At 72.2% G+C, this 56905-nt stretch carries 51 protein-coding genes (1 of these 51 cut by a window edge); 23 read left to right on the plus strand and 28 right to left on the minus strand.

Annotated features, from left to right (window positions below; genetic code table 11):
- Window positions 1-78: 78 nt before the first annotated feature.
- The 3 genes from AB0I68_RS22645 to AB0I68_RS22655 form a co-directional block, all read right to left on the minus strand.
- Window positions 79-1890, minus strand: a complete 1812-nt coding sequence (locus AB0I68_RS22645; protein ID WP_363179150.1) for a protein kinase — start codon at window positions 1888-1890, stop codon at window positions 79-81.
- Window positions 1891-1992: 102 nt separating this feature from the next.
- A complete protein-coding gene (locus AB0I68_RS22650; RefSeq protein ID WP_363179151.1) occupies window positions 1993-2400 on the minus strand; it encodes a hypothetical protein in 408 nt (135 codons plus the stop codon).
- On the minus strand, window positions 2397-4103 hold the full coding sequence (locus AB0I68_RS22655; protein WP_363179152.1) for a right-handed parallel beta-helix repeat-containing protein: 1707 nt from the start codon (window positions 4101-4103) through the stop codon (window positions 2397-2399). Before AB0I68_RS22655 ends, AB0I68_RS22650 begins: the two co-directional genes overlap by 4 nt.
- 255 nt (window positions 4104-4358) lie before the next feature.
- Between AB0I68_RS22655 and AB0I68_RS22660 the strand changes: the two genes are divergently transcribed.
- Window positions 4359-4805, plus strand: coding sequence for an SRPBCC domain-containing protein (locus AB0I68_RS22660; protein WP_363179153.1), 447 nt, complete (start codon window positions 4359-4361; stop codon window positions 4803-4805).
- Window positions 4802-5155, plus strand: a complete 354-nt coding sequence (locus AB0I68_RS22665) for a metalloregulator ArsR/SmtB family transcription factor (RefSeq protein ID WP_363179154.1) — start codon at window positions 4802-4804, stop codon at window positions 5153-5155. The genes AB0I68_RS22660 and AB0I68_RS22665 overlap by 4 nt, the downstream gene beginning before the upstream one ends.
- Here the strand turns inward: AB0I68_RS22665 and AB0I68_RS22670 are convergent.
- Window positions 5152-7974: a BTAD domain-containing putative transcriptional regulator gene (locus AB0I68_RS22670; RefSeq protein ID WP_363179155.1), complete on the minus strand. Its 2823-nt coding sequence runs from the start codon at window positions 7972-7974 to the stop codon at window positions 5152-5154. The genes AB0I68_RS22665 and AB0I68_RS22670 overlap by 4 nt on opposite strands.
- A gap of 214 nt (window positions 7975-8188) precedes the next feature.
- Between AB0I68_RS22670 and AB0I68_RS22675 the strand changes: the two genes are divergently transcribed.
- Window positions 8189-8854, plus strand: a complete 666-nt coding sequence (locus AB0I68_RS22675; RefSeq protein WP_363179156.1) for a response regulator transcription factor — start codon at window positions 8189-8191, stop codon at window positions 8852-8854.
- Window positions 8855-8920: 66 nt separating this feature from the next.
- Here AB0I68_RS22675 and AB0I68_RS22680 read toward each other — a convergent pair whose 3' ends face one another.
- The 3 genes from AB0I68_RS22680 to AB0I68_RS22690 all read right to left on the minus strand — a co-directional run bounded on the left by AB0I68_RS22680 (window position 8921) and on the right by AB0I68_RS22690 (window position 12473).
- Window positions 8921-10765, minus strand: a complete 1845-nt coding sequence (locus AB0I68_RS22680) for a BTAD domain-containing putative transcriptional regulator (protein WP_363179157.1) — start codon at window positions 10763-10765, stop codon at window positions 8921-8923.
- A gap of 305 nt (window positions 10766-11070) precedes the next feature.
- On the minus strand, window positions 11071-11532 hold the full coding sequence (locus AB0I68_RS22685; RefSeq protein ID WP_363179158.1) for a calmodulin-binding protein: 462 nt from the start codon (window positions 11530-11532) through the stop codon (window positions 11071-11073).
- Window positions 11533-11819: 287 nt separating this feature from the next.
- Window positions 11820-12473, minus strand: coding sequence for a TetR family transcriptional regulator (locus AB0I68_RS22690; RefSeq protein WP_363179159.1), 654 nt, complete (start codon window positions 12471-12473; stop codon window positions 11820-11822).
- Between the two features lie 96 nt (window positions 12474-12569).
- On the opposite strand from AB0I68_RS22690, the gene AB0I68_RS22695 reads away from it, so the two are divergent.
- Together AB0I68_RS22695 and AB0I68_RS22700 are read left to right on the plus strand one after the other, a co-directional pair.
- Complete coding sequence (locus tag AB0I68_RS22695) at window positions 12570-12746, plus strand: hypothetical protein (protein WP_363179160.1); 177 nt, start codon at window positions 12570-12572, stop codon at window positions 12744-12746.
- Between the two features lie 2 nt (window positions 12747-12748).
- Window positions 12749-13018, plus strand: coding sequence for a DUF4190 domain-containing protein (locus AB0I68_RS22700; RefSeq protein ID WP_363179161.1), 270 nt, complete (start codon window positions 12749-12751; stop codon window positions 13016-13018).
- Window positions 13019-13081: 63 nt separating this feature from the next.
- On the opposite strand, the gene AB0I68_RS22705 is transcribed toward AB0I68_RS22700, so the two are convergent.
- From AB0I68_RS22705 to AB0I68_RS22720, 4 genes are all read right to left on the minus strand, one after another.
- Complete coding sequence (locus AB0I68_RS22705) at window positions 13082-14041, minus strand: aldo/keto reductase (protein WP_363179162.1); 960 nt, start codon at window positions 14039-14041, stop codon at window positions 13082-13084.
- Window positions 14042-14307: 266 nt separating this feature from the next.
- The gene (locus tag AB0I68_RS22710; RefSeq protein WP_363179163.1) at window positions 14308-15033 is read right to left on the minus strand and encodes a WYL domain-containing protein; all 726 of its coding nucleotides are present in this window, start codon (window positions 15031-15033) and stop codon (window positions 14308-14310) included.
- 102 nt (window positions 15034-15135) lie between these two features.
- Window positions 15136-16857 carry an acyl-CoA dehydrogenase family protein gene (locus AB0I68_RS22715; RefSeq protein ID WP_363179164.1) on the minus strand — a complete coding sequence of 574 codons (1722 nt, stop codon included), beginning with the start codon at window positions 16855-16857 and terminating at the stop codon, window positions 15136-15138.
- 59 nt (window positions 16858-16916) lie between these two features.
- Window positions 16917-17483, minus strand: coding sequence for a PadR family transcriptional regulator (locus AB0I68_RS22720; RefSeq protein ID WP_363179165.1), 567 nt, complete (start codon window positions 17481-17483; stop codon window positions 16917-16919).
- 345 nt (window positions 17484-17828) lie between these two features.
- On the opposite strand from AB0I68_RS22720, the gene AB0I68_RS22725 reads away from it, so the two are divergent.
- Window positions 17829-19769: an NAD-binding lipoprotein gene (locus AB0I68_RS22725; protein ID WP_363179166.1), complete on the plus strand. Its 1941-nt coding sequence runs from the start codon at window positions 17829-17831 to the stop codon at window positions 19767-19769.
- A gap of 221 nt (window positions 19770-19990) precedes the next feature.
- Window positions 19991-21850 carry a M1 family aminopeptidase gene (locus tag AB0I68_RS22730; RefSeq protein WP_363179167.1) on the plus strand — a complete coding sequence of 620 codons (1860 nt, stop codon included), beginning with the start codon at window positions 19991-19993 and terminating at the stop codon, window positions 21848-21850.
- Window positions 21851-21965: 115 nt separating this feature from the next.
- Here the strand turns inward: AB0I68_RS22730 and AB0I68_RS22735 are convergent, their stop codons facing one another.
- Window positions 21966-22496 (minus strand): nuclear transport factor 2 family protein, encoded by a 531-nt coding sequence (locus AB0I68_RS22735; protein ID WP_363179168.1) that lies wholly within the window; start codon window positions 22494-22496, stop codon window positions 21966-21968.
- Window positions 22497-22740: 244 nt separating this feature from the next.
- Between AB0I68_RS22735 and AB0I68_RS22740 the strand changes: the two genes are divergently transcribed.
- Window positions 22741-25026 (plus strand): immune inhibitor A domain-containing protein, encoded by a 2286-nt coding sequence (locus AB0I68_RS22740; protein ID WP_363179169.1) that lies wholly within the window; start codon window positions 22741-22743, stop codon window positions 25024-25026.
- Window positions 25027-25174: 148 nt separating this feature from the next.
- Here the strand turns inward: AB0I68_RS22740 and AB0I68_RS22745 are convergent, their stop codons facing one another.
- From AB0I68_RS22745 to AB0I68_RS22775, 7 genes are all read right to left on the minus strand, one after another.
- A complete protein-coding gene (locus tag AB0I68_RS22745; RefSeq protein WP_363179170.1) occupies window positions 25175-26389 on the minus strand; it encodes a GDSL-type esterase/lipase family protein in 1215 nt (404 codons plus the stop codon).
- A gap of 96 nt (window positions 26390-26485) precedes the next feature.
- Complete coding sequence (locus AB0I68_RS22750) at window positions 26486-27130, minus strand: phosphatase PAP2 family protein (protein ID WP_363179171.1); 645 nt, start codon at window positions 27128-27130, stop codon at window positions 26486-26488.
- A 67-nt stretch (window positions 27131-27197) separates the two neighbouring features.
- Window positions 27198-27881 carry a DedA family protein gene (locus AB0I68_RS22755; protein WP_363179172.1) on the minus strand — a complete coding sequence of 228 codons (684 nt, stop codon included), beginning with the start codon at window positions 27879-27881 and terminating at the stop codon, window positions 27198-27200.
- 171 nt (window positions 27882-28052) lie between these two features.
- Window positions 28053-29570: an ATP-binding cassette domain-containing protein gene (locus AB0I68_RS22760; protein ID WP_363179173.1), complete on the minus strand. Its 1518-nt coding sequence runs from the start codon at window positions 29568-29570 to the stop codon at window positions 28053-28055.
- A complete protein-coding gene (locus AB0I68_RS22765; RefSeq protein WP_363179174.1) occupies window positions 29567-30412 on the minus strand; it encodes an ABC transporter permease subunit in 846 nt (281 codons plus the stop codon). Before AB0I68_RS22765 ends, AB0I68_RS22760 begins: the two co-directional genes overlap by 4 nt.
- Window positions 30409-31299 carry an ABC transporter permease gene (locus tag AB0I68_RS22770; RefSeq protein ID WP_363179204.1) on the minus strand — a complete coding sequence of 297 codons (891 nt, stop codon included), beginning with the start codon at window positions 31297-31299 and terminating at the stop codon, window positions 30409-30411. Before AB0I68_RS22770 ends, AB0I68_RS22765 begins: the two co-directional genes overlap by 4 nt.
- Window positions 31300-31418: 119 nt before the next feature.
- Window positions 31419-32975 carry an ABC transporter substrate-binding protein gene (locus AB0I68_RS22775; RefSeq protein ID WP_363179175.1) on the minus strand — a complete coding sequence of 519 codons (1557 nt, stop codon included), beginning with the start codon at window positions 32973-32975 and terminating at the stop codon, window positions 31419-31421.
- Between the two features lie 398 nt (window positions 32976-33373).
- Between AB0I68_RS22775 and AB0I68_RS22780 the strand changes: the two genes are divergently transcribed.
- The 5 genes from AB0I68_RS22780 (at window position 33374) to AB0I68_RS22800 (ending at window position 39392) form a co-directional block, all read left to right on the plus strand.
- Window positions 33374-34369: a TauD/TfdA family dioxygenase gene (locus tag AB0I68_RS22780; protein WP_363179176.1), complete on the plus strand. Its 996-nt coding sequence runs from the start codon at window positions 33374-33376 to the stop codon at window positions 34367-34369.
- A gap of 32 nt (window positions 34370-34401) precedes the next feature.
- Window positions 34402-35406, plus strand: a complete 1005-nt coding sequence (locus AB0I68_RS22785) for an ornithine cyclodeaminase family protein (RefSeq protein ID WP_363179177.1) — start codon at window positions 34402-34404, stop codon at window positions 35404-35406.
- The gene (locus tag AB0I68_RS22790) at window positions 35397-36806 is read left to right on the plus strand and encodes an alanine racemase (RefSeq protein WP_363179178.1); all 1410 of its coding nucleotides are present in this window, start codon (window positions 35397-35399) and stop codon (window positions 36804-36806) included. The genes AB0I68_RS22785 and AB0I68_RS22790 overlap by 10 nt, the downstream gene beginning before the upstream one ends.
- A gap of 71 nt (window positions 36807-36877) precedes the next feature.
- The gene (locus tag AB0I68_RS22795; protein ID WP_363179179.1) at window positions 36878-37906 is read left to right on the plus strand and encodes a cysteine synthase family protein; all 1029 of its coding nucleotides are present in this window, start codon (window positions 36878-36880) and stop codon (window positions 37904-37906) included.
- Between the two features lie 4 nt (window positions 37907-37910).
- Complete coding sequence (locus AB0I68_RS22800) at window positions 37911-39392, plus strand: MATE family efflux transporter (RefSeq protein ID WP_363179180.1); 1482 nt, start codon at window positions 37911-37913, stop codon at window positions 39390-39392.
- A gap of 59 nt (window positions 39393-39451) precedes the next feature.
- Here the strand turns inward: AB0I68_RS22800 and AB0I68_RS22805 are convergent, their stop codons facing one another.
- From AB0I68_RS22805 to AB0I68_RS22815, 3 genes are all read right to left on the minus strand, one after another.
- Window positions 39452-40705, minus strand: coding sequence for a VWA-like domain-containing protein (locus AB0I68_RS22805; protein WP_363179181.1), 1254 nt, complete (start codon window positions 40703-40705; stop codon window positions 39452-39454).
- Complete coding sequence (locus tag AB0I68_RS22810) at window positions 40702-41982, minus strand: MoxR family ATPase (protein WP_363179182.1); 1281 nt, start codon at window positions 41980-41982, stop codon at window positions 40702-40704. The genes AB0I68_RS22805 and AB0I68_RS22810 overlap by 4 nt, the downstream gene beginning before the upstream one ends.
- A gap of 62 nt (window positions 41983-42044) precedes the next feature.
- The gene (locus tag AB0I68_RS22815) at window positions 42045-43490 is read right to left on the minus strand and encodes a hypothetical protein (protein ID WP_363179183.1); all 1446 of its coding nucleotides are present in this window, start codon (window positions 43488-43490) and stop codon (window positions 42045-42047) included.
- 80 nt (window positions 43491-43570) lie between these two features.
- Between AB0I68_RS22815 and AB0I68_RS22820 the strand changes: the two genes are divergently transcribed.
- The gene (locus tag AB0I68_RS22820; RefSeq protein ID WP_363179184.1) at window positions 43571-43699 is read left to right on the plus strand and encodes a hypothetical protein; all 129 of its coding nucleotides are present in this window, start codon (window positions 43571-43573) and stop codon (window positions 43697-43699) included.
- 28 nt (window positions 43700-43727) lie between these two features.
- Here AB0I68_RS22820 and AB0I68_RS22825 read toward each other — a convergent pair whose 3' ends face one another.
- Window positions 43728-44366, minus strand: a complete 639-nt coding sequence (locus AB0I68_RS22825; protein WP_363179185.1) for a hypothetical protein — start codon at window positions 44364-44366, stop codon at window positions 43728-43730.
- A gap of 249 nt (window positions 44367-44615) precedes the next feature.
- Entirely contained in the window at window positions 44616-45503 is an 888-nt protein-coding gene (locus AB0I68_RS22830) for a hypothetical protein (protein ID WP_363179186.1), read from the minus strand.
- A gap of 363 nt (window positions 45504-45866) precedes the next feature.
- On the opposite strand from AB0I68_RS22830, the gene AB0I68_RS22835 reads away from it, so the two are divergent.
- Complete coding sequence (locus tag AB0I68_RS22835; RefSeq protein WP_363179187.1) at window positions 45867-46268, plus strand: TetR-like C-terminal domain-containing protein; 402 nt, start codon at window positions 45867-45869, stop codon at window positions 46266-46268.
- Window positions 46269-46488: 220 nt separating this feature from the next.
- The gene (locus AB0I68_RS22840; RefSeq protein WP_363179188.1) at window positions 46489-47052 is read left to right on the plus strand and encodes a DinB family protein; all 564 of its coding nucleotides are present in this window, start codon (window positions 46489-46491) and stop codon (window positions 47050-47052) included.
- 111 nt (window positions 47053-47163) lie between these two features.
- On the opposite strand, the gene AB0I68_RS22845 is transcribed toward AB0I68_RS22840, so the two are convergent.
- The 4 genes from AB0I68_RS22845 to AB0I68_RS22860 all read right to left on the minus strand — a co-directional run bounded on the left by AB0I68_RS22845 (window position 47164) and on the right by AB0I68_RS22860 (window position 51328).
- Window positions 47164-48171 carry a site-specific integrase gene (locus AB0I68_RS22845; protein WP_363179205.1) on the minus strand — a complete coding sequence of 336 codons (1008 nt, stop codon included), beginning with the start codon at window positions 48169-48171 and terminating at the stop codon, window positions 47164-47166.
- Window positions 48172-49643: 1472 nt separating this feature from the next.
- Window positions 49644-50180 (minus strand): site-specific integrase, encoded by a 537-nt coding sequence (locus tag AB0I68_RS22850; RefSeq protein ID WP_363179189.1) that lies wholly within the window; start codon window positions 50178-50180, stop codon window positions 49644-49646.
- Window positions 50141-50926, minus strand: a complete 786-nt coding sequence (locus tag AB0I68_RS22855) for a site-specific integrase (protein ID WP_363179190.1) — start codon at window positions 50924-50926, stop codon at window positions 50141-50143. Before AB0I68_RS22855 ends, AB0I68_RS22850 begins: the two co-directional genes overlap by 40 nt.
- A complete protein-coding gene (locus AB0I68_RS22860) occupies window positions 50927-51328 on the minus strand; it encodes an SgcJ/EcaC family oxidoreductase (protein ID WP_363179191.1) in 402 nt (133 codons plus the stop codon). It abuts the gene before it with no gap.
- A gap of 343 nt (window positions 51329-51671) precedes the next feature.
- Here AB0I68_RS22860 and AB0I68_RS22865 point away from each other — a divergent pair, with 343 nt between their 5' ends.
- The 7 genes from AB0I68_RS22865 to AB0I68_RS22895 all read left to right on the plus strand — a co-directional run.
- Window positions 51672-51884, plus strand: coding sequence for a hypothetical protein (locus tag AB0I68_RS22865; protein WP_363179192.1), 213 nt, complete (start codon window positions 51672-51674; stop codon window positions 51882-51884).
- Window positions 51885-52210: 326 nt separating this feature from the next.
- Complete coding sequence (locus AB0I68_RS22870) at window positions 52211-52759, plus strand: hypothetical protein (RefSeq protein WP_363179193.1); 549 nt, start codon at window positions 52211-52213, stop codon at window positions 52757-52759.
- A complete protein-coding gene (locus tag AB0I68_RS22875; RefSeq protein WP_363179194.1) occupies window positions 52756-53661 on the plus strand; it encodes a hypothetical protein in 906 nt (301 codons plus the stop codon). The genes AB0I68_RS22870 and AB0I68_RS22875 overlap by 4 nt, the downstream gene beginning before the upstream one ends.
- Before the next feature lie 151 nt (window positions 53662-53812).
- Window positions 53813-54412 (plus strand): acyltransferase, encoded by a 600-nt coding sequence (locus AB0I68_RS22880; protein ID WP_363179195.1) that lies wholly within the window; start codon window positions 53813-53815, stop codon window positions 54410-54412.
- Between the two features lie 428 nt (window positions 54413-54840).
- Window positions 54841-56010, plus strand: coding sequence for a hypothetical protein (locus tag AB0I68_RS22885; protein ID WP_363179196.1), 1170 nt, complete (start codon window positions 54841-54843; stop codon window positions 56008-56010).
- Window positions 56007-56777, plus strand: a complete 771-nt coding sequence (locus tag AB0I68_RS22890; protein WP_363179197.1) for a WecB/TagA/CpsF family glycosyltransferase — start codon at window positions 56007-56009, stop codon at window positions 56775-56777. The genes AB0I68_RS22885 and AB0I68_RS22890 overlap by 4 nt, the downstream gene beginning before the upstream one ends.
- Window positions 56777-56905, plus strand: the beginning of a protein-coding gene (locus tag AB0I68_RS22895; protein ID WP_363179198.1) for a nucleotide sugar dehydrogenase. Its footprint extends 1128 nt past the window's final position; 129 of the gene's 1257 nt are visible here — the first part of the coding sequence; its start codon is at window positions 56777-56779; its stop codon lies off the right edge, out of view. Before AB0I68_RS22890 ends, AB0I68_RS22895 begins: the two co-directional genes overlap by 1 nt.

A 56905-nucleotide genomic window follows, 5' to 3' on the forward strand; every position in this document is an offset into this window, starting at 1 on the left:
GGCGCGCTGCTGCGGTCAGTGGGCCGACCCGGTCCGGGTCGGCGCGCCGGGCACTTCAGGAGCCTCACGGAACGGCCTCTACGGAATCCGCCACTGCTGGGCTTTGCTCCCGGAGTCGCAGGCCACCACCGTCAGTTGGTTGCCGGCGCCGTTGTCCGTCAGGCAGCCGCCCTGGAACTGGATGTCCTTGATGTAGTAGGCGCCCGCCGAGGGGGCCTTCTCCAGGTTCCACCACACGTCTGCGGCGAACGGGCCGGCGAGCTCGACGCGTACGGTGTCCCCGAACTGCGTCAGCGCCCGCGCCATCGCGGTACCGGACGGCCCGCACGTCTTGAAGCTGTCGTAGTTGCTCTTCTCGTGGAACCAGCCGAATGCGGTGGTGCCGCCCATGATCACCTTGGCGTTGCCCTGCGGGGCGGCGCCGCTGAAGCCGATCTTGAGCCCGTCGCCGACGTTGGTGATGGCGCCCCAGCCGGCTCCGCCGCAGCCCTGCGGCGCAGTGGCCCCGCCGTTGCCCGACCCTCCGGGGGTCGAGCTCCCGCCTCCGGGCGCGGTCCCGCCCCCGGCGCCGCCGCCGCTCGGACCCGAACCGGTCTGGCTCCCGCCGTTGCCGGAACCGCCGGAGGCCGGCTGGGGGTTCGGCACGGGCGCCGCGCCTCCGACGCCGCCCGCGGCGGCGGCCCCGGCGCCGCCCTGCGCGCCCGGGTTCCCGCCCGGGGGCGGGGCGCTGGGCGTGCCGTCTGCCGCACTCCCCGAGGGGGACGCGCCGCCAGGGCTCTGGCTCCCGTTGCCGGACGCCGGCGCGGACACGGAGGTGGACGGCCGCTGCCCCGGCCCGCCCGCGTCGGACGCCCGCCCCCTGGGGTCGATGTAGAAGACGGTGACGGCCACCGAGACCGTGATCGTCACCGTGATCCCGATCGCGAGCGGCGCGGAGACGGTCGCGGGGATGCGCAGCCGATCCCACCACTTCCGCCACAGCTCACCGCCCGCCGCCGAATCCGGGCCGGTCCCCGCGACGACCGGTCCCGCCGGCGCGTCGAGCTCGCCGAGCGGTCGGCCGGCCGCCGCACGCCGCGCCGCCGCAGCCATCACCGAGGCGTCGGCGTACCGCTCCTCGGGCCGCTTGGCCAGCGCCCTGGCGACGAAGGCGCGTACCGGCTCCGGGAATTCGGCGGGAAGGTCCGGCACCGGCTCCCTGATGTGCTTGAGCGCGATCTCGACCACCGATTCACCGGTGAACGGCGGTTCGCCGGTGAGCAGTTCGAAGCAGACCACGCCCATGGAGTACAGGTCGGACGCCGCGATGGCGCCGAGCCCCTCCGCCTGCTCGGGAGCCATGTAGAGCGCCGTCCCGAGGACCGCGTGCGAGTCGGTGATCCCGGTGCTGGCCGCGCTGGAACGCGCGATGCCGAAATCGGTGACCGTCACCCGGCCGTCTTCGCCCAGCATCAGGTTCGACGGCTTGATGTCGCGGTGCGTGACACCCTGCAGATGGGCGGCGTGCAGTGCGTCCAGGGCCTGCCCGGCGATGTCGAGTGCCTGCTCGACGGGGAGGGGCCCGGACTGCGCGCGGACCTCGGTCAGCGTCCGCCCCTCGACGAGATCCATGACGATGTACGCGACCTGCTCACCGGATTCGATCCGGCTCTCGCCGTAGTCGTGCACGTCGACGATCCCCGGGTGGCTGAGCGAGGCGAGGACCGTGGCCTCCCGGCGGAAACGCGCGGCGAACGAGAGGTCGTCGAGCAGCGCGGGAAGCAGGACCTTCACGGCGACCTGCCGTCTGAGCACGTCGTCGTCGGCGCGCCAGACCTCGCCCATGCCGCCGCCGCCGATCCGCTCGGCCAGTGTGTACCGGTCCCCGAGGACCGTCCCCCGCCCCCACATATGTGCCCCTCGCCCGTCCGGCTCGCTGGTGGTCAGCCAAAGTCCGTCTGGCAGAGGATACTTGTGCGTTCGCGAACTTCCACGAACCCCTGGGCATCGTGATCAGACGAGGCTCGTCAGGCCTTCGATCGCGGTCCGGGCCCACTCCTGCGCTCCCACCGTCGTACCGGTGACGACGCCGGTGGCGATCGGGGCCAGCGTTCCCTTGAGCAGGGCGAGCGCGCGGCGCAGCCTGCCTTCCTCGGGGGGTTCCGGGCGGGTGATCTCCGCGAGGACCTCTCTGGCCGCGGATTCGGCATCCTCGCGGTCCCGATCGGCGAGTCCTGCCTGGGGCAGTTGCCGGAGCAGGTCGGTGACCAGCGCGGCGAGCGCCTCGAAGCCCGGGGCGACGGCGCTGTTGTTCTGCTGGTTCTGGGTGACCGTGTCGTTGTTCCAGGCGAACTGCGCTCCTGAGACCGGGGCGTTGAACACCGGACCGTCGTAGTTGTTGACGTTCTGTGGCTCGTTCATGTGCTGGAACCGTCCTCATTGGTCTGCTGCTGGATCACGTTGCCGTTGTTCCACGAGAGCTGAGCACCGTAGACCGCGGCGTTGAAGACCGGGCCGTAGAAGTTGTTGACGACCGTCGGCGGACGCTCGACCGGCGGTGCGGTCTCCTGGACGACCGGCAGCGACGTACGCAGCGAGACCAGGTCGACGCGACCGTTGTCCTGCACGGCCGCACCCTGCGTGCCGGTCACGGAGCAGTCCACCAGGCGGCCCCCGCATTCCTCGGCGAACCGTGCGCCTGTGGCCGCGCAGTCGGTGAACTCGCCGTTCGTGACGTCCAGATAGGCGGAATCCGTCCCGCAGAGCCCGAATGCGCCGGAGTCCGTCACGGTGAGGTTCCGCGCGACGAGTCTCCCCTTGCCGAAGCCGATGGCCCCGCCGGCCCTCACCGCTGTGACGTGGCAGTCGTCCACGAGCAGCTGGCCGTCCTCGCCGACGCCGAATCCCAGCACCCCGCGCTCGGCCGTCACGCCTTTGAGCGTCACCCGGGACTGTCCGAGGACGGATATCGCGGCCAAGTCGAAATCACGGAAGACGGTGTCGGCGATGGCGGTCTTCGTGCCGCCGTCGCCCCGGGAGTCCAGGCCCAACGGGCAGCGCTCCACGCGGACTTGCTCGAACACCGCCCCGGATCCGTCCCAGACCCGCAGCCCGACGCCCGTCAGGTCCGCGATCCCGACCCGGGTGAAGCGGCCTCGGGCGGCTTCGGTGACGGCAATGCCGACATTGCCTCCCGAGATGCGGCAGCCGTGGACCTCGGGGGCGCCGCCCGTCGTGGACAACACCGCGACGTTGCCCGCGTCGAGGACCTCGCAGTCCTCGAACCTGCCCCGGCCCGAGGTCTGGACGTTGATGCCGGTGTCGCGGCAGCCGGTGAGGACGCAGCCGCGCACCACCGGGTCGGCGCCGCTCGCCACCGCGATCCCGTGTGCCGCATCGGTGACACGTGTGTCGTGCACGGAGCCCCGGGACTGTTCGATGAACATGACTCCCTCCGCGTGCGTGGCGGTGATCGCGCAGTCGGTCACGGCGAGTTCCGCGCGTGTGTCTGCGATGACGGCCGCTCTTCCGGTGCCGGTCAGCTCGCACCGGACGACTTCGGCCCGCGCCTCGCTGACGCGGACGCCGTGGATGCGGCTGCCTCCGATCCAGCTGTCGCGGACCGTGACGTCGGCTCCTTCGATCACCGCGACGGCATTGTCGGCGGCGTCGGTGAAGCGGCACCGTTCGACGAGTCCGTTCGACCCGGCGAAGAGGGTCCGGCCGTACAGGATCACGCTGTCCCGCAGGGTGACGGAGGTGTTCGGTTTCGCGTGCACGCCGACGCCGTGGTCCGCCCGGATCCGCGTGTGCTCGAGGGTGAGCGTTCCCGTATGGCAGGCGACGACGTCCGCGTCGCGGCCGGTCAGTACGAGGCCGTGCACACAGACCGACCCGAAGGTGTCCAGGACGGCCCCGCGGGGCCGGCTCACGACCACGGAGCCCGGGCCGTCGACCGCCGTCAACTGGACCTCGCCGTGGACGGTGAGCGCCTCGTCGTAGCGGCCGGGTGCAATCTCGATCAGGGCCGCCCGGCCCCGTGCGGCCGCGGCGCGCAGAGCGGACATGATGTCGGGGTGGGCCCGGCGGCCGCCGTTCGGCGAGACGACGTACCTCGCGACCATGGGCGTCTCCCCTCCCCCGTCCGGCTGGAGGAGCCGATGCTACCGAAGCCGGTCCGCGGCGGCGGGGTTCGGCGATCGCGCGGTCGCCGTTGCGCGATTCGCCGCCGGCGCCCGCCGCGCGCATCGCATGCGGGTGGAACGAGGACGGGCAGCCTCCTGCCCGACCCCCACCGACATGCAACTCTCCAGTTGCACCTGGAGTCATTACGTGCAACTCTGGAGTTGCTTCTCACGCGACGAAGAAGGAGTTCTGCCATGAGCAAGGATCGGATCGAGCGCGAGACCCTGATCGCGGCACCCCTGGAGCGGGTCTGGTCCCTGGTGACCCAGCCCGGCTTCTGGGTCGCCGACGAGGCGAACCCGCCCGCCACCCCCGCCGAGGAGGGCGCGTCGATCGTGGCGAAGAACTCCGAGTACGGCGACTTCCCGGTACGCGTCGAGAAGGTGGAGGCACCGACGTACGTGGCCTACCGCTGGGCCAGCGCCTTCCCCGGCGAGGCGCTGCGCGAGGACAACAGCACCCTCGTGGAGTTCACCCTGACCACAGAAGGCGACAAGACGCGGCTGCGTGTCGTCGAGAGCGGATTCGCGGCGCTGAACGGCTCCGAGGAGCTGCGCAGCAAGGCGGTGCAGGACAACACCGGCGGGTGGCCGCAGGTGCTCGATGCGTTCGCGAAGCGCGCCGAGCAGTATCCGGCGTGACGGACGGACATCGCGGCGCCGGCGGGGAGGTCGACAGCGTCCTCGCCGCGCTCGCCGACCCGACGCGACGCAAACTGCTGGATCTGCTGGCCGCACAGGGGGAGACCACCGCGACGAAGCTTGCCGAAGGACTTCCCGTGTCCAGGCAGGCGGTGGTCAAGCACCTCGCGGTGCTGGACGCCGCCGGCCTGGTCTGCGGCAACCGCGCCGGACGCGAGGTCCGGTACGCGGTCCGGCCCGCGGCCCTCGACGCGACGGCCCGGTGGATGGCCGCCCTCGCGGCCGACTGGGACCGCCGCCTGGCAGCCGTCAAGCGCATCGCGGAGGCGGCGGAACAGGACACCCCCTAAGGGCCCGTGGTGGGCAGGGCTGCCAGGGTGGCCGCGGCCTGGGCCCTCTCGGGGAGGCCCAGGGCTCCGAGTTGTTCCACGGCCTCCTCCAGCCGGGCCCTGGCCCGGTCGTGGTCGCCCGACGCCGCCAGGGCCGTGCCCAGCAGCCGCAGGGTCCGTGCCTGCGCTGCGCGCCATCCGAGCCGGTGCGCCGCGGCCAGTGCGCGCTCGCCGCACGCTGCGGCTTCCCGGGGATCGCCGCCCGCGAGATGGGCGGCGGTCTCCGAGATCAGGTTCATCACCTCGAAGGCCGGGTAGCCCCCTCGTACGCCCAGCGCGGCGCTCTCCCGGTGCCGGGCGACCGCCTCCGCCACGCGGCCGGTGTGCCGGGCGACGATCCCCAGGCTGTACAACGCGTGGGCTTCGCCGTAGCGGTCTGCGCTGTCGCGGGCGGCGCTCAGGCTGAGCCGGCCGGCCTCGGCGGCTTCGCCGAACCGGAGCAGGTTCAGGAGCGTACTGACGCTGTTCGAGCGCGCATGGGCCGTGCCCCACACGTTGCCACAGGCCGTCCCGAGGGCGATCGCCTCCCGGTAGAGGGCCTCGGCCCCGGTCCAGTCGGCGCACCCCTGCCGGACCACGGCCCGGCAGGTCAGGATGTCGGTGCGCACCGCGTTGTCCGGGACCGTCCCCGCTGCCTGCTCTGCGGCGCGGAGGGTGGCCTCCGCCTCGTCCCAGCGGCCCAGCCGTGTGAAGGCCGCCCCCAGCATGTACCCGATACGGCCGGCCGCACGTACGTCCCGCTGTTCCTCGGCGGCACGCAGGATGCGGCCGGCGGGGGCGACGAGCGCCGCCCACAGAAACGATCCGTCGAGCTGTGGGTCGAGTGCGAGGACGGTGTCGGCGATCAGCCCGACGGCCGAGGGTTCCGCCTCCAGCGTCTGCACGGCCACCGCCAGGACCGACTCGATGTACGGGGCAGCGGGGCCCCCGCTGCCCCGGGGAGCGACGGGTGCACCGTCCGCGGCCGTGGGGGTCGGCGGGCCCGCGAGGGGGTGGCCCGGGCGTTCGCGGGCGTACGCGGACCGGGCGCAGGCCAGGATGTGGCCGACCAGCCGGAGGAGGGCCGCCGTCCGCTCCTGTGTGCCGTCGCATTCCTCGGACCGTGCGGCGGCGAACTCCTTCAGCAGATCGTGAAACCGGTAGGTGAACGGAGCCGGGGATTCCAGGAGTCCGAGCGCGGTCAGCCGTTCCAGGCTCCGCTCCGCCTCCGGATGCCCCGGCCCGGCCAGTGCCGCCGCCGCGGCGAGGTCCACCGTCTCCGCGTGGGGAACCGCCGCGAGCCGGAACAGCCGGGCCTCGTCCTCGCCGAGCAGGTCGTAACTGAGCCGGAAGCAGGCTTCCACGCCGCCTTCGCCGCCGCCCCGGCCGGGGAATGCGGGGCGGCGCCCGTCGAAGAGCCGGACGAAGTCCACCAGCCGCCAGGCCGGCCGGGTCGCCAGCCTGGACCCCGCGATGCGCAGGGCCAGCGGCAGCCCACCGCACCGCTCGACGAGGGTTGCGGCCGCGGCCGGCTCGGCGGCGATCCGCTCGTCCCCGATGATGCGGCCGAGCAAGGCCGGCGCTTCCGCGGGGGCGAGGACGTCGAGCCGTACGCGCAGGGTGGCGGGCAATCCGGCCAGGGTGCCGCGGCTGGTGACGAGGACTGCGCAGGTGGATGACCCCGGGAGGAGGGGCTCGATCTGCGCGGTGTCCCGTGCGTCGTCGAGGACGAGCAGAATGCGCCGTCCGGCGAGGCGGGACCGGTAGAGAGCGGCGCGCTCCTGCGGATCCTCGGGGAGGGAAGGGCCCGTCACGCCGAGCGCGCGCAGGAATCCGGCCAGCACCGCACCGGGGTCCGCCGGGTCCCCCTGCACGCCGCGCAGATTCGCGTACAGCTGGCCGTCCGTGAAGTGCCCCCTCAGCCGCTGGGCTGCGTGCACGGCGAGGGTGGTCTTGCCGACCCCGCCGATACCGCCGACGGCGGCGACGACCACCGTCTCCGGGGCCGTCGGCGTCAGGGTGTCCAGGAGGGCCTGCACCTCCTCGTCACGTCCGGTGAAATCGCCGGGTACGTAGGGGAGTTGAGCGGGAGTCGGCAGCCGGGAAGCGACCGCGCCGAACGCGGAGGCCGAGAGGTGCAGGGCCGCGGCCGGCGTCGCCCGCGCCTGACTCCCCCGGCCGCTGCGCTCCAGTGCGGCGTCCCGGAGCAGGCGCAGCCGATCGTTCTGGGGATGTTCCAGGCACAGGCCGGCCAGTTCGGCGACGAGCTGAGCGTGGCACCCCAGCTTCAGGTCGAGCTCGACCCGCTCCGTCAGCACCGACAGGCGCAGCTCGGCCAGCCGCTCGCGCTGGATGCGGGCCTGCGGACCGGGCAGCCCTGCCAGCGCGGTTCCCCGCCACATCCCCAGGGCCTGCGCCAGCAGGTCCCGCGCCCCGGCCGGGTCGTGGGCCGAGCCGGCCGCGCGGGCCCGGGCGACCAGTGCCTCGAAGCGGGACAGGTCCAGCTCGCCGTGACCCACCCGGAGGCTGTAGCCCCGTCCCTGGGTGGCGAGCGCACGGCCCAGCGTGCGCCGCAGCCGGTACACGTACGACCTGACGGTGCCGACGGCCGCGCTCGGCGGCTCCTCGCCCCACAGGCCGTCGATCAGCTCGTCCACGCCCATCACCGCGTTGCGCCGGCACAGGAGCATGGCGAGCAGGGCGCGCTGCTGCGGCGGACCCAGCGGAAGCGGGGAATCGCCTCGGTGGGCCTGGACCGGTCCGAGCAGGCAGAAATACGGTTCGGGCCGCGTTCCGCTCATGATTCTTCGCCCAACTCCCGTACGCACAGGCGCAATGTGCGTGTACCCGCCACCCAGACGGAACTGTACCAAGGGTGTGCGGAACGGGACGGAGTATGCGCAAATCGGCCACTCCCTCCGGGGAACGGCCGGGCACCTATTGATCGTTGACTGGCTGTTGATCCGCAACGGCCACACTGCGCCCAGCAAGACCGTTCGGGGGAAGGGAAAACGGATGCCGGTTCCGACCGACCGCATCACCGTGACGATCCATGCGGCCGATCCGCTCAGCCGGGCCGGGGTCGTCAGCCATCTGCAGCACGAGCCCGCCGTGGAGATCGTGCCGCGATTACGAGAGCGCGACGGGCCGGTACCCGGCCCCCGCGTGGCCGTGATCCTGATCGACCGGGTCGACGAACGGTCGGCGGCCGAACTGCGCGGCGTCCTGCGCGGCGGCGCGCAGCACGTGGTCCTCGTCGCCCGCGAACTGCGCGAACAGGAGCTGCTCGCGGTGGTGGAGTACGGGGTACGGGCCATCGTCTGGCGGCATCAGGCGACCGAGGAGCGGCTGGTCCAGGCCGTACGGCAGGCCGCGGACGGTGAATGCGTACTGCCGCCGGACCTGATCGGCCGGGTGCTGGGACAGATGAACCGGCTGCGCCGCTCGGAGACCGCGGCAGCCTGCTCGGGCACGGCCGCCGGGCCGCTGTTCGGCATGGCGCCACGCGAGACGGACGTGCTGCGCCTGATCGCGGACGGGCTGGACACCCGCCAGGTCTCCGAGAAGCTCGCCTATTCCGAGCGTACCGTCAAGAACATCCTGCACGGCCTGATGACCCGGCTGCGGCTCAACAACCGTGCACACGCCGTGGCTTACGCGCTCCGCGAAGGCTACATCTGAGCCGGCCCGCGCCGCGCGAAGCAGCATCGGACCGCGCGAAGCAGCATCGGACCGCGCCGAGCGGCGTCACACCCCGGTGGCGGGGCCGAGCCGGTGGCGGGCGAAGGACCGGACCAGCGGGTGGTAGCGGTAGCGGCCCGAGGCCGCCGGCCCCAGCAGCCCGGAGTCGACGAGTTCCTCGATGGCGCCGGCCGCCTCGGGCTCGGAGGTGCCGAGCAGCGCGGCCGCCTCGGCGGCGGCGAACCCGTCCGGTGCCGCTGCGGTCGCGCGCAGGGCCTGGACCGCGGCCGCCGGGAGCCCTTCGGTGCGGCGGCGGAAGCCGTCCTCGACCGACCGGCCGTCCGCCCGCAGCCGCGCGAGCAGTCCGGTTCCGGTCGGTGATGCCAGCGCGTCCGCCGACCGGTACGGCTCCAGCCGCAGGCGCCGCCCGGCCAGGTGGAGTGCGAGCGGCAACCCGGCGCACCGACCGGCCAGTTCGCGCAGGCCGACGGGATCCTGGCGGACGCGCCCCTCACCCGCGACCGCGCCCAGCAGCTCCAGCGCGGGGGCGTCGTCCAATTCCGGTATCTCGACGGGTCGCGCTCCCGGTACGACGAGCCCGCGCGAGGCCGCGGTCACCAGCGCCGCGCACCCCGGCGTCCCGGGCAGCAGCGGCAGCAGCCCTGCCGCGTCGCGGGCGTCGTCGAGCAGGACGAGAACGCGCCGCCCGGCGAGCAGCGAGCGGTACAGCGCCGCCCGGGCCTCGATTCCGTCCGGCACCACCGCATCCGGTACCCCCAGGGCGCGTAGGAGGCCGCCGAGCGGGGCGGCGCGGCCGGCGCCGAGTGCGGCCCGGAGCACGCCGTCCGGGAAGGACGCCCGCAGCTGCTCGGCCACCCGGGCGGCGAGGGCCGTCTTCCCGATGCCCGGCATGCCGGTGAGCACCGCGACGGGCACACCGGCCGGGTCACCGGAGAGCAGCTCGACGAGCAGGGCGCTCTCGGCGTCCCGGCCGACGAAGGGCGATGCAGCGGGCAGGGGGGCGGCGCCCCGAGGGGTCGCGGCCTGCGGGGTGGACCGGCCGGGCACGGGCGCCGGCTCGGGGTGCCGCCGCGTGCCCGGGGTGGTGCGACCGGACCGAGCCCGCAAGCTGCGGTGCAGCGCGGCCAGTTCGGGCCCTGGGGTGGCGTTCAGCTCCAGGCCGAGTGTCTCGAGGGTGGCCTCGCACACGGCGAGCGCCTCGGCGGACCGGCCGGCCCGGTGCAGAGCCCGTACGAGCAGCGCCTGCGCCCGCTCGCGCAGCGGGTGTTCCGCGGCGAAGGCCCGCAGGGCCGGGACGGCTGCCTGGTCGCGGTCCGGGCCGAGGTCCAGCACGTCGCGGAAGTGATCCTCCCGGGCGGCCAGCCACAATCCGGTGAGCCGGTCGCGCTGGGCCTCGGCGTGGGGGCCGGGGAGGCCGGCCAGCGGGCATCCCGCCCAGAGTTCGAGGGCATGGCCGCGGGTGCGGTAGGCCTCGCGGGTGGCTCCGGCCGCGCGCAGCCGGGCCGCGTCGGCGAGCCCGCGTTCGAACTCGTCGACGTCCACCACCGGGCGGGGCAGCCGCACGGCGTACCCGCCGGAGGTGGACACCAGGAGCCGGGCGGGCGCCCGGGCCGGCCGGTCCGGTTCGAGGAGGGACCGCAGCCGGGACACGTACGTCCGCAGGGTCCCCACGGCACGCGGGGGCATGCGTTCTCCCCAGAGCGCGTCGCACAGTTCGGCGAGGGAAGCGGTCCGGCCGGCCCGCAGCAGCAGTACGGCGAGCAGCGCCCGTTGCTGGTTCGGGCCCAGGGCGAGCGGGGATCCGTCGGCGGCCCGCGCGGTCATCGGCCCGAGCATCCGGAACCGCATCCCGTCCGCGGCGCCGCCCTCGTGCTCCCCCGCCGCCGCCACGCGCCTCCCCACCCGTCTTGGACACCGGTAAGGAGATACGTTACTTCGGCGCGTCGGTCACGCGCGGTGCGCGCGCCCGTATCCGGCTGGCCTTCGACGCCGCGGAGGTGTGGGCCGTCGTGGGGCACGCGCCGCGTCATCCGCCCCGAAGGGCCGGCGCGCAGCTCCGCTGCCGGCGTGGCGGTATGGCCGAATGGCATCCGGTCTCCATCGGGCAACTCCGGCCGCCGGCGGGGGTCCGGCGGCCGGAGAGGTATCGAACCGGAGCGGCGGCGAACGCGGTCGGCGCCCCGGGGCGGGAGACCTTACGGCTTGGCGACCTCACGCGTCAGCTTCGACTTCCAGGGGCACCAGGTCGACCTGGGCAGGAGCGCACCGCCCACCTCGCCCAGGTGGCCGTCGACGTAGGAGATGCTCGCGTCGCACACCTCCATGGCCATGCCGAAGAACTTCACCGAGTTCGGGGCGAGGTGGTACTGCCAGGGCTTGTTGTACGAGGCAGGGCTCTTGACCACCGTGCCCATGACGCCGACGTTCTCCGTGTCCACGCCGCTCAGGATGTCGCGGGCCTGCTGGATCCTGGCCGGGTCGGTGAGCTGGAAGACGAAGGTGTCCTTGCCGTCGGTGAACTCGAAGTAGGCCGCCGGCGCGGCCGCGGGATTCGCTTCCGCACCGCTGTTCTGGGCCGCCTGGGCGGGCGTGGCCAACGCGAGGGCGATCATCGATACCGCCGCGAGACTGCCGACCTTGATGAGGTTACGTCGCATGTCTGAGACCTCCGGTGTCTGTCGGGTCGCGTCGTCCACGACCCGTCTGCGCCGAACGTAATGCGGAAGTCAAAGGAATGGTCTATTCCACCCCAAGGGTGCCCAAAAGGCCGCTCGCAGGTGCCCCAAAGTCCCCCGAGAGCGGCCAAAAGGTCCAGCGGTCCCGAAAGTTGACCGGCCCAACACCCGGCAGGCCCCGACCCCGGGACCATCCGGCCCGTGCCGTCACGCCCGTCCCGCCCTCCTGGCCAATGGCCCCTGTCGGCCCGATGACCGGCCGTCGGGCATCAGCCGTCCGCGTGCCGGAGGCGGTCCTGCACGGCGGGCCAGTTCACTCGCCCCGCGTGGATCAGCCGCAGCTGGCGGCGCGCGGTGTGCGTGACCGCCGCCCATTCCCTGCCTTCCGGGCCCGCGGCCAGGTAGGCGGAGACCGTCATCACCATGTGGTCGACGTACAGCCGCGCCAGCATGAGCAGGTCGTCCGCGCTCCAGCCCGCACTCAGCGGATCGGCACCGAGGCGCTCGGCCACCTCGCCGGCGAACGCGTCGAGCTGGCCGGCCACCGCCTCGCGCACCCTGCGCACCCCGCCGTGCCGTTCCCGCACGATGAAGCGGATGTGCCCGGGGTACTCCCGTACGAGTTCGGCCATCAGCTCCACGGTCGTGTCGATCCGCTGCGCCGCGTCGCCGGAGGCCGCGAGGGTCGAACGGACCGTGCCGTGCAGGCTCTGCAGCGCCTCGTCCACCAGCGCGATGCCCAGCTCTTCGGTGTCCCGGAAGTGCCGGTAGAAGGCCGTCGGGGTGACCCCCGCGACGCGGGTCACCTCCCGCAGACCGAGGCTGCCCAGGCTCTGCTCCTCCAGCAGCGACAGGGCCGCGTCCAGCAAGGCTCTGCGCGTTTTGTGCCGTTGCGCCTGGCGCGCCCCGATGATCTCACTCATGACGAAAAGTCAACCCCCGATTCCCTTTTTCTGCTCGCTTGCATTTAGACTGAGTAGTCAGTGCACAACTGTCTCCTATTTTTTGGAGGAAGCACGATGCTCTTCCTCGTAGCGGCCCTCATGCTGATGGGGCTCGCCCTGGGAACCGTGGCCCACGTGCCCGTTGACGTGTCCCTCACCGCCACTGCCGCGATCGCCTGTTGGCTGCTGGTCTTCGCGGTGCGGGAGCGGGCCGCCCGCCACCACCGGCCGGCCGGCCGGCAGGAAGGATGATCATGAATACCCCCGGCGCCGCGCTCCGCGCCCCCGATGTCCGTCAAGCCGACGGGATGGCGGTGGCCTCCTTCGTGTTCGGCCTGATCGGCCTCCTCGCGATGAACCTCCTCCTCGGACCGGCCTCGATCGTCCTCGCCGCCCTCGCACTGCACCGCGGTACGAGCCGCCCCGGACGCGCCCGGCTCGGTCTCGCCCTGGGCATCGCCGACCTCGTCGTCCTCGCCTGGCTGGTCAGCGCGGACCAGACCTGGTCGTGGAGCATCGGCTGACCGTCGCACCGCCGACCTGCCTGCCGACGCGCCGACACGCCGACCCGCCTGCCCGCCGCCCCGCTACGGCAGCGGGGCTCCGCGGGCGGTGAGCCACAGCTCGTACCACTCCTCGTGCGTGAGATCGGGTTCGCGCAGCGCGGCGTCGCGACAGGCACGGATGCGCTCGGGGCGGCCGCTTCCCAACACGGGGGCGACCCGGGCGGGATGCCGCTGGAGCCACCACAGCAGGACCGTCTCCGGCGTCGTGCCCTTCGCGTCGGCCAGCGACCGGACGAGACGGGCCGTTGCCCGCTCGTCGGGGCTCTCCTGCCGGCCGGTGAAACGGCCCTGCGCCAGCGCGCCCCAGGCCTGGAGGCGGACACCGTTCTCCAGGCAGTACTCGACCGTCCCGGAAGGGAAACCGCTCGCCGCCGCCGCGGCCGTGTTGACGAGGACGCCGTCCTCGAGCCAGTCCCGCCGGTCCAGGCTCATCTCCAGCTGGTTGGCGACCAGCGGGAACTCCAGATGCCGCTGGAGCCGGGCGATCTGCGCGGCGTTCATGTTCGAGACGCCGAAGCGGCGGACCAGCCCCTGCTCGCGCAGCGAGATGAGGGCCGCCGCTATGTCCTCCGGGTCGGCCAGGGGATCGGGCCGGTGCAGGAGCAGGACGTCGATGGCATCGGTGCGAAGGCGGCCGAGGCTCTCCTCGACGCGCCGCACGATGGAGGGGCCGCGCAGGTCGTAGATACCGGGGCGGCCGCCTTCCGCCAGCCGGATCCCGCACTTCGTCTGCAGCACGATCCGCTCACGGAGGCCGGGAGTACGGGCCAGGACCTCTCCGAAGACGGCTTCCGCCTTGCCGCGGCGGTAGATGTCGGCATGGTCGAAGGTGTCGATGCCGCTGTCCAGCGCCGCCGCGATCGCCGCCTCGGCCGCATCGATGTCGGAGGAGCCGTAGGCATCCGTGTCCCAGCTGCCGCCGAGCGCCATGCACCCGTACAGCAGCCGGGTGCCGGCCTTCTCCGATGGTGTGATCGTCATGCCGCCACCCTACGAGGCCGCGGCCCGGCCCCGTATCCCCGCTCCACGCGCGGGAATCCGGGCCACCGGCTTCGCGGCGGGCCAGGGGCGCGGGGCTTCCACGGGCTTCCTCTGCGGCGGAGGCGTCCTCGGCGGGTAGGAGGGCGGCACCTTCGGTCCGCTCGCACCGGTCGGCTTCGTCGTCATGCGACCACGCTACGGGCAGGGACGGGTTCCCCGGGCGGGATGCGCGGCCCCGGCCCGGGAACAACCGGCGGACCGGCCCGTCACCTGCGCTCCCCCGAGGCGTCCAGGACGTCCAGCCCGTCCAGGCCGGTGAGTTCCCGGCCCAGGACGTCCAGCCCGGCGAGGTCCACCTGCCGACGGGGTGCCTGCTCGGGGAGGGCCTCGGCCCGCAGGATCCGGTCGAAGCGGAAACCGCGGGTCGCACCCCGCAGCCGGCACCAGGCGATCAGGTACCAGCGTTCGCCGCCCAGGAAGCCGAGGGGCTCCACCAGCCGGTCGGTGGCCGCGCCGTGCCGGTCCGCGTAGCTCAGCCGGACCACCCGGGCATCGGCGAGCGCGTCTTGGAGGACGCGCGGCACCGGGAGCACAGCGGCCCCGGAGTCGATCAACTGGACGCGGGCGGCGAGGCCGGCCGCCCGGTCACGCTCCTGCGGCGGCATGACGGCGAGCACCTTGTGCAGCGCGGACCGTGCGGCCTCGGTGAAGGGTGTTCCGGCCAGCGCATGCAGCCCGGCCGCCAGGGCGGTCGCCTCGGCGGCGGTGATGGTCAGCGGCGGCAGGCTCCGGCTGCGGTCGAGGACGTAGCCGCCGCTGCGGCCCGGTTCGGCGTAGACCGGTACGCCGGTGTCCTGGAGCGACCGCAGGTCCCGTTCGATCGTACGGGTGCTGACTTCGAAGCGCCCGGCCAGCCAGCGCGCGCTGCGGGGCCGGGGGGCCACGGCGCGCAACTCCTCGACCAGCGCGTACAACCTGTCCGTTCGGTTCACGAGACCTCAGACTATGCGGCCCGGGCCGCCGCGGTGCCGGGGGGCGCCATGGCCCACCGCGGCTGCCGCGGCGGTGGGCCGTGGTGCGTGCGCCGCCGTGGGTTACGGCGCCATCTCGTACGCCCCGGACAGCGCCTCGACGCGCTCCCAGACCCGGGCCGAGCGGGCCTCGTCGACGACCGGACGCCGGACCGCTCCGAGCGCCCAGCTCTGCTGCTCCTCGGTGGCCGAGTCCTTTCCGTGCAGCTCCACGGCGTGCGCGGAGAAGTCGCGGACGAGGACGGCGAAGAGCTCGTCCAGCACGTCCTCGTCGAGGCCGGTCAGCCGCGCCTGCTCCAGGATCAGCTGGCCGTGGACGACGAGCGCGAAGAGCTGGCCGACGGCGAGCAGGAGGTCGAGGTCGCGGCTCTGCTCCTCATCGGGGGCAGCGGTGGTGACGAACGTGCACAGCGCGTCCGCCTGCTCGCGGAAGCGGGCGACATTGGGCAGGGCCGCGTACGCGTCGAAGGCGGCGCGCCAGTCGTGGAAGCGTACGGAGCCGAGGCCGCGGGCCGGGCCCTGCCGGAAGAGGAAGTCGTCGTCGGCCGCGTCGAGGCGGGTCGGGACGGGCTCGTACTCGGCCGGGTCCAGCAGGTGGTTGCGCATGAACTTGAGGATCAGCGCGAGGTTGACGTGGACCGTGCCCTCCAGCTTGGGCAGCCCGCGGATCTCGACGGCGGCCTGGGCGAAGTAGTTGTCCTTCTCGAAGCCCTTGGCGGCGATGACGTCCCACATCAGGTCGATGACCTTCTCGCCCTCCGTGGTCACCTTCATCTTCGTCATCGGGTTGAAGAGCAGGTAGCGGCGGTCGTCGGGGCCCGCGGTGCGGAAGTAGTCGACGGCGCGGGCGCTGAACAGCTTCATCCCGGCGAGCCGTACGTACGCGTCCGTCAGCTCGCGGCGCACGTGCGGGAAGGCGGTGACGGGGCGGCCGTACAGGATGCGGCCCTGCGCGTGGGTGACGGCCTCGTACATCGCGTGCTCGCAGATGCCGATCGAGGCGGTGCAGAGGTTGAACTTGCCCACGTTGACGGTGTTGAGGGCGGCGTCGAAGGCGGCGCGGCCGGTGTGCAGGACGTCGTCCGGGCCGACCGGGTAGTCCTCGAGGCGGAACTCACTGACGTACTTGGAGGAGTCGACGACGTTCTTCACCAGGTGATAGGCGGGGTGACGGCTGTCGGCGGCGAAGAAGACGTATCCGTCCGGGCCCTCGATGTCGGTGCGGCGGCCGAAGACGGAGACGAGACCGGCCGCGTTGCCGTTGCCGATGTAGTACTTGGAGCCGGTGGCCCGGAAGCCGCCGTCGCCGTCGGGCTCCAGCAGCATGTCGGTGGAGTAGATGTCGGCGCCGTGGGTCTTCTCGGACAGGCCGAAGGCGAACACCTCGCCCTGGGAGAGGAGTTCGGCGGCGCGGGCGCGGGCGGCGGCGTTGTCGCTCTGCCAGACGGGGCCGAGGCCGAGGATCGTCACCTGCCAGGCGTACCAGTAGTCGAGGCCGTAGAACCCGAAGATCTCGTTGAGGGCGGCGATCCGGGCGGTGTCCCAGCGCTTGTCCGCACAGCCGTCGGCGGCGGGGGCCGGGGTGAGGAAGGTGGCGAACAGGCCTTCCTTGGCGGAGAAGGCGAGGAAGTCGCCCAGCCAGGCGCGGGTGCGGTAGTCCTCGATCAGCTTGCGCTTGCCGCGCCCCTCGAACCAGTCGACGGTGGCGCGCAGCAGCCTGCGGGTCTCGGGGTCGAAGTGCTGCGGATCGTAGGTGCGCGGGTTGAACAGCAGGGCGTCGGCCATGGAGGTTCGCCTTCCCAGGGGTTGAGGGGTGAAGGGTGCTGGTTTATACGGGGGGCGGTTCAGCTGCGCGGGCGGGACGCGGCGAGCCGCTGGACGGTGGCGAGCACGTCGTCGAGCCAGGCGATCGTCATCCGTTCGTACGCGATGCCGCCGCGGAGCACGACATGCTGCAGTTCCTGACCGGCGTCGGGCGACGCGGGCGCCTCGGGACCGGTGAAGTCGCGCCGTTCCCCGGCCAGATAGTGGGCGAGCCGGTCGCGGTGCACCTGGCGGTGCCGCTCGACCTCGTGGACGAGTGCGGCCGGGTCGTCGAACGCCGCGCCGCGGATCTTCACGGCGAGGTCGTGCCGGAGGCTCTCGGGTTCGATCGGCTCGTGCAGCCAGCCGGAGAGGGCGGTGCGGCCGGGGCCGGCGACGGAGTACTCCTTCTTGTCCGGCCGGCCCTGCTGCGCCACCTCGCGGACGGCGAGCAGGCCGTCGTTCTCCATGCGCTTGAGGACGCGGTAGATCTGCTGATGGGTGGCGGTCCAGAAGTAGCCGATGGACCGGTCGAACCGCCGGGCCAGCTCGTAGCCTGAACCCGGCTTCTCCAGCAGCGAGACGAGGATCGCGTGTTCGAGCGCCATACCGCGATCCTTCTATGCAACTCGTTGCATAGACAAGTCACAGCGCCCGGGTGAGACGCGGCTCACCCGGGGGCCGCCGCGACGGACGAGCGCGCAGGCACCCGAAAGCAGGTCCGAGTTGTCACGCGATGAGCGGAGTCGGCGGTTCTGCCACCCTCCGCCCGGCCCTGAGGCACTAGCGTGACCCGTACACAAACCCACCCCACAGGCGTCGGGCAGGCGGTACCCCCGCAGCCCGCCCGGCACCGACAGCTGCTGCCCGAGGAACTCCGGTTGACAGGTCGCAGGACAACGGAACGACGCAGGCCCTACTTGCCGCGCACGCGGTACTGGTTCGACAGTGTCATGGCGCGGGGAACGCCGGTGCTCATCGGCTGGCTGACGCTGGCCTGCCTGGCCGTCGTGGTCCCGGCGAGCGTGGCGCTGGTCTGGGCCGACCGCCGGGCGCCCGCCACCTGGTCGGGGCAGCTGGCGGCCGTCTGGGTCAGCGTCGGGCAGACCCTGAAGATCGGCGGTGCGGTCGGCAGCCCGCTCTACGTGCTGTTCTCGGTGCTGCTGGCCCTGGTGGCCCTGCTGTTCGTCTCCACGCTCGTCAGCCTGATCACCACCGGCCTCAACGACAAGGTCTTGGCCCTGCGGCGCGGCCGGTCCACCGTTCTGGAGGAGCAGCACACCGTTCTGCTGGGCTGGTCCGAACAGGTCTTCCCGATCGTCTCCGAGCTGATCGCCGCCAACTCCAACCAGCGCCGGGCGGTCGTCGCCGTCCTCGGCCCGAAGGACAAGGCGGAGATGGAGGACGAGATCGCCCTCGCGGCCGGCCGCCTGGGCCGCACCCGGCTGATCTGCCGCAGCGGCGTGACGACGGACCCCGCGGTGGTCGCACTCGTCAGTCCCGAGACGGCCCGAGCCGTCCTCGTCCTCACCCACGAGGGCGGGGGCGGCGACGCCCATGTGGTGAAGACCCTGCTCGCCCTGGAGGCGGCCGTACGGGGGCGGGGCCGCCCCGGCGTCGTCGCCGCCGTCCGCGACGGCCGCCACCACCGCGCGGCGCAACTCGCCGCCGGGACGCACGGCCGGGTGCTGAACATCGAGGACGTCACCGCCCGCCTCATCGCCCAGACCTCGCGCCAGCCAGGGCTGTCCCTCGTCCACCAGGAGCTCCTGGACTTCGCCGGGGACGAGTTCTACACGGTCCGCGAGCCCGGCCTGACCGGGCGCACCTTCGGCGAGCTGCTCCTCGCGTACGCCACCTCGTCCGTCGTCGGCATCCTGCGCGCCGCCGGCGGGGTCGAGCTCAACCCGGCGGTCGACAGCGTGCTGGGAGTGGACGACCGGATCGTCCTCATCACCGAGGACGACGACACGGCAGTGACGGCGGACGGACCGCTCGCCGTGGACGAGGCGGCGATCGTGCCGCCCGGCACGTCGGTGCCGCCCGCCGAGCGCTTCCTCATGCTCGGCTGGAACCGCCGCGCTCCGCTGATCATCGACCAGCTCGACCCGTGCGTGCCCGAGGGGTCCGACCTGGTGATCATGGCGCAGGGCGAGGAGGCGCTCCGGGACGCGGCCCGGTGCGCGAAGTCGCCCGCACGCCGGATGCAGATCACGGTCCACGGCGGGGACATCACCGACCCGCGCGCTCTGGACGATCTGGACGTGCCGTCCTTCGACCGCACCATCGTGCTCGGGTACGACGACACGGACGACGCCGCCCCGGGTGCGCTCGGCGGTGACGACCGGACCCTGGTGACCCTGCTCCACCTGCGTGCGCTGGAGGAGGCCTCGGGCCGGGAACTGGCCGTCGTGACCGAGATGGCCGACGACCGCAACCGCCTGCTCGCGCCCGCGCGGGAGGGCGCGGACTTCATCGTCGGGGGCCGGCTCATCAGCCTGCTGATGACGCAGATCGCGGAGAACCGGCACCTCGCCGACGTCTTCGACAGCCTGTTCTCGGCCGGTGGCGACTCCCTTCACCTGAAGCCCGCGACGCACTACGTCCTGCCCGGACGCGCGGTCACCTTCGCCACGGTCGTGGAGTCCGGCCGCCGTCAAGGGCACTGCGTCATCGGCTACCGGCTGCACGAGGACGGCGCGCACGGCCCCTCGTACGGGGTACGGATCAATCCGGACAAGAACGACCCCGTACGGTTCGGCGCGCAGGACGCGGTGATCGTGCTGGCCCGGGAACCGGTGGCCCCGGCCGCCCTCTCCGCCACTCCCGTGTCCGAAGCCCTGCCCCGTGGCCGGACGAGCACCGCCGCCACCGAGGCGATCGGCGGGCCCTGACGCGAACGAACACTTTACCCGCCCCTGATGGCATGCTCCGATCAAATCTGCCAGGCTCTTCCGGCAGTCGTCGCCCTGACCCAGGGGGACACGGCACAGCAGATCTCACTCAGCGCTCGTGCAGACGATGCGCACAGCCCGCGGCTGCCCTTCGGCGCACCCGAGCCGGCCGGGCGGCCACCGAGCAGGCCGGAATCCCGGCCGCCTCAAAGGAGTTCCGTGTGAGACCGACCCCCCACAAGGCCTTCGCCGCGAGCGCGTTCGCCCTCGCCGCACTGGCTGCCGCCGCACTCTCCATCACCCCGGCGGCCGCCGCGCCGCACAAGGCACCTCTCGCAGCCGCCTGCACCCCGGCCCAGGTGGTCGCCAACGGCGGCTTCGAAAGCGGCACTTCGCCCTGGACCCCGTCGTCGACCAGCGTGATCACCAGCCGCACCGGGCAGAGTGCCCACAGCGGCACCAGCTTCGCCTGGCTGAACGGTGTCGGCAGCACGCACACCGACACGCTCTCCCAGAGCGTCACGATCCCGTCCGGATGCAGCACCGCCACCCTCACCTTCTGGCTGCACATCGACACCGCCGAGAGGACCACGTCGACCAAGTACGACAAGCTGACGGCGAAGATCGGCACCACGACGCTGGCGACGTACTCGAACCTCGACAAGAACACCGGCTACGTCCAGAAGTCGTTCGACGTGTCGGCCTTCGCGGGCCAGACCGTGGACGTCGCCTTCACCGGCACCGAGGACTCCAGCCTCCAGACGAGCTTCGTCGTCGACGACGTGGCCCTCGACACCTCCGGTGGCACCGTCCCGCCCACCGACTCCACACGCACACCGGCCGCCCCCTCGTACACCGTCAGCCTCAGCAGCAATACGAGCGGCACCGTCTGGACCGGCCACGAGAGCGCGGCCTTCACCAACGTCTCCTCCACCGCGCTGAGCGAGGTGTACCTGAGGCTGTGGGACAACTACCACGGCACCTGCTCCGCCATGCCGATCACAGTCGGCAACGTCACCGGCGGCACGGCGGGCGCCCTCTCGGTCGGCTGCACGGCCCTGAAGATCGACCTGCCGGCGCCGCTGACGCAGGGGCAGACCGCCACGATCGGCTTCGACCTGGGCATCACCGTGCCCAGCGGCGCCGACCGCTTCGGCTATGACGGGGCCTTCAGCATGCTCGGCAACGCCCTGCCCGTCCTCGCGGTCAGGGACGGGGCGGGCTGGCACCTGGACCCGTACACCAACAACGGAGAGTCCTTCTACTCGCTGGCCTCCGACTTCCGCGTGACCCTCGACCACCCGAGCACCCTGCTCGTCCCGGCCACCGGCGCCTCGGCCGACACGCCCGGCTCCAGCGGACGTACGGTCACCACGGCGACCGCCTCCAAGGTCCGCGACTTCGCCTGGGCGGCCGGCCCGTTCAGCAAGATCTCCGGCACCTCGGCCGCCGGCACCCCGATCAACATCTACTCCGTCTCGGGCATCAGCTCGGCCGACTCGCAGTCGATGCTCACCACCGCCGAGTCCGCCGTGGACGCCCACTCGGCCCGCTTCGGCGCCTACCCCTACGGCGAACTGGACGCCGTGATCGACAACAACTACTGGTTCGGCGGAATGGAGTACCCCGGATTCGTCCTCGACCTGGTCAGCACCACGGCGCTCACCCACGAGATCGGCCACCAGTGGTGGTACGGCATCGTCGGCGACGACGAGTACGCCGGCCCGTGGCTCGATGAGGCGTTCACCGACTACGCCACCGACCTGGCACTGAACAAGACCGGCACCAACTGCTGGAACAGCGTCTCGTGGGCCGGGTCGGCGGAGAAGATCACCAACTCCATGGCCTACTGGGACGCCCACTCGTCCCGGTACTCCACCGTCGTCTACGGCTACGGCAAGTGCGCCCTGCACGACCTGCGGCGCGTCCTCGGTGACAGTGTGATGGCCAAGCTGCTCAAGGACTACGCCACTTCGCACTGGTACGGCGTCTCGACCACCGCCGAGTTCAAGGCGGCCGCCCAGGCCGCCACGGCCACGAACCTGACCTCGTTCTGGACCCAGCACCGCATCGACGGCTGACCCGGCACCGGTTCGCCGCGGTGGGCGCCTCCCGGCGCCACCCCCGGCGAACCGATGACCGGCGGGCAATGGCCGGTGACCGATGACCTCACCGCTCCTCGCCGGGGCGGTGAGGTCAGCCGGCCGAGGCGAAGACGCGGTGGCCGGTGACGGACCAGACCTCCGCGATGCGTCCGTCCTCGACCGCCAGGATGTCGATGCCGCTCTTGCTCACCTGGTTCCCCGAGGCATCGGGGAACGTCACGGTCCACCGCCCGGCGATCTGACCGCCGGCCGCGTCCACCGCAGGCGTGCCGCTCAGGTGGTAGCGCACACCGGGGATGGACTCCCGGTGGGCGGCCACGAAGCCGGCCAGCTCGCGCGGGCCGCGCAGGTCGTCGCTCGCGGCGGCCCTGGCGCCGTCGGCATCGTTGGCGAAGGAGATCCGGAATCCGGGCGTGACGATCCGCTCGGTGAGGGCCAGTTCGCCGTTCCACATCGCGGTCCACTGCTCGAACAGCCGGACGCCCAGGGCGTGGGAGCCGGCGGCCGGCGCGCTCTCGGGGCGCGCGGCGCCCTCGGCGTTCACGGTGTTCGCGGTGTTCGCGGTGTTCGCGGTGTTCGCGGTGTTGACGGCGGTCTCGGCGGTCTCGGTGGTCATGCTCATGTGCGATGCCTCATTTCACGTGCGTGCGCTGCGTGTCCGTGCTGCCGGGCGGGGACCTCTGTCCGCCGCCCGTGACACCCATGCTCTCCGCCTCCCGCGACACCGTCCTGTCGGTGTTTACGATCACATCCCGCCGCTCCCGAAGGACAGCGGCGCTCTAGCAGTCACCTGTGACATGTGAAATATTACCTGCGCTTCGACCGAACTCACCGAAAGGTCAGCCACGTTGCGCAGACTCCCCGCGGTGGTAGCGGCGATATCCCTCGCCCTCCTCGCCACCCCCGCGCTCGCCGCGCCCGCCCCGCCCCCGGCGGCGCGGCAGGCCCCCGAACTGTCCCCGGCTCCGCCACCCGCACCACTGGAGCTCCAGCGCCAGAGCCTGCGCCGCCAAGCCCTCGAGGGCGTCGCCTCCGGCGCCACGGCGGCCGAGGCGGACGGCACGCTCCCCCGCCGGGCCGCGGTCGGCAAGCAGTACGTCGAACTCGCCCAGGAGCGCAAGGACAAGGTCTTCGTGATCCTCGCCGAGTTCGGCGACCAGGTGGACTCGACCACCGAGTTCGAGGGCAAGCCGCGCTTCGGCGGCACGCCCGGCCCCCGGCACGACACCATCGCCAAACCCGCGAAGAGCGACAACCACACCCTGTGGCGCAAGGACTTCAGCCAGGCGTACTACCAGCAGCAGTTCTTCGGCACCGACCCCGGCGCCGTCACGCTCCGCAATTACTACCGGTTGCAGTCCTCCGGCCGCTACGACATGGACGGCCAGGTCAGCGACTGGGTACGGCTGCCGTGGAACGAGGCCCGGTACGGGACCGACAACTGCTCCGAGGCCGGCCAGTGCCGCACCAACTGGGACCTCGTACGCGACGCCACCAACGCCTGGTACGACGCCGAGCGCGCCAAGGGCCGTACCCCTGAGCAGATCAAGGCCCAGCTGGCCGAGTACGACGTGTGGGACCGCTACGACGCCGACCACGACGGCAACTTCGACGAACCGGACGGCTACCTCGACCACGTCGTCGTCGTGCACGCGGGCAAGGACCAGACCTGGGGCGGCGGCGACCAGGGCAAGGACGCCGTGTGGGCACACCGCTGGTTCGCATACTGGGACCAGGCGGGCAGCGCGGGGCCCGCGGGCAACAAGGCGGGCGGCACCCCGGTCGGCGACTCCGGCATCTGGGCCGGCGACTACCTGACCGGCGGCGAGAACAGCGGAGTCGGCCTGTTCGCCCACGAGTTCGGGCATGACCTCGGGCTGCCCGACCTGTACGGCTCCGACGGGGACAACAGCGTCAACTTCTGGTCGTTGATGTCCTCGGCCTCGTACCTCGGCAAGGGGCGGAACACCACCGGCGACTACCCCGGCGACCTCGACCCCTGGAGCAAGCTGCAACTGGGCTGGCTGGAGTACACCGAGGCCGACGCGGGCCGCAAGACGCGCGCCGTACTCGGAGTCTCCGGCTACAACACCGAGGATCCACAGGCCCTGTTGGTGCACCTGCCGCCTTCGGTGACCCGCACCGACCTGACCGATCCCTTCGAGGGCGGCAGCCAGTGGTGGAGCGGCACCGGCGACTTCATGGACAACACACTGACCCGGACGGTCGACCTCTCCGGCCAGACACCCGGCACGGGACGGGCGCGGCTCGATGCCCGCGTCTGGTACGACACCGAAAAGGACTTCGACTTCCTGACCGTGGAGGCCTCCACGGACGGCGGTACCACCTGGTCCGCCCTGCCGGGCACGGTCGGCGGCGCCCCGATCCCGGCGAAGGGGATCTCCGGCACCTCGGGCGGCTGGGCCGAACTCGCCGTGCCGCTGGACGGGTTCGCGGGCCGCGGCATCCAGCTGCGGCTGCGGGCGACCTCGGACGGCAACACGCACGGCAAGGGCGTCACCTTCGACGACATACGGATCACGGCGGGTGAGCGGGAGCTGCTGCGCGACGGCGCCGAGCAGGGCGCCAACGGCTGGACGGCGCAGCGCTGGTCGCGTACGCAGGGCCGGACCGGGAGCGCGGAGCACCCGCGCGCCTACCTGGTCGAGAACCGGCGCTACACCGGATACGGGAGGTACCTCAAGAGCGGTCCGTACAACTTCGGCTCCGGGAACGACACCGTGGAGTTCTACCCGTACCAGCAGGGCGTGCTCATCTGGCTCTGGGACACGGCGTACAGCGACAACACCACCAAGGCCCACCCGGGCGCGGGGATGCTGCTGCCCGTCGACGCGCGGCCGGAGCCGCTGCGGGCCGCCGACGGCACCCTGCTCAACGCGCGTGCGCAGACCTTCGACGCGACGTTCTCCACGCGTCCGAGCGACGAGATCGTGCTGCACAAGGCCGGTGTGCCGGTGCTGATCCCGGCGCGGCCGGGTGTCCCGGTCTTCGACGACCGGCGGGGCAGCTACTGGAACGCCGACCTGCCGCAGGTGGGCGTGAAGGTGCCCGACACCGGGACCCGGATCGCAGTGGTGAAGGAGGCCTCGGGAGGCGCCCTGACCACCGTCCAGGTCAGCCCGTCTCCCTGACGCACGAACGTCTCCCCGGTCCTCTCGCGTCCGGGCCGCGAGAGGACCGGGGAGCGGCGAACCAGCCCGCCCTGCGGAGGCGGTCTCCTGACGCCGGGCCCGCCTCGCTGGACACGTCTGTTCGTACCGGCACTACGGAAGCGGCGTTTCAGTCGCCGTCGGCGGTGAAGGGGCCGCTCGTGCCGAAGGCCAGTTCGGCGAAGCGGTCACCCATGCGGCGGTGGGTGGCGGCGTCCGGGTGGAGCCGGTCGGGGAGCGGCAGGTCGGCGAAGTCCGCTTCGCCGTAGAGGTCGCGGCCGTCGGCGTAGTGCAGGTGGGGGTCGTCGGCCGCCCGTTGTTTCACGATGCGGGCCAGCTCCTCACGGATCACGTTGAGCGTCAGCTTCCCTGCGGCCCGCTCCGCGGGGTCGCCCGCGGCGCGGAACTGCAGCCTCCCGGCGCTGAGGTTGCCGAAGTCGGGGGCGCTGGGGCCGGGGGTGTCCTCGTGGATGGGGCACAGGATGGGCGAGACGACCAGCAGGGGCGTGGTGGGGTGCCCCTCGCGCAAGGTGTCGAGGAAGCCGTGCACGGCCGGGGTGAAGGCGCGCAGGCGCATCAGATCCATGTTGACCAGGTTGATGCCGATCTTGACGCTGATCAGGTCCGCGGGGGTGTCCCGCATGGCCCGGGCGGTGAACGGATCGAGCAGGGCGCTCCCGCCCAGCCCCAGGTTGACCAGCTCCACCTCGCCGAGGGAGGCAGCCAGCGCCGGCCAGGTCGTGGAGGGACTCGCGGCGTCCGAGCCGTGGCTGATCGAACTGCCGTGGTGCAGCCACACCCTGCGGCGTCCCTGCGGCAGGGTCTCGACGGGGGCGTCCGTGCGCAGGGCTACGAGCTCGGTGAGCTCGTTGTACGGCAGCCAGATCTCGACGTCCTTCGGCCGGTCGGGCAGACCGGCGAACCGGACCGTGCCGACCGGGCCGGGGCGGGTTTCCGCGGACCCGGTGGTCATGTCGACCATGAGGACGTTGCCGCCGGTCACATGGGACTGCCCGGCCAGGCGGCCGTCGACGAGCAGGTCGTACACGCCGTCCGGGCGGGGCGGGGCGCCCACGTAGGCCGTCTTGGTGCGGAGCGTGTCCAGCTCGACGACGGTGGCCCGGGTCCGGAACACCAGCCGTACGCCGGAGGGCTGGGCCTCCGCCATGGCCAGCTGCCCGTCGGCGCACTGCGCGCGGGCCCATGCCGGCAGCCGGTGCGGGAGTACACCGTGCGCGGTGCGCTCCAGGTCGAGCGCACCGCGCAGGAGTTCCGCGGTGATGGGCGTGGTGGTCCGGCCGGAGGGGCCGGGTACGGGTTCAACGGGTTCATGCGGCTGGCTCATGATCTCAGCCTGTCAACAGGACGCCGGATCCGCACATCAGTTTGCTCAGGGTGGCCGGACTGCCGCCCGGGTGCCTGAGGCGGCCACCGTCGGGTGTCACGCGCGGCTCGCCGCAGCCACGGTCGTTGCGGCGGTCAGCCAGGTCAGGGCGTAGAGCCAGCCGCCGAGCACATCCGTGGGCCAGTGCACTCCGAGGTAGATCCGGCTCAGGCCGACGGCGATCGCCCAGCAGGCCGCCACCGCCCAGCAGAGCCGCGCGGTGGCCGGAGCCGCCGCACGCCGTGCGGCCCAGGCCAGCAGCCCGGCCACGATCGCCGAGGTGGTGGCGTGACCGGAGGGGAAGGCGAAACCCGAGGCGTGCGCGGCCCAGTCGGCGACGGGCGGACGCGGCCGCGCCACCCCGTACATGACGGCGTAGCGCACGCCTTGGACGAGCAGCAGGAAACCGAGTGCACCCGCGGCCGTCAGCACCCGGCCGCGGGCGTCCCGGCCCGCGATCAGCCCGGCGGCGACGGCGCACACGTACGGGAAGGGACCGCTGCCGGTCGCCGTGATACCGCGCGCAAGGACCACCGGGCCGGCGGAGCGGTGCTGCACCGACCACCGGTGCCAGCGTTCATCGAGGGCGTACGGGGCGCCGTGCCGGGCCACGACCAGGGCGGTCAGCAGAGCGAACAGGGCGGCACACAGCAGCGCGGCCATGGTCCGGCGGGTGGGCGAGGGTGCGTTGGCGGCCTTCATCGGAGGTCGATCCGGGGCCGCGGCGGCGTCGCGCCCGGTCGTCGTACGAGGGCGGCTGCGAGCCGGCTCACTGCGAGCCTCCGTTCGAGGTGCGGCCGGCCCGTCGGCGGATCATTTCGACGGCCAGTGGGGCGAGGGAGACGAGAACGAAGAGGGCGACGATCGGCAGGAGGTAGCGGTCGACGTCGGGCACCGAGGAGCCGAGTGCGTAACCGGCGAGCACGAGGCCCACGGTCCACACGAGCCCGCCGACGACCTGCCACAGCATGAAGACGCGGGCGGGTACGTCGAGGGCTCCGGCCAGCGGATTCAGCACGGTGCGCACGATGGGGACGAAGCGGGCCAGCAGGATGGCCTTCGCGTGCCCGTAGCGGTCGAGGAGTTCTTCGGCCCGCTCGGCGCCTTCGTGGAGTTTGCGGCTGCGGCTGCGGGCCAGCAGGGCCCGGCCGCCGCGCCGTCCGATGAGGTAGCCGGCCTGCGCGCCGAGGAGGGCTCCGGCCGACGCCGCGCAGAGCACGAGGGGCAGCGAGAGGTGTACCGGGCCGTGCGCGCCCGGCACGCAGAAGAGGCCGGCGGTGAAGAGGAGCGAGTCGCCGGGCAGGAAGAAGCCGATCAGGAGTCCGGTCTCGGCGAACAGGACGACCGCGATGCCCAGCGCCCCGAAGGCCGCGAGCAGGGAACCGGCGTCCAGCAGGTTGACGGCCTGGGGGCTGAGGCCCTGTACCGCCGCCGCGAGAGGGGAAGGGGCCATGGGGAACAACTCCCGTACGGTGAGGGGGCGAGAGCCCAGGACGACACCCGACCGGCGGCCGGCCACAGTTCCGTAGACGGTCTACGGAACTGTAGACGATCGAGGTGCGCGGCACGTTCCCTCCGCGACACGCACCCGGACCGGCGCGGGGCGGGCCCCCGGATCCGCCGGTCAGGTCGCGGGCAGCAGCTCGCGGGTGGGCCCGTACGCGGTGAGGCGGCCGTCGTGGAGCAGGTGGACGGTGTCCGTGTGGGCGGCGACCAGGTGGAGTTCGTGGGAGACGAGCACGATCGTCATCCGCTGCTCCGCGTTCAGGCGGGTCAGGAGGTCCATCACGGACGTCGCGGTATCGGGGTCGAGCGCCGAGGTGATCTCGTCGCACAGCAGGACGTCGGGCCCGGTGGCCAGGGCGCGGGCGATGGACACGCGCTGGCGCTGGCCACCGGAGAGTTGCGCCGGGTAGCGGTCCCGGAAGTCGGCCGGGAGACCCACTCGTTCGAGGAGTTCCGTGGTCCGGGCGGCCCGGCCGGCTGCGGTGAGGCCGGTGTGCAGGCGCAGCGGGCGGTCGAGTTGGTCGCGGACGGTGCGTGAGGGGTTCAGCGCGTCGAGGGGGTTCTGGGTGACGAGTTGGATGCGGCGCTGATGGGTGCGGGGCCGCTTGCCGGCTACCGGGGCGAGCTCCTCGCCGTCGAGGGTGAGGGTGGCGGAGTCGGCCCGGTGCAGTCCGGCCAGGACCCGCAGCAGGGTGGTCTTGCCGGAACCCGAGGGGCCCACGATCGCGGTGCGGCCGGCGGGCGCCGCGGTGAAGTCGACTCCGGCCAGGGCCTGCTGGACCCGGCCGCGGTCGCGGAAGGCGACGTCGACGGCGCGTGCGGCGATTCCCTCGGCGGGCGCCGCGGCCTCCTGCCGGGCCGAGCCCGGTGCGCTGCCCGCGTCGCCGGGCGTGTGCGGGCGGGGCACCGTCGGTGCGCTGAGCCGGACCGTGTGGTCGGCGCAGGCGGCGACGAGCTCCGGATCGTGGCAGGCCATCACGATGGCCAGGTGGTGGCGTGCTGCGAGGTGGCGCAGCAGGCCGGCCATCTCGTCGCGCAGCGCCGCGTCGAGACCGGCGGTGGGCTCGTCCAGCAGGAGGAGTTCCGGGGCGCGGGCCAGCGCGCGGGCGAGGGCGACGCGGCGCTGCTGTCCGCCGGACAGGGCGGTGGGGCGCCGGTCGGCCAGGCCGTCGTCGACGGGAAGGCGGACTTCGCGGAGCAGTTCCGAGACGGCCTGCCGGTCGAGGCGGCCGGGGGCCGTCTCGGCCACGAGGTCGCGCACCTTCATCCGGGGATTGAGGGCGGATCCCGGGTCCTGGCCGACGTACGCGAGGCGGGTGCGGCGCAGCCGGCGCAGTTCCTCGGCGGCCAGGGCCGTCGGGTCGTGCCCGAGGACGGTGAGCGTGCCCGCGGTGACGGACGCGCCGTCGGGGAGGTGTCCGGTCAGGGCCCGCAGCAGGGTGGTCTTGCCGGAACCCGACGCCCCGGTCAGGGCGGTGATCCGGCCCGCGGCGACCGTCAGGGTGGCGGGCCGCAGCAGGACCGGACCGCCGGGGATGCGGATTTCGAGCCCGGTGGCGGCGGCCGCCGGCTGCGGGCGGGTGCCGGTGTCGCCGGCGGTCTCGGCAGCGGCGGACGGCCGGGCGGGGGTGTTCACGAGGTGGTGACCGCCTTGCTTGCGGAGCGGGGCGCGAGGGAGGCACAGGCCAGGTTGACGCTGATCGCGAGCGCGGCGATGGCCAGGCTCGGGGCGATGACGGCCCAGGGATTGAGCAGGATGCCCGGGGCGTTCTCCCGGATCATCAACGCCCAGTCCGCGGCCGGGGGCTGGGGGCCGATCTGGAGGAACGCGGCCATGGAGATGACGTAGACGGCTTCCACGAACCGCAGGCCGAACAGGGCGGCGACGGTGGAGCGCAGGTTGGGCAGGATTTCGCGCAGTGCGATGTAGCGCAGGCTCTCCCCGCGGGCGAGGGCCGCTTCCACGTACCCGGCACCGGCCAGCGGAGCGGTGGCCGCGGCGACGATGCGGACCGCGTAGGGGGTGCCCAGCACGATGGCGGCGCCGATGACGGCCCATCGCCCGCCGCCGGGCCAGGCAAGGGCGACGAGCATGATGCCCAGGACCGGCGGAATCAGGATCGCGATGTCCGCGGTACGTTCCACGGCGCGGCCGAGGACGGGGTGCAGGACGGCGAAGCAGCCGACGACCACGCCGGCCAGGGTCACCAGTACGCAGACGAAGGCGGCACTGCCGATCAGTACCGTGCCGCCGTGCAGGAGGCGGGACAGCACATCGCGTCCGAGCTGGTCGCCGCCGAGCGGGGCGCCGTCGCCGGCGGTGGCGTACGGGGCGTGCACCGGGGCGTCGAGGGGGTGCGCGGCGAGCAGGGGCCCGGCCACCGCAAGGGCGATCGGCACCAGGGCGGGGGCGAGGGCCGGCCAGAGGCGGCGGGTCCTGGCCTTGGCGGGGGTTCCCGCGAGGGTGCCGGCGGTCATGGGCGGTCTCCCAGGGTGCGGGCGCGTATGAGGTCGGCGGCGAGCAGGACGAGGCTGATGGCGGCGCCGGCGCAGACGACGACGCCTGCGATGAGCGGGGTGTCGCGGGCGGCGACGGCGGCGGCCAGGACGCTGCCGATCCCGGGGTAGTTGAAGAGGGTCTCCACGACCACGGCCCCGCCGAGGAGCATGCCGGTGGAGGTGGCGATGCCAGTGGCGATCGCGGGTACGGCACCGGGCAGGGCGTGGCGCAGGACGACCCGGTGGACGGGGAGGCCGTCGAGACGGGCGGCCTCCACGTGCGGGGTGCGGGCCTGATCGGCCAGGGATCCCCGCACGATACGGGTGTTCCAGCCGGTCTGCGGGATCACCAGCGCCAGCACCGGCGTGATCAGCATCGTCCAGTCGGCGGGCGAGCCGTCCGCGCCGGTCAGGGTGACGGCCGGCAGCCAGCCTGTCCACAGCGACAGCACCAGGAGCAGCCCGACCGCGACGACGAACTCGGGGACGGCGAACGCCGCCGTGGAGATGTGGCCGATCATCCGGTCGGCCAGGCCGCCGGGGCGGGAGGCGGCCCAGCAGCCGAGGCCGAGGGAGGCGACCACGGTGAGGGCGAACGCGGTCGCGCCCAGAACGAGGGTGTTGGGGAAGGGATCGGAGAGCAGGTCGGTGACCTTCTGCCCGCGGGCCGAAGTGCCGAGATCACCGGTGGGGAGCGCCGTCATCCAGTCCCGGAAGCGCTCCCACACGGGCTGGTCCAGACCCAGCATGTGGCGCCGCGCCTCGACGTCGGCCGCGCTGTCCCCGCGTTCGGAGCTCGCGCTCGCCGCGTCCCCCGGCAGCAGTTCCACGGCCGCGAAGACCAGACCCAGCAGGACGGCCAGCATCAGGACGCGGCGCGCGAGGGCGCCGAGGACGCGCGCCGCCGCGGCGGCCAGGCCACGGCGCGACGGCGTGGTCGCCCCCGCACCTGCGGGGACGGCCACCACGCTTTCGTTCCGGCGGCTCAACCCAGCCACACGTTCTCGAGCTGGACCCGGCCGTAGCCGGCGAGCTTGGGCAGGTTCTTCACCTTCGCGGCCGCCAGGTCGATGCCGTCGGCCATGCCCCACAGCAGGTAGCCGGACTTGTCGAACTCGATCTGCTGCAGCTCCTTCAGCGCCGCGGCGCGCTGCTGCTCGTCCGCCGTGCCGATGACCTTGCGGTACGAGGCGTCGAAGTCCGCGTCCGCCCAGCCCGCCTCGTTCTGCCCGGCTTCGCTGACCATCGTCTTGGAGGCGAAGAACACCACCGAGTCGTTGGTGCCCCAGTAGGTGGTGTAGAAGGCACCGGCCTTCCAGGTCTTGTCCCAGAACGCGCCCGACTCCTGCTTGACGACGTTGATCCTGATCCCGGCCTCGCGGGCCTGGTTCGCGAACAGGGTGGCGGATTCGGCCAGGCCCGCGATGTCCTCGGTGGTCACGAGGTCGTAGGTCTTGCCTAGGTCGAAGTTCGCCTCGGCCAGCAGCTTCTTGGCCTTCTCCAGGTCCCGCTTGCGCTGCGGGATGTCCTTGGCGAGGTGGGGGTCACCGGTGCCCATGATGTCGTTGGCGACCGTTCCGTAGCCGGAGAGGACCTGCTTGACCATGGCGCCGCGGTCGACGACCAGGCGCATGGCCTCACGGACGCGCGGGTCGGCGAAGGGGCTGCCGCTCGCGGTGCGCATCACGATCGGCATCGCCGTGTCGTCGGGGCGGCGCAGGATCTGGATGTCCTTGCGGGTCTCCGCGGTACGGGCGGCGACCGCGCCGGCGTTGGAGGCGACGTCGATCTGGCCGGCCAGCAGGGCGTTGGCCATGGCCTGGGGGGTCTCGAACATGGTCACCTCGACGGCGTCGAGGTGGACCGTGCCGCCGTACCACTTGTCGTTCTTGACCAGGCGGGCGTTGCCGCCCCGGTACCAGTCGAGCGTGAACGGGCCGGTGCCCGGGGCCTTCTCCAGGTCCTTGTCGGCGGTGTCCTTCTTCAGGACGAACGTCGTCAGGCGGGTGAGCAGCGGGAGTTCGGCGTTGGCGTAGTCGGACACCAGGACCACCGTGTCGGCGCCCTCGGCCGTGATGCTCTCGGCCTTGATGCCGGGCAGGCGGGCGGCGCCGGAGGGCGTGCCCCGCAGCCGGCGCAGCGACCACACGACGTCCTCGGCCGTGACCGGGCTCCCGTCATGGAAGGCCGCGCCCTTGGCGATCTTGAACTTCCAGGTCTTCAGGTCCTCCGAGTGCTCCCAGGAGGCCGCGAGACGCGGGACGGTGTTCGGCTTGGCGCCGGGCACGGTGAGGGTGTCGTAGACGAGGGCGAGCACGAGGTAGTCGCTCTCGTTGCTCTGGGTGCCGTGCGGGTCCCGCGTGACGGCCCCGGCCCGGCCGAGGGCGCCGACGCGGAGCGTGCCGCCCTGCTTCGGCTTGCCGTCGGCGGCGGCAGCGGGTTGGGACGAGGTGTCGGAGTCGCCTCCCGAGCAAGCCGCCAGCACGGCGGCCGCGCCCATCGCCCCGCCGGCCCACAGCACTTGACGCCTGTTGAAGTTCACGTACGTCCTCGATCCGCATTCAGAACAACTGGGGGGGAGGTGCTTAGGTTTGCCTACCCTAATATCAAGCATTCCCGCAAGCCGTGCGATGCGGATGAAACGCATGTCCGAATACCACTCGGCATTCTTGATCGATTCCAACTGCCCCACATCGGGCGCGACTTGAAAGCTGACCAGCCGGCCGGCCCTCTCGACCCCGTGACCGGATAGTAAGGTTTGGCTTACCTAACTTTCCTGCTAGCGTTCGAGTCGTTCGCCGGTGGATGCAGCTCGACGCCGCCCTCAGGGCGCGACCGCTCAGCCCTGCCCGTCACGTTCCCGCGGCCCTCCGCCGCGCCTGACGAACCGGAACACCCGGCCGATTCCCCCTGCCCCCCACGGAAACGGAACTCCTTGCCATGAGCACGGCAGCCGCCCCCGTACGCCAGCTCGACGCCCGGACTGCGGGCGAACTGCGCCAGGCCGCGCAGAAGATCCTCGACCAGTTCGGTACGTCCGCCACCTCACCGGAACTCCTGGAACGGGTCGCCCACACCGCCGCGCAGCTCAGCGACACCCTCAAGCACCACTGCCGTCCCGTCGACACCGCCGACGGCCTGTTCGTGCTGCGCGCTCTGCCCGTCGACGACGAGGGCATCGGCCCCACCCCGTCCGGCTGGGGCAACGCCGGAGACAGCGGCGCCGTGTACGACATCGCCCTCCTGCTCCTGGCCACCGTGATGGGCAATCCCATCGCCTGGGAGGGCCAGCAGGACGGCCGCTTCGTGCACAACATCGTCCCCTCCCCCGGCCACGAGACGGAGCAGACCGGCGCCTCCAGCACCGTGCTGCTCAGCCCCCACACCGAGGACGCCTTCCACCCCGGCCGCGCCCACCTGCTGATGCTCGGCTGCATGCGCAACCACGACGACATCGCCACCACCGCCGCGAGCATCCGCAAGACCCGGCTGGCCGACGCCGACGTCGACGTGCTCACGCAGCCCGTCCTGCCGATCCTGCCCGACGACGCGTACGCCGAGGCCCAGGGCTTCACCGAGGAGGCCGCTCCGCCGGTCCCCGCCCTGTACGCCGCCGAGGACGGCATGACCCTGCGCTTCGACCCGGCCTACACCCCGCTGGACGGTGCCGGCCCCGGCTACCGCGCCGCGTACGGGCGCCTGTCCGACGAGCTCGCCCGCGTCTCGGTCGCGGTCTCCCTGAGCCCCGGCGAAGTCCTGGTCGTCGACAACGACCTCGTCGTCCACGGGCGTGTCCCCTTCCGGGCCCGCTACGACGGCACCGACCGGTGGCTCAAGCGCGCCTCCGTCCGCGTCCCCGGGCGCCGTACACGCCCCCCGGCCGAAGCCGGGGAGCACGGCTACGGCCAGGCCGCCCTCGAAGCACACGTGAGCTGAACCCCCGCCACCCGCACTGGAGGAGCACCCTCATGACCGACACCCACGCCGCCGCCGTCGGCACCCGCCTGCGGATCCTCTCCACCTCCGACCTCGCCGGGATCGACATATCCCTGGCCGACGTGGTGGACACGGTGGCAGGCGCCTACCGCACGCTCCACGCCGGCCAGTCCGACAACCCCCGGAAACTGACCGTCAAACCGCAGGACGGACACTCGGTCTCCTACGCCATGCTCGGCCGCGACGGCACCCGCAACGTCGTCGCCATCAAGACCTCGTACAAACACGGCCTCGACAAGGGCCGCGAGGAGCAGCACTACTACACCGCGCTGACGCTGTACGACGACGTCACCGGACTGCCGGTCGCGATGATGGACTGCTCCCGCATCGGCTCCCTGCGCACTCCTGCCGTCTCCGCCCTGCTGGCCCGGGAATGCGCGGCGCCGGGCGCCCGCAGCGCCCTGGTCATCGGCACCGGGACCCAGGGCCGCCTCGCCCTGCCGTTCCTGCTCACCACGCTCCCCGGGCTCGACCGCCTGATGCTCTTCGGCACCCGCTCCGAGGGCATCGCGGCCGTCCGAGAACAGCTGTGCACCCACTTCCCCGACCGGGACGTGGAGATCGTGACCGACCTGCGGGCCGCCGCCGGGGACGCGGACGTCATCGTCGCCACCGCCGGCGCCCACACCCCCGCGGCCGTCGAGGCCGGCTGGCTGAAGCCCGGCGCGCTGTCCATCCTGGTCGGGCACGGCCTCGCCCCGTCCACCCTGCACCGCGCCGACCGGGTCATCGCCACGAGCGAGGCGCAGATGAACGTCACCGGCACCGACATGGCCGACGCGGACGGGAAACTGCCCGCCGTCGACGCCGAGTTCCCGCCCGTGCTCGCCGGGATCACCGCCGGGCGCCGCCGGGCGGAGGAACGAATCTTCGCCTACAACAGCGGCCTCGTCGTCACCGACATCGCCCTCGGTCACCGCTTCGCGCAGCTCGCCCTCGCCCGGAACCTGGGCACCGAGGTGCCGCTGTGGCAGTGACCACCACCGGCTGGCCCACCCTGCCGGTCCTGCCCGACCCCGCGACCGACGCGGTGCTGACGAGTGGTCTGCTGCCGGAGCTGGCCCACGCGTTCGGCGGCCCGTTCCACTTCCTGCTCCCCGATGCCTTCGACGCGGGCCTGCGCGCCATGCAGGACGCCCTCGAGGCGGCCGGAGTGGACGGGTTCGTCTACTTCGCGAAGAAGGCGAACAAGGCCGCCGTCTTCGTCGAGCGGGCCGCCGCGGGCGGCGCCGGAGTGGACGTCGCCTCCGCCGCCGAGCTGCGCGAGGCGCTCGGCCACGGGGTGCGCGGCGAGCACCTCGTCCTCACCGGACCGGCGAAGGCTCCGGCCCTGCTGCACCTGGCCGCGCAGCACGGCGCGCTCGTCGCGGTGGACTCCCTCGACGAGCTCGACACCCTGGTCGCCGCGGCCCTCACCGGCCGCGTCCGGCCCGCCCGGATCCTGTTGCGCTGCCTGCCTCAGGCGCAGCCGAACAGCCGGTTCGGTCTCTCCGGGAGCGAACTGGCCACCGCCCTGGAGCGCTGTGTCCAGGCCGGGGACGCGGTGCGGATGGAGGGTTTCAGCTTCCACCTGTCCGGTTACGCGATCCAGCCCCGTGCCGATCTGACCGCCGACCTGGTGGACCTGTGCCTCAAGGCCCGCGTCCTGGGCCTGGAGGCCGGCCGCATCAGCATCGGCGGCGGTCTGCCGATCAGTTACACCGATGCCGAGAGCTGGCACACCTTCCTCGCCGAGCAGAACCGCGGCCACTACCACGCGGGGAAGGCGTTCCACACGGGCGACTTCTACCCCTACCACTCCCCCGTCTCCGGCGCCGACGCCCTGGCCGCCCTGCTGGCCGGCCGGCCCGGGGGCCGCGACCAGACGGTGGCCGCGATCCTCAAGGACGCCGGCGTCCAGCTGCTCATGGAACCGGGACGGGCACTCCTGCACCAGGCGGGGGCAACGGTCTTCCGGATCCAGGGCGTCAAGGAACGGGACGGGTACGGCCTGCTGACCGTGGACGGGACCAGCCTGAGCCTGTCCGAGCAGTGGTTCAACAGCGAGTACCTGCCCGACCCGGTCCTCCTTCCCCAGGACCCGATCGAGGGCCCCCTCGAGGACCCGGCCCGGGCCCCGGGCGGCCGGCTCGCGGGCCCGTTCCCGGCGAGCGTCGGAGCGGCCACCTGCCTGGAGTCCGACATGCTCACCTGGCGGAAGATCGCCTTCCGGCAGCGGCCCCGCACCGGTGACCTCCTCGTCTACCCCAACACGGCCGGCTACCAGATGGACTCCAACGAGTCCCCCTTCCACGACCTGGCCATCCCGCCCAAAGTAGTCATCGACCGCACCGAAGGCGGCCGGCCCCGCTGGCGCCTGGACCGCCACTTCACCTGAGCACGCCCGCCTGCGCGCCTGCGCGCCTGCGCGCCATGTCCTCTTCCCCCACTCCCTTCCTGGAGTTGACGATGCCCGGAGCCCTTCAGCGGCCCGCCGTGGTCTCCCGCGTGTCCGACCTCATCGGCTGCACCCCCCTGCTGGAACTGGCCGCCACCGAGACCGGCAGCCGCCTCCTGCTCAAGCTGGAGATGTTCAATCCCACCGGCACCGCCAAGATCCGCATGGCACGGCAGATGGTCACGGCCGCCGAGGAGAGCGGTGAACTGCGCCCCGGGGGCCGGATCATCGAGTCCACCTCCGGCAACACGGGCCTGGGCCTCGCCGTCATCGCCGCCGAACGCGGCTACACCTTCACCGCCGTCGTCGACAACCACGCCTGCGCCGACAAACTGCGCGGCATGAAGGCGCTGGGCACCGAGCTCGTGTACGTCGTCGACGACGGCGCCGAAGAACTGGCCACCGCGGCCCGCGAGGAACTCGCCGAGGCCATGGCCCGCGGCCGGGACAACACCGTCTTCACCGAGCAGCACAACAACCCCGCCAACGGCGCCGGCTACTTCCCCGTCGCCCACGAGCTCGTCGAAGCCCTCGACGGGAACATCGACGTCCTCATCGCCGCCGTAGGCACCGGCGGCGCCCTGTTCGGCACCGCCCGCGAGCTGGGCAGGCTCATCGCCGGGTTCAGCGTCGTCGGTGTCGAGCCCAAGGGCTCCATCGCCTTCGGCGGCCCCGCCCACGACTACCACCAGTCCGGCACCGGCACCCCCGAGGGCGCCGAGCTCGGCGCCCTGGTCGACTTCGGCCTGCTCGACGAAGGCGTCAAGGTCGGGGACATCGAGGCCTTCGCCACCTGCCGCGCGGTGGCCCGTACCGGCCTGCTCATCGGAGGATCCGCCGGCGGCGTCGTGTACGAAGCACTGACCCGCCTCGGATCGCTCCCGCCGGGGAGCACTGTCGTCGCCCTCGTCAACGACGGAGGCGAGAAGTACACGGACACCGTCTACAACGACGAATGGATGAGCGAACGCAGCTTGCTCAGCCCCGACACCGAGCGGGAAGTCGACGAACTCCTCACCAAACTCCGCAGGAGCCGATGACCCCATGCCGAACACCCTCCTCCGCGACAGCCGCGCCCTCGCCACCCTGGCCGTCCCCCTCGTCCTGACCCAGCTCGCCCAAGTGGCGCTCACCACCACCGACACGGTGATGATGGGCCTGCTGGGCACCACCGAGCTCGCCGCCGGCGGCCTGGCCATCGTCATCTTCAACCAGCTGCGCACCATGGGCGTCGGCCTGGTCACCTCGGTGGGCAACCAGATCGCCGCCGCGGCCGCCCGCGCCGAGCAGCAGACCGGCAGGGACGAGGAGACGGACCAGGCCGACGGCGGCACGGCCGGCGCCGGAGAAGGGTCCCCGGCCCACGAGGAGGTCCGGGCGATCGTGCGGGCGAGCCTGGCCGTGGCCACGCTCGCCGGCGTCGTCGGCGCCGTCCTCATGGTCCTCATAGGCCAGGCCCTGTCCTGGCTCGGCCAGGACGCGGCCGTCGTCGGCCTCGCCCGGACCATGCTGTACGCCCTCGCGCCCGGACTGCTGCCCTGTCTGTGGTTCCAGGCGGTCCGCCAGTTCACCGTGGGCATGCGCCGCCCGCAGGCCCTGCTGCAGATCACGATCGCCTCGATCGCCGTCAACGCGGGCCTGAACTGGATCCTCATCCACGGCACCTGGGGCCTGCCCCGCCTCGGCCTGAGCGGCGTCGGCATCGCCACCTCGGCCGTCCACCTGCTGTCCTTCCTCGCCCTCTGCCTCTCGGCGAGGAGGGACGGCGAACTGGCGCCCCTGCTCTCCCCGAACATCGCCAAGGCCGACCCGCGGGTGGTCAAGCGCCTGGCCGGTCTCGGCGTACCGATCGCGGCGACCTACGGCTCCGAAGCCGGGTTCTTCTCCCTCGCCGCGCTGATGGCCGGCTCCTTCGGGCCCGACGCGCTCGCCGCGCACACCGCGGTCAACCAGCTCGTCTACATCGTCTTCCAGGTCGCCGTCGGCCTCTCCCACGCCGCGTCCATCAACGTCAGCCGCGAGCTCGCCCTCGGCAACCACGACGACGCCCGCCGCATCAAGAACACCGCCCTCGCCTGCGCCGCGGCCGTCATGGCCGTGGTCGGCATCCTCTACGTCACGGTCCCCGAGCTGGTCCTGGCCCCCTTCCTGGACTCCGGCACGGGCACGGGCACGGGCACCGACACCGGCACCGGCACCGGCACCGGCCAGGCGCTCACCATCGCCTCCCACCTGCTGATCGTCACCGCGTTCCTGCAGTTCTTCGACTGCGCCCAGAACATCGGCGTCGGACTGCTGCGCGGCCTCGACGACACCAGGAGCGGCTTCCGCATCACGCTGATCGGCTACTGGGCCGTCGGCCTGCCCGCCTCGTGGCTGCTCGCGTACGCACTCGGCCTCGACACCCTCGGCATCTGGCTCGGCCTCCTCATCGGACTCGCGACCACCGCCGTGCTGCTCCTGCGCCGCTACACCCGCTCCCTCGGCGAGCGGGAAGCCGCAGCAGCCCTCCCGGCGACGCTCTGACACCGGGACACCGGTACCCGGCCCGGGACGCATGCGGGCTCGGAGCGGTCCTGAGGGGCTCACCGAGCAGCGGGCGCCGATCCGATGGTGACCACGCGCGCCCAGGCGGGCGGCGAGTCCGGCACGTGATCGGGATCGTCCTCGTCCCACGACCGCTGTCGAGGGAACAGGCCGACCACCGTCCGGCACTGCGGTCGCGTGCTCGGCCAGGGGGTCTGCCCGTCGGTCAGGACCACGATGACGTCCGGCCGGGTCCCCGCTCGGAGCGCCTTCGCGAAGCCCGTGCGCAGATCCGTACCCCCACCCCCCACCAGCAAAATCCCCTCGGCACGGCACAGCGGGTGCGCGATACGGGCCGCCGCGTCGCACGCCACCACGGTGACCAGGTCCCGACGGCCGCCCACGGCACGGGTGATCGCGGCGACCTCCAGCAGCGCGCTGCCCAGTTCGGTGTCACTGACCGACGCGGAGGTGTCGATGACCACGCAGACCCGGGGCGGCCTGCGCCGCAGGCTCGGCAGAACGGCGCCCGGCACCCCGGCCGAGCGCCGTGACGGGCGGCCGTACGAGTAGTCTTCGCCCGCACCGGAGCCGGACGTCGCCGAACGGACCGCCGCTCCCAGCAACTCCCGCCACGGCTGCGGCGGGTGGAACGCCTCCTCCGCCCACCGCTTCCACCCCTTCGAGGCACTCCCCGGACGGCCTGTGATGCCCTGCGCCACCCGGAACCGCACCGCGTCCCGTTCCTGCTCGCTGAGTCCGTTCGCGCCGTCCTCCCCGAGGTCCCACTCCCGTTCCAGCCCGTCGGCGCCGCTGCCGCAGTCCAGCCAGGCCATGTGCCGGGTATGCGGCCCGAGCGTGAACCGGCGCAGGTAGTCCTCCATGAGCTGCCCCTCGGGCAGCCCCACGGACGCCGGATCGACCGCGCCTTCGGGCCGGACCAGCCCGTCCCCGAACACGTCGTCGTTGATTTCGAAGTCCGCCGCGATGTTCATCCGCAGCCGTTCCCCCGGGCCGTGGAGTCCGCGCTCCCGCGCGACCCGGTCGCCGCGCCCGTGGTGGTCGCGCAGCAGGTGCGACACCTCGTGCACCCATACCCCGGCCAGTTCCTCCACCGTCGTCCGGTCCACGAAGGACGGCGAGACGTAGCACCGCCAGTGCCGGTCGACGGCCATCGTCGGGACTCGCCGCGACTCCACGGTGTGCAGGGCGAACAGCGCCGTCGCCAAGTAGGGCCGGACCCGTGCGGCGTGCAGTCGGGCGGCGAAGAGTTTGTCGAGGTCCAGTGCCCCCGATGTCTCGTCCCCGGTCATCGTCGGCCCTTCGTGGCGGCCGCGGCCCGGGCGGCCGCGTGGTCCGCTCTCCGGGAGAGGGACACCGCTCCGGCGAGTTGCTCGATCGAGGCCGGAACGTCCCATTCTTCGCGGCGCAGCGAGGCGAGCGTGGACGCCGGGACGACCACCAGGTCCGGGGCCCCCGTCTCCAGCGCCCGGACCAGAAGCGCCCATGCCGCGTCCCAACGGGTCTTCTCCGGGCGCTTGCGGACCGCCTCCACCACACCGTCGAGCACGGCTTGGCGCAGATCGCCCCGCTCGGGCAGGACCGCGCCCGCCGGATCGGCGAGGAGCAGCTCGGGGTCCGGAAGGTCCATCCGGTCCAGGCTCGCCAGCAGCTCCAGCCCGGGACCGTCCCCCACCGTGCCCCTGACCAGCAGGGAGAGTACGTCCCGGGAGGAGCCGGCCGCGGTCGCGAAGGCGATCAGGCACAGGGTCATCTCCCAGCTTCGCGGTGACGGCCAGGGGCCGCCCCGGCGGGTTTCGCCGCTGGGCAGCCGGTGTACGAACCCGGGGCGGGCGGTGAGGAGCCCGCACACCGCGCGGCGGGCGAAGTCCACGGCCTGCGGCAGCATCGAAGGGTCTAGCCGCGGCAGTGTGGCCTGGGGCCACGTCCCGCCGAGGCCGCGTACCACGACGTCGTGGTCGTGGGTCCACTGGAGATGGACGAACCGGTTGGCCAGAGGCGGGCTCAGCTCCCAGCCGTCGGCCGCCGAGGACCGCGGATTGGCGGCGGCCACGATCCGGACCCCGGGCGGCAGTCGGAGGGCGCCGATCCGCCGCTCGAGTACGAGGCGGAGCAGGGCGGCTTGTACGGCCGGCGGCGCGGTGGACAGCTCGTCCAGGAACAGCAGCCCCCGGCCCGCTCGTACGAGGCGCACGGCCCAGTCCGGCGGGGCCATCGGAACACCCTGTTCCGCGGGGTCGTCGCCGATGACGGGCAGGCCCGAGAAGTCGGACGGCTCGTGCACGCTGGCGATCACGGTGGTCAGCGGCAGGTCCAGGGACGCCGCGAGCTGTGTCAGCGCCGCGGTCTTGCCGATGCCCGGTTCGCCCCACAGCAGTACGGGCAGGTCGGCGGCGACGGCCAGGGTCAGGGCCTCCAGTTGGGTGTCGGGGCGCGGTTCGGTGGTCGCGTCACGCAGCAGGGCCAGCAGCGCGCCGGCGATGTCGAGCTCACCGGCGTGGGACGGTTCGGCAAGGTCGGCAGGTTCGGCAGGGGTGTCGGTCACGGTGAACGGGGCGTGTGCGGGCATGTTTGATCACCTGTCGGTTCGTGGTGGGTGGAGCGGGCGGAGGAGGGAGGGGCCGGTCCCGGTCAGCGGGCGATGGTGTGGCGCGGGCGCGAGCGGTGCTGACGCGGACGTCGCGCTCCCTGGAGCAGCCGATCGGGTCCGGGTCCGATCAGGCCCGCCCTGAACAGCCCGTACGTGATGCGCTGCTGTGCGGCCGCCTCCAGTTCGTCGCGGAGGGCGCCGTCGCGCAGCAGTGCGGAGGGGCCCAGCAGGCTCTCGACGACGGCCAGCGCACCGGCGGTGTCGCCGTGGTCCAGGCGTTCGCGTACGCCGGTGAGGCAGTCGGGACGGCGGTGCGCCGCGTCGATCGCCTGGAGGCAGGGCAGCGGGGTGCCGGTCAGGGCGGCCAGCAGTTCCTCCCGCCGGATCTCGGCCGGATCGTGGTCGAGCGGGACGAGCACCCCGTCGACCAGGCCGATCCGGTGCCGGGCTCCGCGGCACTCGACGAGGTCCGGGCGTCCTGCCCGGTCGGGGATCCGGGACGGACCGGCCGGCGTGTGCGTGGGTACGAGTGCGGAAGCGACCAGCGGGTGCAGCCGGTCGGGCCCGACCGCACCGGTGCGGAGCAGTTCCAGGTCGGGCAGTGCCCAGGTCGCCGCGTCGGGCAGGACCGGCGGCGGGCCCGTGCCGGCATCCGTGGAGGCTGCCGGGACCCGCAGGGCGGGCGGCCCGATGCCGTCACGGTCCTCGACCAGGTCCAGGTCCAGCCGGTGCCGGGTCCCGATCCGCACGGTGACGGTACGGGTTCCGGTGCCGGTGCCGGTGCCGGTGGCCGAACCACTGCCGCCGGAACGCCCCTCGGCCTGCAGCAGGATCGCCGCCTCGGCCGCCCACCGCTCAACGGCACAGCGGTGCCCCCGCGGAACGAGCCGCAGCACGTCCGGGTCGACTGCGGGGATGTCACCGCCGGGGGGTGGGTCGGCCGCGTGCCGGATCCGGAGTTCGCCGGTCCGGCGCGCGTCCCAGAGGTGGCGGTGCAGGTCAAGGCGGTACCTCGGGTTGGGGCGCGGGTGCGGATGTCGGCGGGTGCCGGCATCGTCGCGGGATCCGTCCCACAGCGCGAGGCTGATGCGCTGACCGGCGTCGGCCCAAGCGGGCACGGTCCGGGCCACGAGGTGGACCGGTCCTGCACCATCCCCTCCTGCGGGGTGGTACCGGGCCAGGGTGAGGGTCAGGCCCGGGCGCAGGAGCCCGTCGGGAGCGATCCTGGGCATGTGCCAGCGCAGCAGGTCGCCGGCCAGGTGGCGGAGGTCGGCCCGGAGCCGGGCCGCGAGGTCGCGCCCGTGGGCACGCGCCACGGAACGCAAATCGAAGTCGACGTCGATGCCTGCGGCAGCGCACGCCCCGGCCCAGTCCCCGGCAAGGCGGCGGGCGGTCGCAGTCTCGATCATGGAGGGCGGCACGGCGAACTCGCGCACGCGCAGCCAGAGGGAAAGGCGGGAATCCCCGTTCGCGGTGTGGGTGGGCATCAGCACTCACCTTGCGCGGACGGGTCCCCCGATCTGTGAGCAGAAGGAGTGATCATCGCGCCGACCATACCGGCCCCCGCGTGGATCTGCCAGGTGGTTTGCCGGGCCGGGGCGCCGTGCTGACCACCGCCGCCGTCCTCCACCTCGTCGACACCGGCTACACGACCGGCGACGTGCTCGTGATGGACGGCGGGCGCCACATCGCCTGATCACCCTGCGGCAACGGCCGGCCAGGTGTCAGCGCTTCGGCGCGGGAGGCAGTTCGGCGTGCCTGACCGTGTAGCCGCCCTTGGTCACCGGGGCGTACGGCGCGGGAGCCATGCAGGTGCCGACAGGGGCTTCCGCGGGAGCAGCATCGCCGCCGGGCAGCAGGTTCACACCGTTCCAGGAGAAGCCCACGCGGTCGTCGGAGCGCCCCTTGTCCTTGCCGCCGTCGTAGACGCTGAACCCGACCCGCTTGCCGAGGTCGTCCGGGCCGCCCGGGCTCACCTTGGTGATGACCGCCGTCAGCGTCGCCGTGTGGGGGCCGGTGACCAGGCAGTCCACGCGGCCTTCGGACGTGTACGTCGTGTTCCGCTCGGCGGAGTAGTGGGACACCGTGACCGTGCCCCGGGCATCGGTCGGAAGCCCTGTGGGAATCCCGGGCAACGGCACGCTGTACGGGGCCGCGTGCGCGTCGAAGGTGAACGAGCGGACGTCATGGTCCTGGTAGTAGGGAAGGACGAACACCGCGCTCCCCGTGACGCTCGCGTACGCGGTCTTGTCCAAACGCTGCTCGGCGGAGGCGACGGGGGCGGCGCTCAGCGGTAAGCCGACGAGGAGGGCGGCGAGTACGGCGGGGAGGGCCAACGTCCTCGGACGGAGGAGGGAAGTCATTGCGGTCTCCTTGTGATGGGGCCCGTTGACCGGGCAGCCTCATCCTCCCGCCCGTCCCCGTCCGGGCCATCCGCCGCGATCCGTAACTCACCCCGGGTCCGTCTCAGACCGGGGACCGAGCGGCGTCAGCCTCGGGTCGCACACGCCGCTCTGGAGGACCATGGGGTGAGCTCGAGCTCGCGACACGGAGAGATGATCTTCGTGTGGCTGGTGTGATCACGGCGCCGGAGCCCTGCCGGTCAGCCTCGTTCACCGGGTCGAACCAGCACAGTTCAGACGTGAACACTCCGTGGCCGTACCTGACACAGGGCCAGGCGGCTTCGGGCCTTGGCCCGCCGATGCCGGAGACGGCTGCAGGATCTTCAACTTGTGGTCACGCAGGAAGGTGGGGATCTCGTCGCGGGTCGGGTGGTTCGGCAGGGGTGCGGGCTGGTCCTGGAGGAATCCGGTGATGACGGCGGCGGCTCGGTCGTTGTTGTCGTCAAGGCCGTTCCACATGTGGTGTCCGACTGCCGGCATGTACTGCGTGCGCTGGATCGCGGGGTCTTCGGCAAGGACGGCGGTCGTCCATTGACGGACCTGGGAGGAGCACTCGGCGACCATCGGCATCGCGGGGGTCTGGGAGCGCCTCAGTTGCGGGGCGATGGAGGGTGAGTCCTTGACCGTCTGCTGGACGCGGAGGCTGGCGGCCGGGCTGAAGGAGAAGTTCTGTGCGGTGTCCTCAGTCGGGATGCGGTGCGCGTCGCGCGCGCAGTAGCCGGATGCGGTGTCGCTGCCGAGGTCGGCGGCGGTGAACGCGTTGCCTCCCTCGGCCTGTCCGATCAGCCCGGTGTCGGGGGTGAGGAGTCCGAGTCGCATGAGGCCGAATGCGGTGGCGTACCGCGGGATGCGTGTCGACCGCGGTCCGGTCATGGTCGGCGCGAGGCCGCGCGCAGATGGCCGGCCCCGGTGCCCGGTCATCTGCGCGGTGGGGCCGTCCATCGGGCCGGGCTCGGCGATGATCGCCCGGTGCAGGTGTGCAGCGACGCGCGGGTCGGCAAGGGCTCGTGTGAGCACGACCGCGCCTGAGGAAAATCCGAGGATGTCGACGCTGCCCTTGTCCAGGTGATCGACGAAAGCGGCGAGGTCGCGGACCACCTGGTCCGCCGCCGGCCTGTTCGTAGGCGTGGACGTCGTAGCCCTGCCGCGCCAGGAGCTGCAGGAACCGGTGGTCGAGAACCGAGATGCCGCGAACCGGCCCGCCGTTGAGGTACACGAACGGAATGGGGTGTCGGGCGTCGTCGTTCGCGGGCGGGTAGTGATACACCGCGACCCGGCTGCCTGTGGCCAGGCTCCAGTACTGCGTGGCCACGAATGGCAGGGCGGGCGGATACCGCCGGGCCGTGGGCACGCTCGGGATGCAGACCGACGCCGTCAGCGCCGCCGCGACGGCCACGGGCAGGAACGGCACGAGCCGCGCCGCCCGGGTACGACGCCGACCCCGCCACAGTGCGGCGTGCGGTGCGCGACAGAGCCGTCGCCGGCCTGTTCCGGGCCCTGACGGCGGCGGCGATCTCCGAGGATCCCCTCACCGACATCCACGCACTGGCCGCCGCGTACCGACGATGGGGTCGCGAACACAGCCACCTGTACTCCGTGCTCTTCGGTGGAGTGCAATCCTTCACGCCGTCAGGAGCAGTCGGTACCACTGACCCCGTCCGGCCGCTCCTCGCGGCGATCGATCGCGCCGTGACAGCGTCCGTCCTCGACGGCGAAGCGACGGCGATCGCCGTCTCACTCCGGGTGGCCCTGCACGGGCTTGTGACACTCGAACTCGCCCGGACCCTCGACGCCCCCACAGCAGAAGCCGCATTCCGACCGACGATCCTCGCCAGGCTGCGCGGCTGGAGGCGCCGGCCCTGAGGCGACGCCGTTCCGCGTACGTCAGGGACGTGGGGTGTCGGGGATGACGGGCAACGGCTCTTTTCCGGCCTAGCGTTGAAGTCGCGATCTTGCAGTGGCTCGCCGTGGCGTCCGCTGTGTCAAACACGGGATCGTCAGCGGATGGATAAGGGGATTGCGGGCCGGCGACGGCGTCCGCGAGGGTCACGGCCAGGTCTCCGTTTGTATGTAGTGTGCGGAAATGACAAGAAGCGAGCGACTCGCGGACCAGCTGGACTGGTACTGGCACAAGAACCTACGGCCGCGGCTGGACGGTCTTACCGATGAGGAGTACTTCTGGGAGCCGGTGCGCGGCTGCTGGAGTATCCGCCCACGTGGCACGTCGGCCGCACCGATGTCGGCAGGTTCGGGGGAATGGACGATGGACTTCGCGTCCCCTGGCCCGGAGCCGGCGCCGGTGACCACGGCTGCCTGGCGGCTGGCGCACATCATCGTCTCGTGCCTGGGCTATCGGGTCGGATGGTACTTCGGCGGCCAGGACGTCGACTCCGAGACATTCGCCTATGCGGGGACCGCTGACGAGGCGCTAAAGCAGCTCGATGAGGTGTATGGGAGATGGAACGCGGGGGTCCGCGAACTCTCGGACACTGACCTGGAGAATCCGCCCACGGTGGGTCCCGAGCGGTTTCCCATGGAGAACAGGGTCCTGCACGTCAACAGGGAGCTGATCCATCACGGCGCCGAGATTTCCCTGCTGCGCGACCTCTACCGCTGGCAGCACGGAGCCGTACCGCGCCGAATATGACTTTCCGGTAACCGGCGATCGAGCTTCGGAAACCTACGTGGACTCCGTGACGCTCCGTGGCTGCGAGCTTCATTGAGTACGGCCCCGCCCGGGGCGGGGCCGGTAGTTGCTTCAGTGGTCAGCCTTGAGGCCCGGGTCTTCCCGCATCCGGTTGGAGCGGCGGCGCGTTGTCGGTGAAGATGGGCATGCCCACGTCGACCAGCTGTGGCCGACCGTCGGCGGGGGTGCGCTTGAGGCTGTGCAGCTTGGCGGTGGCGGCGGCGAGGCTGACCTGGAGTCCTTCGACTTCTCCCAGCCAGCCGTTGGCGCGGGCCTCGCGGACACGTTCGCGGAGGTTCTGGATGATCTCGATGAGCCGGGATCGCTGCCGCGGGTCGATCTGGAGAACTGGGCAGCGGTGCAGGCGTGTTCGTGCTTGCAGGGGGTTCCGTAGGGGCGCCTGCAGGTGCCCAGGGAAACCTTGCGCAGCTCGAAGTGCTGCTGGAAGTCGCGCCACTCCTGCTCGGTGGGTTCCCGGTACTCTTCGACGGGACGTTCGGCCCGGCGGCGGTCGAGGAAGCCGCAGTAGGTGCGGATCAGGTCGTCCTGGAAGACCGCGAGATATGCCTGAGTGGTCGTCAGGGTATTGTGTCCGAGGATGCGGGCGGCGATGTGGACGGGCAGCCCGCCGGTGACAGCCTCGGTCGCGAACATCCTCCGGAAGTCGTGGGGCGTGACGCGCAGAGGGTTGCCGGCCTGGTCGCACAGTCCCATCCGTTTCAGGGTCTTGCGGAGCAGGCGGGAGACCGTGTTCTGGCCCATGACCTGTGCCTGCAAGTAGTGGCGGCGCTGGAAGAGGTACGGCAGCACCGGCCCGGTGACGCGTTCGTGGTCGTCGTAGCGGGCGAGGAGCGGGATCTTTCCACCGTTGGCGTCCCGGAGGCGTTTGATGATCGTGGCCAGGACGCTGGCCAGTTCCGGGCTGACCAGCAGGAGTCGTTCCTCGTTGCTCTTGGACGGCACGATCTGCAGCAGCGGGACGATCTCGCCGGTGTCCGGGAGCTTGTAGGAGACCAGTGCGAGGTGCGTGATCTCGGTGAGTTCCTCGACGCGTACCCCGGTGTGCCGCAGGGTCTCGATGACGGCCCAGGCCCAGAACGCCTCGTCCTCGGCATGCTCTGGTTGATCCGCTTGATGCTGCCCTCGGCCTGGATGTAGACGTGCGGGGTGACGTGGTCGGGGCGGCTGGTGACCTTGTGGGCGGCGGGCAGGACCCGCAGGTAGCGGGTGCCCTCATGGTCGAAGTACTCGTCGAACGGGGTGGCCCTCGCGGCCGCCAGCAGCACGGCGGTCTCGTCCCGCTCTCGCTCAGCAGCTTCGACCAGGTGTCCGAGGTGGGGGAGCCGCTCGCGGACACGCTGGTGCATCCGGGCCTGGGTCTGGGCCACGGCCTTGAGGTTGCCCGCGCCGTCGCCGCCGCGGATCGGGCTGGGGCAGGCCCACTGAGCCCAGAACGGATCTTCGTGCGCCCATTCCTGGATGTCGAGGTAGAAGTCGCGGATGCGCATCATGACGTCGTAGCGGGAGCGGCGCTCCACCACCTCGCCGCTCTTGTTGACGTAGGTGAGCAGCCGCTGCTTCCAGCCGTCGACCACTTCCTCGGGCAGGCGGAGGGTGTCGATGCCGGGGTGGTGGGCCTCGATGTCGGCCCAGAACACGCCGGCCAGCTCACGGGCCAGGCCGACGAAGGTGCCGTAGTCGACGCCGGGGCGGCGCTCTTCGAGGTAGCGGACCAGCAGGTTGCGCACGGGTGTGCTCTGGAGGTTGTAGAAGTCGACCAGTTCGGCGGTGGGCCGCTGGCCGTGCCGCAGCGCGTCCTTGAGGGTGTCCTTGGAGTGGATCACCCCGGCGCCGCGCAGCAGGTCCCAGGCACTGTGGGTGCCGTCGAAGGAGTAGCCGATGGCCCGCCGCCCCCAGGCCCGTGCCTCGAAGACGTCCTCGGCAGTGAGCTGGTCGAGGTCGCGGCCGGTGTGCAGGATCATCTTGGAGATCACGCGCAGGCCCTCGTCGACGTGCCGGCCGGTCATGCCCAGCTCGCTGGCGTGGCGGCGCATCTGCTCCAGCGTCCCGGGCCGGAACATGCGCTGGACGTCCTTGAGCAGCGCCATGGCCTTGTAGTTGCGCATGAACTCGTAGTCGGGCAGCACGATGCGGCTGATGAACATGCTGTTCAAGCCGCTGATCAGCGTTGATCGGCGCCCCTGGTAGCTGTGGCCGTTGTCGGTCCGGGCGAGCACCTGCTCGATCCAGTCCTTGCCGCAGTCGGCGTCGGCCGCCCTCCAGCGGGCCTGCCAGCCGTCCCCGGCGTGCGTGAGGAGCCAGTCGAGGACCTGCCCGGCCCCGATCAGGCGGTTGCAGCCCAGCATCCGGCCGTTGGTGTAGTCCTGCGCCGGCCAGACTGGGGAGAGGCAGCAGGGCCAGGACGTCGTTGCGCCCCAGATACTCGTGGGGGCCGACGCGCTTCTCGTCCGCCTTCACGTCGTGTGCGACGAACAGGCGCCGTTCGGGGGTGGGTCCGGTGCCCGCGAGCATCACGCGGTTGGCGCGGCGGCTCATGCCGCACCACCCCCGAACAGCACGTCCAGGTCGCTGGCTTCGTAGCCGCCCGCCACTGCCGGCGGCGGGAGTTTCGCCCGGTCCTTCACCTCGGCCAGATGCTCCTGAACACGGCGGATGACCTGAGCCTCCTCCTCCACCAAATACACGTCGGCGGTGGTGGAAAGGTGGGCGTGACCGAGGATGGTCTGCACGTCCCGCAGCGACAGGCTCTCGTCGCGTGCCATGCGCAGGGCCGCGGTATGCCGTAGGTCGTGCATCGACCAGTTGGTGCCCAGCAGCGCGTTGACCCGGCGGAACACCGCGCGCAGTGCCTCGTAGTTCATGGCCTGGTGGGCCAGCCCCTCGCCGTGGTCACGGCGGCGCAGGGTCCACCACAGCGGGGCCTGCGGGTCCAACGGCGGGCCTTCGGCCAGGTAGAGGCGGATCCAGATGAACGCCTCCGGACTGGCTGGCAGCCACTGCTCGGCGAGCGTTCCCTTGCGTACAACCTTCACGAGCTGGTCGCCCCAGTCGAGATCGACCCCGCGCACGCCCAGCAGCTCCGAGGTCGCGGGCGCCGTTGCTGACGGCCAAGGCCAGGATCGCCCGGTCCCGGTTCGAGCGCAGGGCCGCGAACAGCTCGTTCCACCGCTCGTCGGGCATCTGTCGCGGGCGCCGCTTGGGGACCTTCGGGTTGTAGCGCAGCCTCCCCTCGCCCCGGTAGGACTCCAGCGGGTTGTGGTGGGCGTGTGGCCGGCCGCCGGTCGGACCGCGCCAGCGGCACCGGGGTGACCAGTGGGCCGCCGCCGGTCTCGATCCAGAAGTCGTAGAAGCTGCGCAGCACCGCGTTGCTGTGCCGGATCGTCCGCGGCTTGTAGCGGTCGTCCAGGTACGTCTTCTTCGTGATCGGATTCGTGGTGCCCGCGGTCACGGCGGAATGTGTATGCGCCGACCTGCGCGGCTTCGTCGCGGCCCGGAGCCACAGGACGAAGTCCCGCACCTCTACCGAGGTCGCGCGGTTCCACTCGACGTCGACCACCCGCAGCCACCGCCACCAGCGCAGCAGGTCATAGGCGTAACTGCGCACGCTGCCAGTCCGGTTGTCCCGGGCGATGAAGTCGATGAGGAACCTGCGGACCGGCTGCACTACCTTCCCCTCCTCATCGAAGACCAGCCAGGGCACGTCGTCTGGCCGGCGCAGTCGGCGCCATCCGGGTCCTGAGATGCTCGGCGCATGCGGTTCCCCTGAGGGCCGGACCGCGACGAGACCGCCACGGTGACGTGACTGCACGGGCACTCAACCGACCTGCACTTCGGTGTTCTGGCATGCGTACAGCAGCCACCTCCCGTCATCCTGCTTGGTCATGACGTAGAGCGGAGCGCCTTCCGTGTCGCCCTCTGCCGAGTGGTAGACCTGGCGGACCTTGACGGCCGCCACATCCGGCCGCAGGAACTGCGTGTGCACTGCTTCGTAGGTGACCTCGCCGTCCCAGCTCGCGGCGGGCAGGACGGTGCGGGTGAACTCGGCGATCGCGTCGAGGCCGATGAGGACCTTGCCGTGGGCGGTCGTCCAGAGGGCGTCGGGGTGGAACAGCGCGAGGAATCCCTCCACGTCCTTGGCACGCTGGGCGCGCTCGACGGTGGCCACGACCTGTTCGATGGCTTCGGTGTCCGAGGTTTCTGTCGTCATACGGATCATCCTGGGACATCAAGCAAGCTTGAGGTCAAGGCCGCAGTCACGGAGATCACCCGGGCAAGTCGCGGCACGAACCTCGCAGTTGTCGGAGCGGCCGGCAGATGCCGCGAAACCGGAATCCGGTCGGCGGGAGCGCGCGGGGCGGTTCGTGTGCGTCAGCCGGCCGTGTCCGTGGACCTGGAGGGTACCCGGCGGCGGGCTGTGGGGCGACGGGCGTCGGCAACGGCCTCGGCCCCGATCTCGTCCGCTGTCGAGTCGCGGTATGCGACGGTGTCGTACTCGTCGTCGAGCTCGGCGAGTCGCCCCACCTGGGCGGGACGACACCGGGCGGCGGGCCTTCACCGCGGTGTGGCCGCAAGCGGCCGCCGAGCGTGCCGAAGCGATCGACCGTCGGATCCGGGAGCGGGACCGGCTGCCGCCGGCCGGCGCGCCCCTGGCGGTCAAGGCCACCGAGGGACTGCGCTCCCTCCAGACGGCCCGGCCGATCGCGGCGGGCTGCGTACCCGTGGGCGCGACGTCGACCTCAGCGCCGCCGGCGAGCCCGTCGGCCTCCAGCTGATCGCCCCGCACGGCCGCGAGGACGCCCTCCTGTCCGTCGCGGCGGCAGCCGGTGTCATGCGGATGCGCCGAGCAGCGCCGGTACCGGGTCGCCGGGTCTGACCGGAGACGGTCAGCACGACGGCCCTCCCGTGGGGAGTGCGGGAGGGCCGTGCGCCCGGGATTGGTCCGGAGCCACACCATATGCGCGGATACGCGCAATGCGACAGGCATATGACAACAGAAATTCGGGATGCGGCGTGCCCCGCGGTCGATGCGACTCAGCTCGCAGAGCCTGCACCACCCGAGGGTGACGCCACGCTGCGGGAACGCCTCGAACATGGCGACGTGAAGGCGATGAGCGCACACGTGCAGATGTCCCCCTGGGGAGTCCTCCTGGTGCTGGGATCAGTCGTGCTGGTGCTGGCGCGGTGGCTTCCGCTCCGGCTCCGGGGGCCGGTCACCGTCACCGCGGCGGCGGTCGTCGTGGTGTCCGGGGCGGCACTCGGCGTGCTCGGGCTGCGCTGGCAGATGGTGCCGGTGCCGGCCGGCGCGGCGGCCGCCGTCCCCTTCGCCCTGTCGCCGCTGCTGCCGCGGCGTACCGGGCGGGTGGCGCGCAGGGCTCCGTGGTGGCTCGCGCTGCCCAGGTCTTGGGTGTGCCCCGGCCTGATCGCCGCGGGCCCGGCCGCGGCCTGGGCCCTGCCCACGCCCGAGTTCGCCACGCAGCCTCGTCGCCCACCACCCCGACGGCCGCTGACGGCCGCGCCGGTCCATGGTCCCGATCGGCGGATGCGCGGCGGTCGCACCCCGAACACGCGATGTCCCGCCGTCCGTACTTCCCTCCGGCCGTTCGCCACGGCCGGTCCGGTCCCTCGCTGTCCTATCATCGCCCGGTGATACTCGACGCGGCCTTGGCCGACCTCAAGGGCCAGGGCATTTCCGAGGCGGGCGTGGAACGGGTCCTCGCCGCCCTGATCGACCAAGGCGTGTTCGTACCCGTCCTCGCCGACGGCTCGCCGTACTTCCTCCGCCACAACGCGGACGGTGGTCCGGCGCTGGTCGGCTGCGTCAGCGAGGCGGGCTGCACGGAACACCTGCCCGACGCCGTGGGCGGCGTCCGCTGCGACGGGGTACGGCTGATGGAGATCGCCCGGGAGACGGGCGCCGGGCAGCTGGTGCTGTTCGCCTCGGACGGGTCGTCGGTGGGCGTCCCCATCCCGGTCCTGTTCGGTGCCCTGGCCCGGCGAGGCGTGCGCGGCGACGGGCAGCGGATGAAACTGTCCTGGTCCACCCACCCGCTCGCCGTGGCCCTGCGCGACGCGGCTTTCCGCCGGCTGCGGGAGTTCCCGGACATCCACTGCGTCTGGGTCTCGCACGCCCGTTGGCTCGACACCGGCAGCGAACACCTCATGGTGCACATGGCCGTCGGCGAGGAGCTCCCTTCCCCGGCGTCACAGCGGTTCATGCAGACGCTGCTCACCGAGGAAGTGACGATCGGAGGGGACGACCCGATGGTCTCGGCGCTCGCGCTCCACCGTGTCACGCACGCGGCCACGATCTCCGACCTCGACAGGTTCGGGCTGGACACCATCCGGATCGACCACGCCACCGGGAGGATCGAGTTGATCTCCCGGGAGTACGACGACCCGGAGGCGGCCGAGGCCGCCCGTCGGGCCCTCGCCGAGCAGCGGAACGAGCACCGGAACGACGACCGGCAGGACGACCGGAACGACGGCCCGCAGGACGACCGGCAGGACGAGCAGCCTCCTCCGCGTCGTTGGTGGCGGCGGCGCGCCTGACGCGAGGGCGCCAAGTCCGGTGTGTGAACAGTCGGTTGATCTCCCGGGTGAAGCGGCCCCGCGGCGCATATGCTCCCCCCGTACGCCAGTACGTCACCGCGTCGTTACGCCGTGCATCCGAACGCCTCGCGAGCCGTAAGGGGACCGCCCCGTGAGTGTCCGAATCCAACCCTCCTCCCAGGTCGACGAGACGGCCGAACTCGGGGACGGGACCACGATCTGGGATCTGGCGCAGGTACGGGAGGACGCGCGGCTCGGGCGCGACTGCATCGTGGGGCGGGGGGCGTACGTCGGGCCCGGCGTGCGGATCGGCGACAACGTGAAGCTGCAGAACTACGCGCTCGTCTACGAGCCGGCCGAACTCGGCGACGGGGTGTTCATCGGCCCCGCCGCCGTACTCACCAACGATTTCTACCCGCGGGCGGTCGACCCCGACGGTCGGCAGAAGCGCGGCGGCGACTGGGAGGCCGCCGGTGTCGTGGTGGCCGAGGGGGCTTCGCTGGGGGCCCGGTCGGTGTGCGTGGCCGGGGTGCGCGTCGGGCGGTGGGCGCTGGTCGCGGCCGGCGCGGTCGTGTCCCGGGACGTACCGGACTTCGCACTGGTCGCAGGGGTACCGGCCCGCCGCATCGGCTGGGTGGGCCGGGCCGGGGTCCGCCTGGTGGAACACGAGGGCGAACCGGGCGTGTGGGAGTGTCCGCGCACCGGTGCGCTGCACGACGAGAAGGACGAAACCCTGCTCGAGCGGACCTGACGGTACGTCGGCAATTTAGGTCAGTGGCATTTCCTCAAAACCACAATCAACGAACACCCTTGGGCATACCTTGTCCCTGTACACGGGATCTGAGCAGGCAACAGGCTTTGTTCAGTGGGGGGTTGTACACGACGAGGGCATCGCGGACCAGCTCACGGCCGGCGCATCATGGCGCCCGCCCGACGCTGCCGTTCGCGTGTGCTCCGGTCCGGGGCATCGCTGGGGGGATCCAGTGGGCGGCCCCGGACGGTTCGTGCCATCGGGAGGATCACACCGCCGGCACGTGCGTCGTCATGCGCAGTCCCCTCCGCGGAACGACGACCGCCGGCTCTGTCCGAGGAGCGATCAGAGGGGGTAGGTGTGTTGGAGCCGTACAGCTCGGACATGCGAGGTGCGCGCAGCACACGGGAAGCCGGGGTGGGGACCCGGTGACCGCCGCACGATTAGAAGCACTGGCCCACGAGGACCCCTCGCTGCACGCGCTCGCCGAGCGGCTGCTCGCGCTGGCCGAGGTGGGACTGCCCGAGATGTACCTGCCGGGCTCCGACTCCTTCGTTTTCACCCGGGTGGGGACGGTCACCTCCGACGGCGTCCGCCACATGGAGGTGCGCGGTACCAGCACCCGGTACGCGGCCATCACCGCGCTGGGGGCGCGGTTCCTGCCCGAGGACCGGCAGCGCGCCCTGTTCGGCGGACACAGCGTCGAGGAGTACGCCGGTCTGCTCGTGGAGCGGCTGCCCTCGGTGACGAACCTCGGGGACGCGGCACTCATCGCCTGGGCCGCCGCCGAGACCGGCCACCCCAAGCTGGCGGACGCCCTCGCGCGGGTGGCCGCGCTGGACGCCCCCGGACGGCCGCAGTACACCGTCGAGGCGGCCTGGGTGCTCTCCGCCCTCGCCGCGGCCCGTACCGCGGTGGACGTGGAGGACCGCCTGGCGGCCGCCCGCGACCGCCTGCTGGGCGCCAGGACGGACGGCAGTCCGCTGTTCCCGCACGCCACCGGGCCGGGCCTGGTTCCCGGGTACCGCTCCCACGTGGCCTGCTTCGCCGACCAGACCTATCCGCTCCAGGCGCTGGCCCGGCTGCACGCGGGCGGACCGGACCCGGAGGCCCTCGCGGCCGCCGACGCCTGCGCCGCCCGTATCTGCGAACTGCAGGGGGACGGCGGGCAGTGGTGGTGGCACTACGACGCCCGCACGGGCGCAGTGGTGGAGGGCTACCCCGTCTACAGCGTGCACCAGCACGCCATGGCCCCGACCGCGCTCTTCGACCTGGCCGACGCGGGCGGCACCGACTTCGGCGCCGCCGTCCGCCGGGGGCTGCGCTGGATGACGGACGTGCCCGAGATCAGCGGGGCCTACGGCACCCCGCGCGAGCCCGTGATCCTCGAGAAGTACGGCGTCACCTGGCGCAAGGTGTACCGCGGCGACCCCGCGAAGGCCGTCCGCGCCGCCCGCGGACTCACCACCAAGGTGGCCCCGCGGGCACGACTGGCCCCGCTCGACCGGGTCTTCCGGCCCGTCGTGATCGACCGCGAGTGCAGGCCGTACGAGTTCGGCTGGCTGCTCCACGCCTGGCTCGGGGGGCCGCGGAGATGAACAGACGACAGTCCCTCTTCGGGGTCACGCTCGACGCCCTGACCATGGACGAGACCGTGCAGCGCTGCCTCGAGGCGGTACGGCGCGGTGAACAGATCGAGATCGGCATGGTCAACGCCGCCAAGCTGGTCAACATGCGGCGCGACCCCCGCCTCGCGGCGGCGGTCTCCGGCTGCGACCTCGTCCTGGCCGACGGCCAGGCGGTGGTGTGGGCCGGCCGCGTCCTCGGCGTCCGGCTGCCCGAACGGGTGGCGGGAATCGACCTGTTCATGCGGCTGCTGGCCGCCGCCGAGACCGCGGACGTCCCCGTCTACCTGCTCGGCGCCCGGCAGGACGTACTGGACCTGATGCTCCGCCGGATCGCCGAGCGCTTCCCGGCGCTGCGCGTGGCCGGCAGCCGCAACGGCTACTTCGACGACGCCGACCAGGCGGCGGTCGCCGACGCCGTCGCGGAGAGCGGAGCCCAGTTGCTGTTCCTCGGCATGACCTCGCCCAAGAAGGAGATCTTCACCGCCGGCTACGGCAAGCGCACCGGCGCCCACGTGGTGCACGGCGTCGGCGGCTCCTTCGACATCCTGGCCGGCATCACCAAGCGGGCCCCCGCGGTCTGGCAGCGCGTGGGCCTCGAATGGTTCTACCGCACCCTCCAGGAGCCGCGCCGCCTCGGCAGGCGCTACCTCACCACCAATACCGCCTTCCTCCTCATGACGGTCCGGGAACTCATCCGCCGTACACCGTCTGCCGGTTCCGCGAACAGGAGTCACTGATGCGCGTCGTCGTCGTGGGACAGGGATACGTCGGCCTCCCGCTGGCCATCAGGGCCGCCGAGGTCGGACACCAAGTGGTCGGGTACGACGTGGACGCCCGGCGGGTCAAGAGCCTCGCCGCCGGCGAG

The sequence above is a fragment of the Streptomyces sp. NPDC050448 genome, from assembly GCF_040655295.1.
Taxonomy (GTDB): Bacteria; Actinomycetota; Actinomycetes; order Streptomycetales; family Streptomycetaceae; genus Streptomyces.

What these genes read in the sequence shown, in the direction of transcription:
- AB0I68_RS22645 (WP_363179150.1), bottom strand. Translation starts at nt 1,890, where the DNA reads ATGTGGGGGCGGGGGACGGTCCTCGGGGACCGGTACACACTGGCCGAG.
- AB0I68_RS22650 (WP_363179151.1), bottom strand. Translation starts at nt 2,400, where the DNA reads ATGAACGAGCCACAGAACGTCAACAACTACGACGGTCCGGTGTTCAAC.
- AB0I68_RS22655 (WP_363179152.1), bottom strand. Translation starts at nt 4,103, where the DNA reads ATGGTCGCGAGGTACGTCGTCTCGCCGAACGGCGGCCGCCGGGCCCAC.
- AB0I68_RS22660 (WP_363179153.1), top strand. Translation starts at nt 4,359, where the DNA reads ATGAGCAAGGATCGGATCGAGCGCGAGACCCTGATCGCGGCACCCCTG.
- AB0I68_RS22670 (WP_363179155.1), bottom strand. Translation starts at nt 7,974, where the DNA reads ATGAGCGGAACGCGGCCCGAACCGTATTTCTGCCTGCTCGGACCGGTC.
- AB0I68_RS22675 (WP_363179156.1), top strand. Translation starts at nt 8,189, where the DNA reads ATGCCGGTTCCGACCGACCGCATCACCGTGACGATCCATGCGGCCGAT.
- AB0I68_RS22685 (WP_363179158.1), bottom strand. Translation starts at nt 11,532, where the DNA reads ATGCGACGTAACCTCATCAAGGTCGGCAGTCTCGCGGCGGTATCGATG.
- AB0I68_RS22690 (WP_363179159.1), bottom strand. Translation starts at nt 12,473, where the DNA reads ATGAGTGAGATCATCGGGGCGCGCCAGGCGCAACGGCACAAAACGCGC.
- AB0I68_RS22695 (WP_363179160.1), top strand. Translation starts at nt 12,570, where the DNA reads ATGCTCTTCCTCGTAGCGGCCCTCATGCTGATGGGGCTCGCCCTGGGA.
- AB0I68_RS22700 (WP_363179161.1), top strand. Translation starts at nt 12,749, where the DNA reads ATGAATACCCCCGGCGCCGCGCTCCGCGCCCCCGATGTCCGTCAAGCC.
- AB0I68_RS22705 (WP_363179162.1), bottom strand. Translation starts at nt 14,041, where the DNA reads ATGACGATCACACCATCGGAGAAGGCCGGCACCCGGCTGCTGTACGGG.
- AB0I68_RS22715 (WP_363179164.1), bottom strand. Translation starts at nt 16,857, where the DNA reads ATGGCCGACGCCCTGCTGTTCAACCCGCGCACCTACGATCCGCAGCAC.
- AB0I68_RS22720 (WP_363179165.1), bottom strand. Translation starts at nt 17,483, where the DNA reads ATGGCGCTCGAACACGCGATCCTCGTCTCGCTGCTGGAGAAGCCGGGT.
- AB0I68_RS22725 (WP_363179166.1), top strand. Translation starts at nt 17,829, where the DNA reads ATGGCGCGGGGAACGCCGGTGCTCATCGGCTGGCTGACGCTGGCCTGC.
- AB0I68_RS22735 (WP_363179168.1), bottom strand. Translation starts at nt 22,496, where the DNA reads ATGAGCATGACCACCGAGACCGCCGAGACCGCCGTCAACACCGCGAAC.
- AB0I68_RS22745 (WP_363179170.1), bottom strand. Translation starts at nt 26,389, where the DNA reads ATGAGCCAGCCGCATGAACCCGTTGAACCCGTACCCGGCCCCTCCGGC.
- AB0I68_RS22750 (WP_363179171.1), bottom strand. Translation starts at nt 27,130, where the DNA reads ATGAAGGCCGCCAACGCACCCTCGCCCACCCGCCGGACCATGGCCGCG.
- AB0I68_RS22755 (WP_363179172.1), bottom strand. Translation starts at nt 27,881, where the DNA reads ATGGCCCCTTCCCCTCTCGCGGCGGCGGTACAGGGCCTCAGCCCCCAG.
- AB0I68_RS22765 (WP_363179174.1), bottom strand. Translation starts at nt 30,412, where the DNA reads ATGACCGCCGGCACCCTCGCGGGAACCCCCGCCAAGGCCAGGACCCGC.
- AB0I68_RS22770 (WP_363179204.1), bottom strand. Translation starts at nt 31,299, where the DNA reads ATGCTGGCCGTCCTGCTGGGTCTGGTCTTCGCGGCCGTGGAACTGCTG.
- AB0I68_RS22780 (WP_363179176.1), top strand. Translation starts at nt 33,374, where the DNA reads ATGAGCACGGCAGCCGCCCCCGTACGCCAGCTCGACGCCCGGACTGCG.
- AB0I68_RS22785 (WP_363179177.1), top strand. Translation starts at nt 34,402, where the DNA reads ATGACCGACACCCACGCCGCCGCCGTCGGCACCCGCCTGCGGATCCTC.
- AB0I68_RS22795 (WP_363179179.1), top strand. Translation starts at nt 36,878, where the DNA reads ATGCCCGGAGCCCTTCAGCGGCCCGCCGTGGTCTCCCGCGTGTCCGAC.
- AB0I68_RS22800 (WP_363179180.1), top strand. Translation starts at nt 37,911, where the DNA reads ATGCCGAACACCCTCCTCCGCGACAGCCGCGCCCTCGCCACCCTGGCC.
- AB0I68_RS22805 (WP_363179181.1), bottom strand. Translation starts at nt 40,705, where the DNA reads ATGACCGGGGACGAGACATCGGGGGCACTGGACCTCGACAAACTCTTC.
- AB0I68_RS22810 (WP_363179182.1), bottom strand. Translation starts at nt 41,982, where the DNA reads ATGCCCGCACACGCCCCGTTCACCGTGACCGACACCCCTGCCGAACCT.
- AB0I68_RS22815 (WP_363179183.1), bottom strand. Translation starts at nt 43,490, where the DNA reads ATGCCCACCCACACCGCGAACGGGGATTCCCGCCTTTCCCTCTGGCTG.
- AB0I68_RS22825 (WP_363179185.1), bottom strand. Translation starts at nt 44,366, where the DNA reads ATGACTTCCCTCCTCCGTCCGAGGACGTTGGCCCTCCCCGCCGTACTC.
- AB0I68_RS22840 (WP_363179188.1), top strand. Translation starts at nt 46,489, where the DNA reads ATGACAAGAAGCGAGCGACTCGCGGACCAGCTGGACTGGTACTGGCAC.
- AB0I68_RS22860 (WP_363179191.1), bottom strand. Translation starts at nt 51,328, where the DNA reads ATGATCCGTATGACGACAGAAACCTCGGACACCGAAGCCATCGAACAG.
- AB0I68_RS22890 (WP_363179197.1), top strand. Translation starts at nt 56,007, where the DNA reads ATGAACAGACGACAGTCCCTCTTCGGGGTCACGCTCGACGCCCTGACC.